The sequence below is a fragment of the Klebsiella sp. Q11 genome (genome assembly GCF_964241505.1).
Taxonomy (GTDB): Bacteria; Pseudomonadota; Gammaproteobacteria; order Enterobacterales; family Enterobacteriaceae; genus Klebsiella; species Klebsiella michiganensis.
Genome location: NZ_CAXSXW010000002.1, coordinates 1 through 57,671 on the forward strand (window position 1 = coordinate 1; position 57,671 = coordinate 57,671).

Annotated in this window: 53 protein-coding genes and 1 rRNA gene (1 of these 54 running past the window's edge); 32 read left to right on the plus strand and 22 right to left on the minus strand. The window is 54.0% G+C overall.

Annotated features, from left to right (window positions below; genetic code table 11):
• A 16S ribosomal RNA gene (locus ACESQ2_RS02410) occupies nucleotides 1-62 on the minus strand; the annotation flags it as partial.
• A 478-nt stretch (nucleotides 63-540) separates the two neighbouring features.
• Here ACESQ2_RS02410 and ACESQ2_RS02415 point away from each other — a divergent pair.
• Together ACESQ2_RS02415 and mdtD are read left to right on the plus strand one after the other, a co-directional pair.
• Nucleotides 541-1,242 (plus strand): FadR/GntR family transcriptional regulator, encoded by a 702-nt coding sequence (locus tag ACESQ2_RS02415; protein ID WP_004855803.1) that lies wholly within the window; start codon nucleotides 541-543, stop codon nucleotides 1,240-1,242.
• Nucleotides 1,243-1,254: 12 nt separating this feature from the next.
• On the plus strand, nucleotides 1,255-2,652 hold the full coding sequence (gene mdtD, locus ACESQ2_RS02420) for a multidrug transporter subunit MdtD (protein WP_373170140.1): 1,398 nt from the start codon (nucleotides 1,255-1,257) through the stop codon (nucleotides 2,650-2,652).
• On the opposite strand, the gene rbsR is transcribed toward mdtD, so the two are convergent.
• The 7 genes from rbsR to kup all read right to left on the minus strand — a co-directional run bounded on the left by rbsR (nucleotide 2,649) and on the right by kup (nucleotide 10,553).
• Nucleotides 2,649-3,641, minus strand: a complete 993-nt coding sequence (gene rbsR, locus ACESQ2_RS02425) for a ribose operon transcriptional repressor RbsR (RefSeq protein ID WP_086544183.1) — start codon at nucleotides 3,639-3,641, stop codon at nucleotides 2,649-2,651. The two genes, mdtD and rbsR, sit on opposite strands and share 4 nt — an antisense overlap.
• A gap of 3 nt (nucleotides 3,642-3,644) precedes the next feature.
• Nucleotides 3,645-4,577 (minus strand): ribokinase, encoded by a 933-nt coding sequence (gene rbsK, locus ACESQ2_RS02430; protein WP_170912107.1) that lies wholly within the window; start codon nucleotides 4,575-4,577, stop codon nucleotides 3,645-3,647.
• Between the two features lie 98 nt (nucleotides 4,578-4,675).
• A complete protein-coding gene (gene rbsB, locus ACESQ2_RS02435; protein WP_004855794.1) occupies nucleotides 4,676-5,566 on the minus strand; it encodes a ribose ABC transporter substrate-binding protein RbsB in 891 nt (296 codons plus the stop codon).
• Between the two features lie 27 nt (nucleotides 5,567-5,593).
• A complete protein-coding gene (gene rbsC / locus ACESQ2_RS02440) occupies nucleotides 5,594-6,559 on the minus strand; it encodes a ribose ABC transporter permease (protein WP_004855792.1) in 966 nt (321 codons plus the stop codon).
• Between the two features lie 5 nt (nucleotides 6,560-6,564).
• Complete coding sequence (rbsA, locus tag ACESQ2_RS02445) at nucleotides 6,565-8,070, minus strand: ribose ABC transporter ATP-binding protein RbsA (protein ID WP_032718765.1); 1,506 nt, start codon at nucleotides 8,068-8,070, stop codon at nucleotides 6,565-6,567.
• A 10-nt stretch (nucleotides 8,071-8,080) separates the two neighbouring features.
• A complete protein-coding gene (gene rbsD, locus ACESQ2_RS02450; RefSeq protein WP_014227356.1) occupies nucleotides 8,081-8,500 on the minus strand; it encodes a D-ribose pyranase in 420 nt (139 codons plus the stop codon).
• A gap of 184 nt (nucleotides 8,501-8,684) precedes the next feature.
• Nucleotides 8,685-10,553: a low affinity potassium transporter Kup gene (kup, locus tag ACESQ2_RS02455; RefSeq protein WP_004107313.1), complete on the minus strand. Its 1,869-nt coding sequence runs from the start codon at nucleotides 10,551-10,553 to the stop codon at nucleotides 8,685-8,687.
• Between the two features lie 217 nt (nucleotides 10,554-10,770).
• Here kup and ravA point away from each other — a divergent pair, with 217 nt between their 5' ends.
• Nucleotides 10,771-12,270 carry an ATPase RavA gene (gene ravA, locus ACESQ2_RS02460; protein WP_014227354.1) on the plus strand — a complete coding sequence of 500 codons (1,500 nt, stop codon included), beginning with the start codon at nucleotides 10,771-10,773 and terminating at the stop codon, nucleotides 12,268-12,270.
• Entirely contained in the window at nucleotides 12,267-13,715 is a 1,449-nt protein-coding gene (gene viaA / locus ACESQ2_RS02465) for an ATPase RavA stimulator ViaA (protein ID WP_014839869.1), read from the plus strand. Before ravA ends, viaA begins: the two co-directional genes overlap by 4 nt.
• 7 nt (nucleotides 13,716-13,722) lie before the next feature.
• On the opposite strand, the gene asnA is transcribed toward viaA, so the two are convergent.
• Nucleotides 13,723-14,715, minus strand: a complete 993-nt coding sequence (gene asnA, locus ACESQ2_RS02470) for an aspartate--ammonia ligase (RefSeq protein WP_202020107.1) — start codon at nucleotides 14,713-14,715, stop codon at nucleotides 13,723-13,725.
• A 152-nt stretch (nucleotides 14,716-14,867) separates the two neighbouring features.
• On the opposite strand from asnA, the gene asnC reads away from it, so the two are divergent.
• From asnC to ACESQ2_RS02535, 13 genes are all read left to right on the plus strand, one after another.
• Entirely contained in the window at nucleotides 14,868-15,326 is a 459-nt protein-coding gene (gene asnC / locus ACESQ2_RS02475) for a transcriptional regulator AsnC (protein WP_004107306.1), read from the plus strand.
• A 91-nt stretch (nucleotides 15,327-15,417) separates the two neighbouring features.
• Nucleotides 15,418-15,858: an FMN-binding protein MioC gene (gene mioC / locus ACESQ2_RS02480; RefSeq protein WP_009653317.1), complete on the plus strand. Its 441-nt coding sequence runs from the start codon at nucleotides 15,418-15,420 to the stop codon at nucleotides 15,856-15,858.
• A 381-nt stretch (nucleotides 15,859-16,239) separates the two neighbouring features.
• Nucleotides 16,240-18,129, plus strand: coding sequence for a tRNA uridine-5-carboxymethylaminomethyl(34) synthesis enzyme MnmG (mnmG, locus tag ACESQ2_RS02485; protein ID WP_004855773.1), 1,890 nt, complete (start codon nucleotides 16,240-16,242; stop codon nucleotides 18,127-18,129).
• Between the two features lie 113 nt (nucleotides 18,130-18,242).
• A complete protein-coding gene (rsmG, locus tag ACESQ2_RS02490; protein WP_004855770.1) occupies nucleotides 18,243-18,866 on the plus strand; it encodes a 16S rRNA (guanine(527)-N(7))-methyltransferase RsmG in 624 nt (207 codons plus the stop codon).
• A gap of 616 nt (nucleotides 18,867-19,482) precedes the next feature.
• A complete protein-coding gene (atpI, locus tag ACESQ2_RS02495; protein WP_004127040.1) occupies nucleotides 19,483-19,863 on the plus strand; it encodes a F0F1 ATP synthase subunit I in 381 nt (126 codons plus the stop codon).
• An 8-nt stretch (nucleotides 19,864-19,871) separates the two neighbouring features.
• A complete protein-coding gene (atpB, locus tag ACESQ2_RS02500; RefSeq protein WP_004127037.1) occupies nucleotides 19,872-20,687 on the plus strand; it encodes a F0F1 ATP synthase subunit A in 816 nt (271 codons plus the stop codon).
• Nucleotides 20,688-20,734: 47 nt separating this feature from the next.
• The gene (gene atpE / locus ACESQ2_RS02505) at nucleotides 20,735-20,974 is read left to right on the plus strand and encodes a F0F1 ATP synthase subunit C (protein WP_000429386.1); all 240 of its coding nucleotides are present in this window, start codon (nucleotides 20,735-20,737) and stop codon (nucleotides 20,972-20,974) included.
• Between the two features lie 56 nt (nucleotides 20,975-21,030).
• Nucleotides 21,031-21,501 (plus strand): F0F1 ATP synthase subunit B, encoded by a 471-nt coding sequence (gene atpF / locus ACESQ2_RS02510; protein WP_004107293.1) that lies wholly within the window; start codon nucleotides 21,031-21,033, stop codon nucleotides 21,499-21,501.
• A gap of 14 nt (nucleotides 21,502-21,515) precedes the next feature.
• A complete protein-coding gene (gene atpH / locus ACESQ2_RS02515) occupies nucleotides 21,516-22,049 on the plus strand; it encodes a F0F1 ATP synthase subunit delta (protein WP_004855764.1) in 534 nt (177 codons plus the stop codon).
• Between the two features lie 12 nt (nucleotides 22,050-22,061).
• Nucleotides 22,062-23,603 (plus strand): F0F1 ATP synthase subunit alpha, encoded by a 1,542-nt coding sequence (gene atpA, locus ACESQ2_RS02520; RefSeq protein WP_004127029.1) that lies wholly within the window; start codon nucleotides 22,062-22,064, stop codon nucleotides 23,601-23,603.
• A 50-nt stretch (nucleotides 23,604-23,653) separates the two neighbouring features.
• Nucleotides 23,654-24,517: a F0F1 ATP synthase subunit gamma gene (gene atpG / locus ACESQ2_RS02525; protein ID WP_004107278.1), complete on the plus strand. Its 864-nt coding sequence runs from the start codon at nucleotides 23,654-23,656 to the stop codon at nucleotides 24,515-24,517.
• Between the two features lie 26 nt (nucleotides 24,518-24,543).
• The gene (gene atpD, locus ACESQ2_RS02530; RefSeq protein WP_004107276.1) at nucleotides 24,544-25,926 is read left to right on the plus strand and encodes a F0F1 ATP synthase subunit beta; all 1,383 of its coding nucleotides are present in this window, start codon (nucleotides 24,544-24,546) and stop codon (nucleotides 25,924-25,926) included.
• A gap of 20 nt (nucleotides 25,927-25,946) precedes the next feature.
• On the plus strand, nucleotides 25,947-26,366 hold the full coding sequence (locus ACESQ2_RS02535; RefSeq protein WP_004107274.1) for a F0F1 ATP synthase subunit epsilon: 420 nt from the start codon (nucleotides 25,947-25,949) through the stop codon (nucleotides 26,364-26,366).
• Nucleotides 26,367-26,781: 415 nt separating this feature from the next.
• On the opposite strand, the gene ACESQ2_RS02540 is transcribed toward ACESQ2_RS02535, so the two are convergent.
• Entirely contained in the window at nucleotides 26,782-28,953 is a 2,172-nt protein-coding gene (locus ACESQ2_RS02540; protein WP_286115150.1) for a right-handed parallel beta-helix repeat-containing protein, read from the minus strand.
• 345 nt (nucleotides 28,954-29,298) lie between these two features.
• Between ACESQ2_RS02540 and glmU the strand changes: the two genes are divergently transcribed.
• From glmU to ACESQ2_RS02590, 10 genes are all read left to right on the plus strand, one after another.
• The gene (glmU, locus tag ACESQ2_RS02545; RefSeq protein WP_032694281.1) at nucleotides 29,299-30,669 is read left to right on the plus strand and encodes a bifunctional UDP-N-acetylglucosamine diphosphorylase/glucosamine-1-phosphate N-acetyltransferase GlmU; all 1,371 of its coding nucleotides are present in this window, start codon (nucleotides 29,299-29,301) and stop codon (nucleotides 30,667-30,669) included.
• A gap of 181 nt (nucleotides 30,670-30,850) precedes the next feature.
• Complete coding sequence (gene glmS, locus ACESQ2_RS02550) at nucleotides 30,851-32,680, plus strand: glutamine--fructose-6-phosphate transaminase (isomerizing) (RefSeq protein ID WP_014227346.1); 1,830 nt, start codon at nucleotides 30,851-30,853, stop codon at nucleotides 32,678-32,680.
• A 316-nt stretch (nucleotides 32,681-32,996) separates the two neighbouring features.
• Nucleotides 32,997-34,037 (plus strand): phosphate ABC transporter substrate-binding protein PstS, encoded by a 1,041-nt coding sequence (pstS, locus tag ACESQ2_RS02555; protein ID WP_004127017.1) that lies wholly within the window; start codon nucleotides 32,997-32,999, stop codon nucleotides 34,035-34,037.
• Between the two features lie 192 nt (nucleotides 34,038-34,229).
• Nucleotides 34,230-35,189 (plus strand): phosphate ABC transporter permease PstC, encoded by a 960-nt coding sequence (gene pstC, locus ACESQ2_RS02560; RefSeq protein WP_004107261.1) that lies wholly within the window; start codon nucleotides 34,230-34,232, stop codon nucleotides 35,187-35,189.
• A complete protein-coding gene (gene pstA / locus ACESQ2_RS02565; RefSeq protein ID WP_004855748.1) occupies nucleotides 35,189-36,079 on the plus strand; it encodes a phosphate ABC transporter permease PstA in 891 nt (296 codons plus the stop codon). Before pstC ends, pstA begins: the two co-directional genes overlap by 1 nt.
• 47 nt (nucleotides 36,080-36,126) lie before the next feature.
• Nucleotides 36,127-36,900, plus strand: coding sequence for a phosphate ABC transporter ATP-binding protein PstB (pstB, locus tag ACESQ2_RS02570; RefSeq protein ID WP_004855746.1), 774 nt, complete (start codon nucleotides 36,127-36,129; stop codon nucleotides 36,898-36,900).
• Between the two features lie 49 nt (nucleotides 36,901-36,949).
• Nucleotides 36,950-37,675 carry a phosphate signaling complex protein PhoU gene (gene phoU, locus ACESQ2_RS02575; RefSeq protein ID WP_004107251.1) on the plus strand — a complete coding sequence of 242 codons (726 nt, stop codon included), beginning with the start codon at nucleotides 36,950-36,952 and terminating at the stop codon, nucleotides 37,673-37,675.
• 584 nt (nucleotides 37,676-38,259) lie between these two features.
• The gene (locus ACESQ2_RS02580) at nucleotides 38,260-39,906 is read left to right on the plus strand and encodes a carbohydrate porin (protein ID WP_046877126.1); all 1,647 of its coding nucleotides are present in this window, start codon (nucleotides 38,260-38,262) and stop codon (nucleotides 39,904-39,906) included.
• Nucleotides 39,907-39,947: 41 nt separating this feature from the next.
• Complete coding sequence (locus ACESQ2_RS02585; protein ID WP_224259918.1) at nucleotides 39,948-41,114, plus strand: alpha/beta hydrolase-fold protein; 1,167 nt, start codon at nucleotides 39,948-39,950, stop codon at nucleotides 41,112-41,114.
• Nucleotides 41,115-41,168: 54 nt separating this feature from the next.
• A complete protein-coding gene (locus tag ACESQ2_RS02590) occupies nucleotides 41,169-41,888 on the plus strand; it encodes a glucosamine-6-phosphate deaminase (protein WP_224259917.1) in 720 nt (239 codons plus the stop codon).
• Nucleotides 41,889-42,115: 227 nt separating this feature from the next.
• Here the strand turns inward: ACESQ2_RS02590 and cbrC are convergent, their stop codons facing one another.
• Together cbrC and yieH are read right to left on the minus strand one after the other, a co-directional pair.
• Entirely contained in the window at nucleotides 42,116-42,703 is a 588-nt protein-coding gene (gene cbrC / locus ACESQ2_RS02595; protein ID WP_196546012.1) for a PF03691 family colicin E2 tolerance protein CbrC, read from the minus strand.
• Nucleotides 42,704-42,724: 21 nt separating this feature from the next.
• The gene (gene yieH / locus ACESQ2_RS02600) at nucleotides 42,725-43,390 is read right to left on the minus strand and encodes a 6-phosphogluconate phosphatase (protein ID WP_032751783.1); all 666 of its coding nucleotides are present in this window, start codon (nucleotides 43,388-43,390) and stop codon (nucleotides 42,725-42,727) included.
• Between the two features lie 167 nt (nucleotides 43,391-43,557).
• Here yieH and adeP point away from each other — a divergent pair, with 167 nt between their 5' ends.
• A complete protein-coding gene (gene adeP / locus ACESQ2_RS02605) occupies nucleotides 43,558-44,895 on the plus strand; it encodes an adenine permease AdeP (RefSeq protein WP_014839859.1) in 1,338 nt (445 codons plus the stop codon).
• 48 nt (nucleotides 44,896-44,943) lie between these two features.
• Here adeP and ACESQ2_RS02610 read toward each other — a convergent pair whose 3' ends face one another.
• The 10 genes from ACESQ2_RS02610 to rpmH form a co-directional block, all read right to left on the minus strand.
• Complete coding sequence (locus ACESQ2_RS02610) at nucleotides 44,944-45,510, minus strand: NADPH-dependent FMN reductase (protein WP_032718759.1); 567 nt, start codon at nucleotides 45,508-45,510, stop codon at nucleotides 44,944-44,946.
• Between the two features lie 37 nt (nucleotides 45,511-45,547).
• The gene (locus ACESQ2_RS02615) at nucleotides 45,548-46,285 is read right to left on the minus strand and encodes a 4'-phosphopantetheinyl transferase superfamily protein (RefSeq protein ID WP_014227339.1); all 738 of its coding nucleotides are present in this window, start codon (nucleotides 46,283-46,285) and stop codon (nucleotides 45,548-45,550) included.
• Between the two features lie 146 nt (nucleotides 46,286-46,431).
• Nucleotides 46,432-47,391 carry an HTH-type transcriptional regulator YidZ gene (gene yidZ / locus ACESQ2_RS02620; protein WP_373170142.1) on the minus strand — a complete coding sequence of 320 codons (960 nt, stop codon included), beginning with the start codon at nucleotides 47,389-47,391 and terminating at the stop codon, nucleotides 46,432-46,434.
• Nucleotides 47,360-48,544 (minus strand): MFS transporter, encoded by a 1,185-nt coding sequence (locus ACESQ2_RS02625; protein ID WP_373170143.1) that lies wholly within the window; start codon nucleotides 48,542-48,544, stop codon nucleotides 47,360-47,362. Before ACESQ2_RS02625 ends, yidZ begins: the two co-directional genes overlap by 32 nt.
• 179 nt (nucleotides 48,545-48,723) lie before the next feature.
• Nucleotides 48,724-49,131: a GNAT family N-acetyltransferase gene (locus ACESQ2_RS02630; protein WP_048262966.1), complete on the minus strand. Its 408-nt coding sequence runs from the start codon at nucleotides 49,129-49,131 to the stop codon at nucleotides 48,724-48,726.
• Nucleotides 49,132-49,263: 132 nt separating this feature from the next.
• Nucleotides 49,264-50,628: a tRNA uridine-5-carboxymethylaminomethyl(34) synthesis GTPase MnmE gene (mnmE, locus tag ACESQ2_RS02635; RefSeq protein ID WP_025107558.1), complete on the minus strand. Its 1,365-nt coding sequence runs from the start codon at nucleotides 50,626-50,628 to the stop codon at nucleotides 49,264-49,266.
• A gap of 93 nt (nucleotides 50,629-50,721) precedes the next feature.
• Nucleotides 50,722-52,368: a membrane protein insertase YidC gene (gene yidC, locus ACESQ2_RS02640; protein ID WP_004855708.1), complete on the minus strand. Its 1,647-nt coding sequence runs from the start codon at nucleotides 52,366-52,368 to the stop codon at nucleotides 50,722-50,724.
• Between the two features lie 2 nt (nucleotides 52,369-52,370).
• Entirely contained in the window at nucleotides 52,371-52,628 is a 258-nt protein-coding gene (yidD, locus tag ACESQ2_RS02645) for a membrane protein insertion efficiency factor YidD (protein ID WP_004871831.1), read from the minus strand.
• On the minus strand, nucleotides 52,592-52,951 hold the full coding sequence (gene rnpA, locus ACESQ2_RS02650; RefSeq protein ID WP_004871829.1) for a ribonuclease P protein component: 360 nt from the start codon (nucleotides 52,949-52,951) through the stop codon (nucleotides 52,592-52,594). The genes yidD and rnpA overlap by 37 nt, the downstream gene beginning before the upstream one ends.
• A gap of 15 nt (nucleotides 52,952-52,966) precedes the next feature.
• Nucleotides 52,967-53,107 (minus strand): 50S ribosomal protein L34, encoded by a 141-nt coding sequence (gene rpmH, locus ACESQ2_RS02655; RefSeq protein WP_004871828.1) that lies wholly within the window; start codon nucleotides 53,105-53,107, stop codon nucleotides 52,967-52,969.
• A gap of 621 nt (nucleotides 53,108-53,728) precedes the next feature.
• Between rpmH and dnaA the strand changes: the two genes are divergently transcribed.
• The 4 genes from dnaA to gyrB form a co-directional block, all read left to right on the plus strand.
• Nucleotides 53,729-55,129: a chromosomal replication initiator protein DnaA gene (gene dnaA / locus ACESQ2_RS02660; protein WP_004871826.1), complete on the plus strand. Its 1,401-nt coding sequence runs from the start codon at nucleotides 53,729-53,731 to the stop codon at nucleotides 55,127-55,129.
• A 4-nt stretch (nucleotides 55,130-55,133) separates the two neighbouring features.
• A complete protein-coding gene (gene dnaN, locus ACESQ2_RS02665) occupies nucleotides 55,134-56,234 on the plus strand; it encodes a DNA polymerase III subunit beta (RefSeq protein WP_004107206.1) in 1,101 nt (366 codons plus the stop codon).
• 148 nt (nucleotides 56,235-56,382) lie between these two features.
• Nucleotides 56,383-57,456 carry a DNA replication/repair protein RecF gene (gene recF, locus ACESQ2_RS02670; protein ID WP_032694288.1) on the plus strand — a complete coding sequence of 358 codons (1,074 nt, stop codon included), beginning with the start codon at nucleotides 56,383-56,385 and terminating at the stop codon, nucleotides 57,454-57,456.
• A 28-nt stretch (nucleotides 57,457-57,484) separates the two neighbouring features.
• A protein-coding gene (gyrB, locus tag ACESQ2_RS02675; protein ID WP_046877120.1) for a DNA topoisomerase (ATP-hydrolyzing) subunit B crosses the window boundary here: on the plus strand, nucleotides 57,485-57,671 show its start. Its footprint extends 2,228 nt past the window's final position; only the first 187 of its 2,415 coding nucleotides appear in the window; it begins with the start codon at nucleotides 57,485-57,487; its stop codon lies beyond the right edge, outside the window.

Genomic DNA, 57,671 nt, shown 5'->3' on the forward strand with positions numbered 1-57,671 from the left:
ACTTGCATGTGTTAGGCCTGCCGCCAGCGTTCAATCTGAGCCATGATCAAACTCTTCAATTTAAGTTTGATGCTCGTGAATTAAACTTCGTAATGAATTACGTGTTCACTCAGAGACTTGGTATTCATTTTTCGTCCGAGGACGTTAAGAATCCATGTCACTTTGAGTGCCCACACAGATTGTCTGATAAATTGTTAAAGAGCAGTGCAACGCGGCTTTCGCTCACCGTTGCGAGGTGGCGTATATTACGCTTTCCTCATTCAGAGTCAAGCGTTTAATTTCGCTTTTCTCTGCCGGTATTCATCGCTGAATCCCGCTAACCCGGCGGGCTGTAAGCCGTTGTTCCGTGTCAGTGGAGGCGCATTATAGGGAGTTATTCCGAAGTGACAAGGGCTAAATGCAAAAAACTTTTTAACCGCCTCTTTTTTCATCATTACGGCGCGTAATGTAGCAAAAAACCGGCGTTTTGCCGTTTTAACCAACGAAGTAAGCCGCCAGATGGCATACTGGTAAGGTAAAAAAGAGAAAGGAACGGCACGTATGTCTTTAAGCGCACAGCAGTTGGCGGCACAAAAGAATATCTCCTGGGTATTAGCGGAGAAGCTGGCTCAAAAAATTTTGACCGGTGAATATCAGCCAGAAAGTATCCTTCCCGGCGAGATGGAACTGGGCGAGCAGTTTGGCGTGAGCCGCACCGCCGTGCGTGAAGCGGTGAAGACGCTAGCGGCAAAAGGCATGCTTTTGCCACGACCGCGCATCGGAACGCGGGTGATGCCACGCAGCAGCTGGAACTTTCTCGATAAAGAACTCCTGGCCTGGTGGTTAACAGAAGATAACTTCTCCGATGTTGTCAGCCATTTCCTCGTGATGCGCGGCAGTCTGGAACCTCAAGCCTGTTTTCTGGCTTCAACTTCAGGGACGCCGGAGCAAAAAGCCCAGCTCAACGCTTTGATGGAGGAGATGGTTGAGCTGAAGAGGAACTTTCAGCGCGAACGCTGGATTGAAGTCGATATGGCCTGGCATGAACATATATATGAAATGAGCGGCAACCCTTTCCTGATCTCTTTCGCTTCTTTATTTCATTCGGTCTATCACACCTACTTCACGTCGATTACGCAGAATGAAGTGGTGAAACTGGATCTGCACCAGGCAATCGTTGATGCCATTCTGGATAGCGACGGCTTGCGGGCGCTGAGCGCCTGCCAGGCGTTGTTGAGCGCTCCCAACCATTCCGACAAATAGCAAGGGTATCGAATGACCAAAAAGAAAGCCCGCAGTATGGCCGGGCTGCCATGGATCGCAGCAATGGCTTTTTTTATGCAGGCGCTCGACGCCACCATTCTGAATACAGCCCTTCCCGCTATCGCCCATAGTCTCAACCGTTCACCGCTAGCGATGCAGTCGGCCATTATCAGCTATACGCTGACGGTGGCCATGCTTATCCCGGTCAGCGGTTGGCTGGCCGACCGCTTCGGCACGCGAAAAGTGTTTATCATCGCCGTCAGCCTGTTTACCCTCGGTTCCCTGGCCTGCGCGCTTTCCAACTCCCTAATGGAACTGGTTATCTTCCGCGTCATTCAGGGCATCGGCGGGGCCATGATGATGCCGGTAGCCAGGCTGGCGCTACTGCGCGCCTATCCGCGCAGCGAACTGCTGCCGGTGCTCAACTTCGTCACGATGCCTGGACTGGTCGGCCCTATCCTCGGTCCCGTGCTCGGCGGCGTACTGGTGACCTGGGCCAGCTGGCACTGGATTTTCCTGATTAATATTCCCATCGGTATTATCGGGATCGTGTATGCCCGCAAGTATATGCCGGATTTCACCACGCCACGGCGCCGCTTCGACACGCTCGGTTTTATCCTGTTTGGCCTGAGCCTGGTTCTGTTTTCCAGCGGAATCGAGCTGTTTGGCGAGAAAATTGTCGCCACATGGATGGCTCTGGCGGTTATCGCCCTGAGCATCGTTTTACTGTGGGCCTATATTCGTCACGCTCGCCGCCATCCCACGCCGCTCATTTCGCTTTATTTATTCAAGACGCATACTTTCTCTGTCGGGATTGCGGGAAACCTGGCCACGCGCCTGGGTACCGGTTGCGTTCCGTTCCTGATGCCGCTGATGTTACAGGTTGGCTTCGGTTATCCGGCGATCGTCGCCGGCTGCATGATAGCGCCTACGGCTATTGGTTCGATTATTGCGAAATCAACCGTCACCCAGATTCTTCGCTGGTTTGGTTACCGTAAAACGCTGGTTGGGGTCACGATATTTATTGGCCTGATGATCGCTCAGTTTTCGCTGCAATCGCCGGATATGTCGATCTGGATGCTGCTGCTGCCGCTCTTCATTCTGGGAATGGCAATGTCCACCCAGTTCACCTCCATGAACACCATCACGCTCGCCGATTTAACCGATGAAAACGCCAGCAGCGGCAACAGCATGTTGGCCGTGACGCAGCAGCTATCGATCAGTCTCGGGGTCGCCGTTAGCGCGGCGGTGCTGCGGTTTTATGAAGGATTCGATAGCGCAAATACCATCGAGCAGTTTCACTACACCTTTATTACCATGGGGGTTATCACCGTGGTATCGGCGCTGGTATTTACCTTATTAAGAGCAAAAGATGGCCGCAACCTGATTAAGGAGCGGCACAAGCGTTAGGCTGAGCCGCGAACTACCAGCTCGGGGGTTAACTGTACGCGCTGCTGTTTTTGTCCCGGGTCGGCCATACGGTGAATCAGCACATCGATGGCCAGCTCGCCCAGTTCATCTTTCGGTTGATGAATTGTGGTTAACGGCGGCGTCATATAGCGCGCCAGTTCAATGTCGTCATAGCCTACCAGCGCCATATCCTGTGGGATACGCAGACCGCTCTGATAAAGGGCCTGATAGGCGCCTACCGCCATCGCATCGTTACCGATAAACACCGCCTGCGGCAGCGCTGGCAGCATCAGCAGCTTCTGCATGGCGCTGAAACCGCCGCCAAACTCAAAATCGCTGCTAATCACATATCCTTCAGGTACCGAGAGTCCGGCTCGGGCCATCGCTTCCTGATATCCCTCCAGGCGCAGTCGGGCAGGAGTTTTATCCAGCGGACCCGCAATACAGGCAATCCGCGTATAGCCCTGGTCGATCAGATACTGCGTCGCCATATCGCCGCCCAGCAGAGAGTTATCCTGAATCAGATCGCTATCGCCGTCGAACGGCGCCCAGTCCATCATCACCGTCGGTACAGAAGGGTAGCGCTGCATAATCTCCGGCGAAGGTTGATGCGTTTCAGTGCACAGCAGCAGTAAACCATCGACGCGCTTTTGCATCAGCGTCTCCAGATTACGGTTCATCCGCTGTTCATCGCCTTCGGTATTACACAGCACAAGGCTATAACCCCGTTCAAAGCAGCTGCGCTCCACGCCGCGCACCAGCTCCGAGTAAAACGGATTGGTACTGGCGGTAATGAGCATGCCTATGGTGCGGGTTTGATTTAATTTGAGACTGCGCGCCAGCGCGGACGGCGCGTAGTTCAGGCTCTTAATCGCGGCGTCGACTTTAGCGGTAATAGCTTCGCTAACGAAACGATCTTTGTTGATGACATGAGAAACCGTCGAAGTGGAAACGCCCGCAATGCGGGCTACATCCTTCATGGTAGCCAATCGTTACCCCTGTTGACGTAAAAATTCGTCTATTTCTTTTCGCCAGGGCACGGAGGGCTGAGCCCCTTTGCGGGTGACGGCGATAGCGGCGGCGGCATGGGCAAAACGAATCGCCTGCGCCAGTTCGCTACCTTCAAGCAGCGCGGTGACCAGCGCACCATTAAAGGTATCGCCAGCGGCGATGGTATCAACCGCCTGCACTTTAAAACCGGGAACCCGACGACCTTCACCTTCGCTGCTGGCCCATACGCCACGGCTGCCAAGCGTAATGATCACCGTACCAATACCTTTATCATGGAGCACTTTGGCGGCTTTTGCCGCATCATCGTCGCTTTCTACGCGAACGCCGGTGAGCTTTTCCGCTTCGGTCTCGTTAGGGGTAATGATATCCACCAGCGTGAGCAGATCATCGGGCAGTTCACGTGCCGGCGCCGGATTGAGGATAACTGAGGTTTGATTCTGGTGAGCGATTTTCGCCGCGGCCAGTACGCTTTCCAGCGGCGATTCCAGCTGCATCAGCAGCGCCTGCGCGCCGGCAATACGCTCTTTTTCCGCATCAACCTGAGCCACGCTGAGCGCGGCGTTAGCGCCAGCATGAATACCGATAGTATTCTCACCTTCAGCGTTAACAAAAATCAGCGCCACGCCGGTTGATTCTCCGGCAACGGCCCTGATCGGCGCGACGTCGATATTATCGCTTTTCAGCTGACGACGAACGCGTTCGCCAATATCATCATCGCCGGTACAGGCGATAAAGGCGATATTGGCTCCGCTGCGTCCGGCAGCAACCGCCTGGTTTGCGCCCTTACCGCCAAAAGCGACCTGATAGTGATGACCGGTAACGGTTTCACCCGGCGTTGGGAAGGCGTCAAGATTCAGGATGTGATCGGCGTTGATACTGCCAAGGACGACAAGTTTGCCTGCGGTTTTCATAATCAATATTCCCGGAAAGCGCGCCACCGGAATCCGGTGGCGCATGCCCTGCTTTTCTTTATTATGTTGTCCCTCGGACCGTCGCCGATCCGAATCGCACATTATTGCTTAATGACCAGTTTCAACTCAACCGGATAGCTGGTTTCCACTTTTTCGCCCTTCAGCACTTTATCGGCTGTCTCAACGCCTTTCACGCCGATCTGCTCCGGTAACTGGGCGATGGTCGCTGCCAGTTTGCCACTATTTACCGCTTTTTCGCCATCCGGAGTGCCGTCAAATCCAACAACCATCACATCAGATTTGCCTGCCGTTTGCAGGGCACGCAGCGCGCCCAGCGCCATTTCATCGTTTTGGGCGAATACGGCCTGTACATCAGGATGCGCCGTCAGCAGGTTCTGCATGACGTTCAGGCCCTTGGTACGGTCAAAATCTGCCGGCTGGCTGGCCAGAACGTTAAACTTATGCGCAGCAACGGCCTGCTGGAAACCTTCGCCACGCTCGCGCGCCGCGGACGTCCCGGCAATGCCCTGTAATTCAATGATCTTCGCGCTTTCACCGACTTTCTTCGCGATATAGTCACCAGCCATCTTACCGCCCAGCACGTTATCAGACGCGATATGGCTCACCACGTCGCCTTTTGACGCCTGACGGTCGAGGGTGATAACCGGAATTTTAGCCTGGTTAGCCAGCTTCACGGCGTTACCCACCGCATCGGAATCCGTTGGGTTGATCAGCAGCAGTTTGGTACCACGAACGGTTAAATCCTGCACGTTAGCCAGCTCTTTGGCCGGGTTATTCTGAGAGTCCAGAACCACCAGGTTATAGCCCAGTTTGTCCGCTTCTTTTTGCGCGCCATCCTTCAGCGAGACAAAGAACGGGTTGTTAAGGGTTGAGATAACCAGAGCGATAGTGTCTTTTGCCATCGCGTTTGCGCTTACGGTCGCACTTAACGCTACAGCAGAGACCAGGGTCGCCAGTTTTTTCATATTCATAGTTAAGATGTCCTGTAGAGTTATCAGTTACTGCTTCTTGTTATCTACCAGTACCGCCAGCAAAATAACCACCGCTTTCACGATCATCTGGTAATAGGATGAAACGCCTAATAAATTCAGTCCGTTGTTCAGAAAGCCAAGGATCAACGCGCCAATCAGCGTCCCGACAATACGGCCTTTACCGCCCGCAAGGCTGGTACCGCCGAGCACCACCGCCGCAATCGCATCCAGTTCATATCCGGTGCCCGCCGTCGGCTGCGCGGAAGAGAGACGCGCGACCTCAATAATGCCGGCCAGCGAGGCCAGCATGCCGCACAAAGAATAGACGATGATTTTAACTTTATTCACGCTGATGCCGGAAAGACGCGTTGCCGCTTCGTTGCCGCCGAGCGCGTAGATATAACGACCCAGGCGGGTATGGTGCAGCATGTACCAGGCGGCCAGGAAGACGATCGCCATAATCCACACCGGCGTTGGGATCCCCAGCGGACGGCCAATCCCGAACCAGCCAAACAGATCGGCGTTGTCGGTAAAGCCGGTGTTTACCGGGCTGCCGTTGGTATACACCATCGTCACGCCGCGCAGTAGCAGCATCATGACCAGCGTGGCGATAAATGCCTGTACGCGCCCTTTCGCCACGATCACGCCGGTCACGGCGCCAATTGCCGCACCTAACGCCAGCGCAGCGGCCACCGCCACCAGCGCGTTGACCTCAATCCCGACAATGGAAGCCGCCACCGCGCCGGTCAGCGCCAGCAGGGAGCCGACGGACAGGTCGATGCCCGAAGTCAGGATAACCAGCGTCATCCCGACCGCCATAATGGCGTTAACTGAAGTCTGCTGCAGAATATTGAACAGGTTATTCACGGTAAAAAAGTTGGGGCTCATGGTCGAGACAATCGCAATCAGCACCAGCAGGGCAATCAGCGATTTTTGCTCCATCAGCCACGCTTTTGTGAAGTAGCGACGACCAGAAACAGCCGGGTTATTCATCTTTTTTACTCCTGATTCACACGGTTAAGCTTGCCCACAGCGGCAGCCATCAATACTTCCTGGGTGGCCTGCTCGCGTGTGAATTCACCGCCGAGGTGCCCTTCATGCATCACCATGATGCGATCGCTCATGCCCAGCACTTCCGGCATCTCCGAAGAGACCAGAATGATGCTCAGGCCTTCGGCTTTAAACTGGTTAATCAGCTGGTAGATCTCTTTCTTCGCCCCGACGTCGACGCCGCGGGTCGGTTCATCAAGGATCAGCACCTTCGGACGGGTCATCAAGCCGCGGGCAATCGCCACCTTCTGCTGGTTACCGCCCGATAGCAGCCCAATAGCCTGCTCCATCGACGGCGTTTTCACATTAAACAGGCGGATAAAATCACCTACCGCCTGCTGTTCATCTTTATGCTTCAGGCTACCGCCGCCGCGGCTGAAGTAACGCAGCGCGGTGAGCGACATATTCTCTTTAACCGACATGCCGAGCACTAAACCATCGCGCTTGCGGTCTTCGGAGATATAAACAATGCCGTTGGCCAGGCCATCCTGCGGAGAACGCGTAATGACCTCATGCCCATCCAGGGTAACCGATCCGCTGCTGCGCGGCAGCGCACCGTACAGCACCTTCATCAGTTCGGTTCGTCCGGCGCCCATCAGCCCGGCAACGCCGAGGATTTCGCCCTGGCGCAGAATAAAGGAGACGTTCTCCACCCCTGAGCCGCACAGGTTGTCGACCTTAAGGCGAACCGCGCCCGGAGCTTTGTCCAGATGCGGATACTGATCCTCCAGCTTGCGGCCGACCATCATCTCAATCAGCAGATCTTCATCCAGGCTGGCCACTTCGCGCTCGGCGATAAACTGCCCATCGCGGAAGACCGTGACGTCATCGCAAATTTCGAAGATCTCTTTCATACGGTGAGAGATATAGACAATACCGCGCCCCTGCGATTTCAGTTCGCGGATCACGCGGAACAGGGATTCGGTCTCGGTGTCGGTTAGCGCGTCGGTGGGTTCATCCATAATGATGACCTTCGACTCAAAGCTCAGCACTTTAGCGATCTCGACCATCTGCTGATCGCCGATCGACAAATCGCCCACCAGCTTTTGGCTGTTGAAGCGTAAGTTCAGCTTTGCCAATAGCTTGTCAGCTTCGGCATACATCGTTTTCCAGTCAATTTTGCCAAAGCGATTCACAAACTCACGACCGAGGAAAATATTCTCGGCGATCGTCAGCTGGGGGATCAGGTTGAGTTCCTGGTGAATGATGCCGATTCCGGCTTCCTGAGAAGATTTAGGTCCGTTGAAGGTGGTCTCTTTCCCCAACCACAGCAGCGAACCGGCATCGCGGGAGTAGATACCGGTCAGCACCTTCATCATGGTGGACTTGCCGGCACCGTTCTCCCCGACCAGCGCCATCACGCGGCCTGGATAGACATTTAGCGAGGCGCCGGAGAGCGCCTTGACGCCAGGGAACGCTTTATCGATCCCTTTTAGTTGCAATAAGGCTTCCATATCGGCGACCTCAGAACGTCACGCCGGCACAGAGAATAACGTTCGCATACGGGGAACACTCCCCGCTGCGAATCACCGCCTGACTGTCTGCGGTTTCTTTTTTAAACTGCTCATGACTGGTGTAACGAATTTCAATGGTGTTTCCCTGGTGCTGCTGCAGCTGCTCAAGGTGAGTGAGCAACGTCGCATGGAGCTGCGGATTAAGGGTTTTAATCTCTTCCGCCAGGATAGCCGCTTCAACCTGCATTTCGCTCGTCACCACCTCCAGAACCTGCATAAAGGAGGGAACCCCGTGGGTTAACGCCATATCAATACGCGTGCTGCTGCGGGGAACCGGTAAACCAGCATCGCAAACAACCAGCGTATCGGTATGCCCCAGACGGGAGATGACCGACGAGATATCAGCATTGAGGACGGTACCTTTTTTCATTTTCTCTTTTGCTCCATTAGCGAAACGTTTCGCTGGTATAAGTATTAGCAATAAGAGAACAGAAAACCATCACCAGATGTGAGAATTGTGATCGTCATCGAAACGTTTCGCAAAGTAGCAGCGAGAAAGTCTGAAGCGAGCAGATAAAACAAAAAAGCCCTTCATTAAGAAGGGCCTTAGCGAATCAGATCTCAACCTGGGTGCCGAGCTCAATAACCCGGTTAGGCGGGATTTCGAACTGGTCCGGCGCCCGCAGGGCGTTGCGCTGCAGCAGCAGATACAGCTTGCCGCGCAGGCGCAGATACCACGGCCGCTTGCCGATGATCAACGACTCATGCGACATAAAGAAGGAGGTCTCCATCATCCGGCAGCTCAGGCCTTCCAGCCCGCAGCGGTGGAAAACCTCTTCGACGTTCGGCGTTTCGCGCCAGCCGTAGCTGGCAACGACGCGCCAGAACGACGGCGATATCTGTTCAATCTGCACGCGACGAACGTTATGTACGTACGGCGCGTCTTCGGTACGCAGCGTGAGCAAAATTACCCGCTCGTGCAGCACCTTGTTATGCTTCAGGTTGTGCAACAGCGCGAAAGGAATCACGTTCAGCGCCCGGGACATATAAACAGCGGTACCCGGCACGCGAACCGGCGGCGATTTTTCAAGAGAAGAGATCATCGCCTCCAGAGAATTACCGTGCTCATGCATTCGACGCAGAAGGCGGAAACGCTCGCTCTTCCAGGTGGTCATGATGGTAAACATCACCAGACCGAGGGTCAGAGGCAGCCAGCCGCCGGAGACGATTTTATCGAGGTTCGCGGAGAAGAGCGGGATATCAATGCACATAAAGGCAACCAGCAGCAGCGCCACAACAAACTTATTCCAGTGCCAGTTTTGACGCGCCACCGTCGTGAAAAGAATGGTGGTCAGCACCATCGTTCCCGTCACCGCAATACCGTATGCCGCCGCCAGATTCGAAGAGTGCTCAAAGTTAACAATCACGATGACCACCGAGATATAGAGCAGCCAGTTGATAAACGGGATGTAAATCTGCCCGGACTCCATTTCCGAGGTGTGAATAATACGCATCGGCGACAGGTACCCCAGACGCACTGCCTGGCGAGTCAGAGAGAAGACGCCGGAGATAACCGCCTGGGAAGCGATAACCGTCGCCAGGGCGGCAATGATCAGCATTGGGATCAGCGCCCACTCCGGCGCCAGCAGAAAGAACGGGTTTTTAATCGCTTCCGGATGTTTAAGCAGCAGCGCCCCCTGACCAAAGTAGTTCAGCACCAGCGAAGGCAGCACGACCGAAAACCAGGCCAGGCGAATCGGCAATTTACCGAAATGCCCCATGTCGGCATACAGCGCTTCCACGCCGGTAATCGACAGCACCACCGCCCCCAGCGCCACAAACGAGACGGTTTTATATTCGAGGAAGAAATGAACCGCCCAGTAAGGGTTCAACGCCTGCAGCACTTCAGGGTTAGCGAAAATACTGCGCGCGCCCAGTACCGCCAGCAGCAGGAACCAGATCAGCATAATCGGCGCGAACAGCTTACCCACCATGCTGGTACCGTGCTTTTGAATGGCAAATAGCAGCGTCAGGACAATGATGGATATGGGCACAACCCAGGTATCCAGGTCCGGAGCGATAATTTCCAGACCTTCTATCGCCGACATCACCGAGATGGCAGGGGTAATGACCACCTCGCCATAAAAGAAGCTGCCGCCGATAAGCCCAAGGATCACCAGGATGGACGTGGCGCGCGCGGAGGTGTTTCGCCCCGCCAGCGACATTAACGTCAGGATCCCGCCTTCACCGGCGTTATCTGCCCGCATCACGAAGGTGATGTATTTGAGTGAAACGGTAAGAATTAATAGCCAAAAAATGAGCGACAGGAAGCCAAAAACAGCATCACGCTCAACGCCAAAGCCAAACTGACCTGACAGACATTCACGAAGTGTATACAGTGGACTGGTGCCGATATCGCCGTATACCACGCCGATTGCCGCCAGCGTTATTGCCGGCAGCGATTGCTTATTATCAGTGCTCATAGACTAGTCTTTTCGTTTATAAAACAAATGTGTGCCTAGTCCCTTGGCCCACAAAAAGCGCACAGTATGCACGATTATTTGCTGAATCGTACCCCTAACTGACATCATCTTAACCTGACTCAAAGAAAATAAATCGATTCTTCAGGCTATTACCACCCCTAATCAAACATCTATACTCGACCTAACAACGACATTCTAAAAAGCACGCAACTCTATTATGGCTCAATCACATTTACTGGCAGAAAGAATTTCCCGGCTCAGCGCCGCGCTGGAAAAAGGACTCTTCGAACGCAGCCACGCAATACGCCTTTGCCTGCTTGCCGCCCTCAGCGGCGAGAGCGTTTTTCTGCTGGGCCCGCCGGGGATCGCCAAAAGCCTGATTGCCCGTCGCCTCAAGTTCGCCTTCCAGCAGGCTCGCGCATTTGAATACCTGATGACCCGTTTCTCCACGCCGGAAGAGGTCTTTGGCCCACTCTCCATTCAGGCGCTGAAAGATGAAGGGCGCTACGAACGTTTGACCGCCGGCTATCTTCCGGAAGCTGAAATTGTTTTTCTCGATGAGATCTGGAAAGCGGGCCCGGCGATTCTCAATACGCTGCTGACGGCGATAAACGAACGCCATTTCCGCAACGGGGCGACCGAAGAGAAGATCCCCATGCGCCTGCTGGTGGCGGCGTCGAACGAGCTCCCGGAGGCAGACAACAGTCTGGAAGCCTTATACGATCGTATGCTTATCCGCCTATGGCTGGATAAGGTACAGGATAAAACGAACTTCCGCTCAATGCTGATAAGCCAGCAGGACGAGAACAGTAATCCTGTCCCGGCGAGTTTGCAGGTCAGCGACGAGGAATTTCTGCAATGGCAGCAGGATATCGGCAGCGTGAAGCTACCGGACAGCGTATTTGAACTGATTTTCCAGCTGCGCCAGCAGCTGGATACGTTGCCAAACGCGCCTTACGTCTCAGATCGTCGCTGGAAAAAAGCCATTCGTCTGCTGCAGGCCAGCGCCTTTTTCAGCGGCCGCGACACCATTGCGCCAATAGACCTGATCCTGCTGAAGGATTGCCTGTGGCACAATATTGAGACGATGAATCTGATGTCCGTGCAGATTGAGACCTTAATGACCAGCCACGCCTGGCAGCAGCAGGCGATGCTCACCCGCCTCGGGTCGATTATTCAACGGCGCATTCAGCTTCAACAGCAGCAAAGCGATAAGACCGCGCTAAAAGTCACCCGTCTCGGCGGGATGTTCAGCCGTAAACCTCATTATGAACTGCCTGCTGAAGTGCAGGACCCCACGCTAACGCTGCTTCTCCAGCAGCCGCTAAAACTGCACGACCTGGAAGTGATTCATATTACGTTTGTTCGTGAAGAGCTTGCTCACTGGCTGGAGAAAGGGGGTGAGATCCGCGGCAAGCTCAACGGCATTGGTTTTGCCCAGCAGCTGAATATGGATGTCGATACCAGCCAGCATCTGGTCGTACGCGATGTGAGCCTGCAGGGGTCGCGACTCTCCCTGCCCGGTAGCGAATCACGGGAAAATATGCCGGCAGAAATCAGGCAACAGCTGGAGGCGCTGGACGACGAATGGCATCAGCAACATAACCGCTTCAGCGAACAGCAAAAATGTCTGTTTATTCCCGGCGAGTGGCTGGGGCGCATTGAAGCCAGCCTGCAGGACGTGGGAACGCAGATTAAACAGGCCCGCCAGTCATGACGCTGGACATGCTGAATGTCATGCTGGCAGTCGGCGAAGAGGGCATGATCGATGAGATGCTGCTGGCCCTGCTGGCAGCGCCTCAACTCGCGGTATTCTTTGAAAAATTTCCGCGGCTCAAAAATATTATCGCCGCCGACATTCCTCGCTGGCGGGAAGCGGTCAGATCGCGACTAAAAGAGACCAACGTCCCGCCCGAGCTGGATGCGGAAGTTCAGTGCTATCAGCAATCACAGCGGCTTTCCACCTCGCAGTTTATCGTCCAGCTGCCGCAAATTCTGAGCCAGCTGCATAAGCTGCACTCCCCTTTTGCCAGCCAGGCGCAGCAGCTGGTGGACAACAACAGCACCTTTACGCCGGCGCTGCACACGTTATTCCTTCAGCGCTGGCGTCTGAGCCTGGTGGTGCAGGCAACCTCTCTTAATCAGCAGCTGCTGGATGAAGAGCGCGATCAGCTGCTGAGCGAAGTTCAGGAGCGCATGACCCTCAGCGGCCAGCTCGAGCCCGTGCTGGTGGAGAATGATAATGCGGCGGGACACCTGTGGGACATGAGCGCCGGAGAACTGAAGCGAGGCGATTACCAGCTGATCGTTCGCTACGGGGACTTTTTAAGCCAACAACCTGAACTCATGCAGCTCGCCGAACAGCTGGGGCGCTCGCGTGAAGCGAAAGCGGTGCCGAAAAAAGATGCGCCGATGGAGACCTTCCGCAGCCTGGTGCGCGAACCGGCTACCGTACCGGAGCAGGTCGACGGTCTTCAGCAGAGCGACGATATTCTACGTCTGCTGCCGCCTGAGCTGGCCACCCTCGGCATCACCGAGCTGGAGTTTGAGTTCTACCGCAAGCTGGTTGAAAAGCAGCTGCTGACCTATCGACTACACGGCGATGCGTGGAAGGAAAAGATCACCGAACGGCCGGTAACGCGCCAGGACGTTGATGAACAGCCGCGCGGGCCGTTTATCGTCTGCGTCGATACTTCCGGCTCAATGGGCGGTTTCAATGAACAGTGCGCCAAGGCGTTTTGTCTGGCGCTGATGCGGGTCGCTCTGGCAGATAACCGCCGCTGCTTCATTATGCTGTTTTCCAGCGAAGTGGTGCACTACGAACTCACCGGCCCGCAGGGGCTGGAACAGGCGATTCGTTTCTTGAGCCAGCGCTTTCGCGGCGGCACCGATCTGGCCAGCTGCTTCCGGGCGGTGATTGAGCGTATGCAGAATCCGCAGTGGGTCGATGCTGATGCGGTGGTGATTTCTGATTTTATCGCCCAGCGCTTGCCGGATGAGGTGATCAATAAGGTGGGAGAGCTACAGCATAAACATCAACATCGTTTTCATGCGGTGGCGATGTCGGTACACGGCAAGCCCGGCATTATGCGCGTATTCGATCATATCTGGCGCTTTGATACCGGGTTGCGTAGCCGCCTGCTGAGACGCTGGCGGCGTTAATCACTGATTAAAGAAGCGCAGCAATGCTCTGACGAACCTGGGTTGGCCACACGCCGCACTGCACCTGGCCGATATGCTCAAGCTGCAGCAGCAGCATCGTCAGGCGAGACTGGCCAATGCCGCCGCCAATCGTCTGCGGCATCTCTCCGCGCAGCAGCGCCTGGTGCCATTCCAGCTGCAGGCGATCTTCGTCGCCGGTCATCGCGAGCTGACGCTTCAGCGCTTCGGCATCGACGCGGATCCCCATTGAAGAGAGCTCGAATGCATCTTCAAGCACCGGGTTCCACACCAGAATATCACCGTTCAGACCGGCATAGCCTTCAGCAGCAGGCGTGCTCCAGTCATCGTAATCCGGCGCGCGAACGTCGTGACGCTGGCCATCGGAAAGCTTGCCGCCGATACCGATCAGGAATACCGCGCCCAGCTCTTTCGCGATCGCCCGCTCGCGGCCCTTGGCATCAAGATCCGGATAGCGGCTTAAAAGCTCCTGGCTGTGAACAAACTGGATCGTCTCCGGCAAGAAAGGCGTGAGGCCAAACGCTTTACTGACGGCGTCTTCGGTCGCTTTGATCCCGGCATAGATCGCTTCAACGGTTGCTTTCAGCGTGCCGCAGTGGCGCTCTCCATCACCCATTACGCGCTCCCAGTCCCACTGGTCAACGTAAACGGAATGGATGGGAGTTAATCGGTCTTCATCGGGGCGAAGGGCCTTCATGTGCGTGTACAGCCCTTCGCCCGCGCTGAAGTCGTGTTGTCCCAGGGTTTGACGCTTCCACTTCGCCAGTGAATGAACCACTTCGAACTGGGCGTCTGGCAGTGTTTTCACTTTAACCTGAACCGCTTTTTCGCAACCAGAGAGGTTATCCTGGGTCCCATCGCCCACGCGGCTTAAGATCGGCGCCTGGACTTCGATCAGGCCGAGCTTCTCTTCAAGCTGGCGGGAAAAGTGTGACTTAACGAAACTAATCTGGCGTTGTTTTGCGATGTATGCGGTTTTCATTTTTTATAACTCCTGCGTCCTGTTGCCATTGATTAAGCAACAAAACAGCGCTGCAATTCAATAATCCAACAACAAAAAGCCTGCATCGATTTTGATTCATTAAAATTTGAGGCTAAAATAGAAATATTCGTCAAACTTCATAAGAAAAACCTATGGAAAATTATCAGATCGACAATCTGGACCGCGGCATTCTTGAGGCCTTAATGGCCAACGCGCGCACCGCCTATGCTGAACTGGCAAAACAGTTTGGCGTCAGCCCGGGGACCATTCACGTGCGGGTAGAGAAAATGAAGCAGGCCGGAATTATTACCGGCGCACGCATCGACGTCAGCCCCAAGCAGCTGGGTTACGATGTAGGATGTTTTATCGGCATCATTCTGAAGAGCGCGAAAGACTACCCCTCCGCGCTGGCCAGGCTAAACAGCCTGGATGAGGTTACTGAAGCCTATTACACCACCGGACACTACAGCATCTTTATAAAGGTGATGTGCCGATCGATTGATGCGCTCCAGCATGTACTTATCAACAAGATCCAAACAATTGATGAAATTCAGTCCACTGAAACGCTGATCGTCCTGCAAAACCCGATTATGCGTACCATCCGCCCGTGATCGGGCTTTTTAATCCCACATTTTTCCACAGGTAGATCCCAGCTCGCTCACAGCGTACAATACGCCACTCTGAATAGTGGAGCGGGCGATCATGGCAGAGATAACTCTTATCAGCGGCAGTACGCTGGGTAGCGCAGAATATGTATCAGAACATCTGGCGGAAAAGCTGGAAGAGGCTGGACACAGCACGACTATTCAGCACGGCCCGCTGATCGACGATCTGCAGGCGGAAGGGATCTGGCTGGTTATCTCTTCGACGCATGGCGCCGGGGACATTCCCGATAATCTTCTGCCTTTCTATGAAGCGCTTCAGGAGAAGCAGGTCGACCTCTCTGCGGTCCGTTTTGGCGCAGTCGGCATCGGTAGCCGTGAATACGATACCTTCTGCGGAGCAATTGATAAGCTCGAGACGGCGCTCAACGCCTGCGGGGCAAAACAGATCGGTGAAACGCTAAAAATTAACGTTCTCGAACATGAAATTCCGGAAGATCCGGCCGAGATTTGGCTGGGATCCTGGAAAAACTTGCTCTGAGAATTGTAAAGATCATACTTTCTTCTGTGGATAACTATGCTTAAAAGCTTGGATCAACCGGTAGTTATCCAAAGTATAACCCTTGACTGATTTTTGTGCTGTGTATAACCCTTCATTTTGATCCCAGCTTATACGGACCAGGATCACCGATCATTCACAGAAAGCGATCCTTCTTAAGCGTTTGATCTTAAATCGCGGATCTGACTTATCCACAAGACAAGCCGATCCTAATAAGAGATCACAATAAAACAGATCTCTAAATAAAAGATCTTCTTTTTAATACTCAGGATCCCGGCGCTTTCTCGAAAGGCTAAAGTTGAGTAGAATCCACGGCCCGGGCTTCACTCTATTTTCAAACCGCTTTATGCGAGGCATACCACCATGTTTTATCAGGATCCTTTTGACGTCATCATCATTGGCGGGGGTCATGCAGGCACTGAGGCCGCGATGGCCGCAGCGCGAATGGGTCAACAGACTCTGCTTTTGACACACAATATCGACACTCTGGGGCAGATGAGCTGCAACCCGGCGATTGGCGGCATTGGGAAAGGACACCTGGTAAAAGAAGTGGATGCGCTTGGCGGCCTGATGGCGAAGGCAATTGACCACGCCGGCATCCAGTTTAGGATACTAAACGCCAGCAAAGGCCCGGCCGTACGGGCAACTCGCGCTCAGGCAGACCGTGTGCTGTACCGGCAGGCCGTACGTACCGCGCTGGAAAACCAGCCTAATTTAATGATCTTCCAGCAGGCGGTGGAAGATCTGATTGTCGAAAACGATCGTGTTGTTGGCGCCGTCACCCAGATGGGGCTTAAATTCCGCGCCAAAGCGGTGGTACTGACCGTCGGAACCTTTCTCGACGGTAAGATCCATATCGGTCTGGATAACTACAGCGGCGGTCGTGCAGGCGATCCTCCGTCGATCCCGCTGTCCCGCCGCTTGCGTGAACTGCCGCTGCGCGTCAGCCGCCTGAAAACCGGTACCCCGCCGCGTATCGATGCGAGGACGATTGATTTCAGCGTTCTGGCACAGCAGCACGGCGATAATCCGATGCCGGTCTTCTCGTTTATGGGAGATGCTTCGCAGCATCCGCGTCAGGTGCCGTGCTACGTCACGCATACCAACGAGAAAACGCATGACGTGATCCGTAATAACCTCGATCGCAGCCCGATGTATGCCGGCGTGATTGAAGGGATCGGTCCCCGCTACTGTCCTTCGATCGAAGACAAGGTCATGCGCTTTGCCGATCGTAACCAGCATCAAATTTTCCTCGAGCCGGAAGGCCTGACGTCCAACGAAATTTATCCAAATGGCATCTCCACCAGCCTGCCGTTCGATGTCCAGATGCAAATCGTCCGCTCAATGCAGGGGATGGAAAATGCAAAAATCGTTCGTCCTGGCTACGCTATTGAGTACGATTTCTTTGACCCGCGCGACCTGAAACCGACGCTGGAAAGTAAATTTATTCATGGCCTGTTCTTTGCCGGCCAGATTAACGGCACCACCGGTTATGAAGAAGCCGCCGCTCAGGGCCTGCTGGCAGGCCTGAACGCCGCTCGTTTCTCCGCCGAGAAAGAGGGGTGGGCGCCTGGCCGCTCTCAGGCTTACCTTGGCGTCCTGGTAGACGATCTGTGTACTCTCGGTACCAAAGAACCGTACCGCATGTTTACCTCTCGTGCGGAATACCGCCTGATGCTGCGTGAAGACAACGCCGATCTGCGCCTGACCGAACAAGGTCGTGAACTGGGTCTGGTGGATGACGAACGCTGGGCGCGTTTCAACGAGAAGCTTGAGAGCATTGAACGTGAACGTCAGCGTCTGAAAACCAGCTGGGTTAATCCGCTGGCGGAAAGCGCTGCGGAAGTGAATGCTCGACTGACGGCGCCTTTGTCCCGTGAAGCTAACGGTGAAGATTTGCTCCGTCGTCCGGAAATGACCTACGAACAGCTGGTGCAGATGACGCCGTTCTCGCCGGGTCTTGAGGACAAGCAAGCGGCTGAACAGGTCGAAATTCAGGTAAAATACGAAGGCTACATCGCGCGCCAGCAGGATGAAATCGAGAAACAACAGCGCAACGAGAACACGTTGCTGCCTGCTACGCTTGATTATCGCCAGGTGAATGGGCTGTCGAACGAGGTCATTGCCAAGTTGAACGACCATAAGCCGTCTTCGATAGGGCAGGCATCGCGTATTTCCGGCATTACGCCTGCGGCAATCTCGATTTTGCTGGTGTGGTTAAAAAAGCAGGGAATGCTGCGCCGTAGCGCCTGATATTCCACTGAACGATACATGGGCGAATAGCGCATCAGATATCCGTCAGGTCAATTTCTCAGCCCGGTAAGCGTATCGCCTCCGGGCTCATTGTTTTTAAACAGGTAACGATCGTGCTCAACAAACTTTCTCGTCTGCTTGATGAAGCAGGTATTTCACTTACCGATCACCAGAAAAACCAGCTTGTCGCCTACGTTGGCATGCTGGATAAGTGGAATAAGGCCTATAACCTGACCTCGGTTCGCGATCCTGACGAGATGCTGGTACGCCACATCCTCGACAGCATTGTTGTTGCGCCATACCTTAAAGGAACGCGTTTTATCGATGTCGGTACGGGGCCTGGGCTGCCGGGGATCCCGCTGGCTATCGTGCGTCCTGAATCCCACTTCACCCTGCTGGACAGTCTGGGCAAGCGAGTACGTTTCCTTCGGCAAGTCCAGCATGAGCTCAAACTGGATAACGTCACCCCGGTACAAAGCCGTGTGGAAGAGTTCCCGGCAGAGCCGCCGTTTGACGGCGTGATTAGCCGCGCATTTGCGTCGCTGAATGACATGGTGAGCTGGTGCCATCATTTACCTGCAGAGAACGGTCACTTTTATGCGCTCAAGGGCTTAGCGCAGGAAGATGAAATGGCAAATCTGCCGGAAGGGGTCGTCATTAAGGAAGTTGTCGAACTGCATGTGCCTCAGCTGGAAGGGGAGCGTCACCTTGTGGTGATTCAGCCAAAAATGATTTAATTTTTATCAAAAAATGTGAAAAAAACACGGTCCGTGGATGTTACAAAAATAAAAGTCACGGCAGGGTATTATCGGACTGTCTTTAACCCTGGGGTTACCAGGGGTTTTCTTTCCGTTAACTTTGCCCTGTTGCTTTACCAACAGAATAGTCAACATTGAAAATATCAGTACGCTAAAAATCTCGCTGCTTGCACTTCATACTGATGTTAAATTTTTATTATGAATGTCAATAAAAGGTTTTTATTGTATATGGGATTGTTTTAGAAAGAATACCTGGTTTTTATGTTGAATATCAAACGGATAAAAAATTGAGTTTTATGTACAGAATTAATTCGATTTCGCGAAAAATGTTTATTATGTGATCTGATGCACGCTTTAATTGCCGATTTTTCGCGGTATTTGCAGTTTTGCATGACGGCTCACAGATCGGTGAAATGCATGAAAAGTTGTCTGTCGGAAAATAATTAAACATTTATTCACTATTTTGCTACTTATTGTTTGAAATCACGAGGCGTCACCGTATAATTTGTCCGCTTTTTGATGCTTGACTCTTCGTCTTAAAGGACGTTTTATACGACACGCGACATACCTCGAAGGGAGCAGGAGTAAAAACGTGATGTCAGTGTCGCTCTTGAGTCGAAACGTTGCTCGTAAGCTTCTGTTTATTCAGTTACTGGCAGTAATAGCAAGTGGACTGCTGTTCAGCCTCAAAGACCCTTTCTGGGGCATCTCCGCGGTGAGTGGAGGTTTGGCGGTTCTTTTGCCAAACATGATATTTATGATTTTTGCCTGGCGTCATCAGGCGCATACACCAGCTAAAGGCCGAGTGGCCTGGTCCTTCGCCATTGGTGAAGCCTTCAAGGTGTTGCTGACCTTCGCCTTTCTGGCGGTGGCGCTGGCGGTTTTGAAAGTGGTATTTTTGCCGCTGATAGTGACGTGGGTTTTGGTGCTGGTGGTACAAGTTCTGGCGCCAGCTGTAATTAACAACAAAGGGTAAAAGGCATCATGGCTTCAGAAAATATGACGCCGCAGGATTACATAGGCCACCATCTGAACAACCTTCAGCTGGACCTGCGTACATTCTCGCTGGTGGATCCGCACAACCCCCCGGCCACCTTCTGGACGCTCAACATTGACTCCATGTTTTTCTCAGTGGTGCTCGGTCTGTTATTCCTGTTTATGTTCCGCAGCGTGGCTAAAAAGGCGACAACCGGCGTACCTGGTAAATTCCAGACCTTCATTGAGATGATCATCGGCTTCGTCCATGGCAGCGTCAAAGATATGTATCACGGCAAGAGCAAGGTCATTGCTCCGCTGGCCCTCACCGTGTTCGTCTGGGTATTCCTGATGAACCTGATGGATCTGCTGCCTATCGACTTTATCCCTTGGATCGGCGAACACGTTCTCGGTCTGCCTGCTCTGCGCGTGGTGCCGTCAGCTGACGTTAACATCACCCTGTCGATGGCGCTTGGCGTATTTATCCTGATTCTTTTCTACAGCATCAAAATGAAAGGCGTGGGCGGGTTCGTTAAAGAACTGACCCTGCAGCCGTTCAATCACTGGGCGTTCATTCCTGTCAACTTAATCCTTGAAGGGGTAAGCCTGCTGTCAAAACCTGTATCACTGGGTCTGCGACTGTTCGGCAACATGTATGCCGGTGAGCTGATTTTCATTCTGATTGCTGGCCTGTTGCCGTGGTGGTCACAGTGGATTCTGAATGTGCCATGGGCCATTTTCCACATCCTGATTATTACGCTGCAAGCCTTCATCTTCATGGTTCTGACGATCGTCTATCTGTCGATGGCATCTGAAGAACATTGATTTTTACCAACATACTACGTTTTAACTGAAACAAACTGGAGACTGTCATGGAAAACCTGAATATGGATCTGCTGTACATGGCTGCCGCTGTGATGATGGGTCTGGCGGCAATCGGTGCTGCGATCGGTATCGGCATCCTCGGGGGTAAATTCCTGGAAGGCGCAGCGCGTCAACCGGATCTGATTCCTCTGCTGCGTACTCAGTTCTTTATCGTTATGGGTCTGGTGGATGCTATCCCGATGATCGCTGTAGGTCTGGGTCTGTACGTGATGTTCGCCGTCGCGTAGTAAGTTGTTCGAAAGAAACCTAAGCCACAGAGTTATTTTTTAAGAGGTATTGTGCTGTGAACATGAACGCAACAATCCTCGGCCAGGCCATCGCGTTTGTTATCTTCGTATGGTTCTGCATGAAGTATGTATGGCCGCCTTTAATGGCTGCCATCGAAAAGCGCCAGAAAGAAATTTCTGACGGTTTAGCTTCTGCAGAACGCGCTAAGAAAGATTTGGACCTTGCACAGGCCAACGCGACCGACCAGCTGAAAAAAGCGAAAGCGGAAGCCCAGGTAATCATCGAGCAGGCGAACAAGCGTCGCTCTCAGATCCTGGATGAAGCAAAAGCGGAAGCAGAACAGGAACGCACCAAAATCGTCGCACAGGCGCAGGCTGAAATCGATGCCGAACGTAAACGTGCCCGTGAGGAGCTGCGTAAGCAGGTTGCTATCCTGGCTGTTGCTGGCGCCGAGAAGATCATCGAACGTTCCGTGGATGAAGCTGCTAACAGCGACATCGTGGATAAACTTGTCGCTGAACTGTAAGGAGGGAGGGGCTGATGTCTGAATTTGTAACGGTAGCTCGCCCCTACGCCAAAGCAGCTTTTGACTTTGCCGTCGAACACAACAGCGTTGAACGCTGGCAGGATATGCTGGCGTTTGTTGCTGAAGTGACTAAAAACGAAGAAATGGCAGAGCTACTCTCTGGCGCACTGGCGCCGGAAACGCTCTCTGATGTGTTTATCGCGGTTTGTGGTGAGCAACTGGACGAAAATGGTCAAAACCTGATCCGGGTGATGGCTGAAAATGGTCGTCTGAAAGCGCTCCCTGATGTTCTCGAGCAGTTCATTCATCTGCGCGCTGCCAGTGAGGCAACCGCAGAGGTAGAAGTTATTTCTGCCGCTCAAATGAGTGACGAACAGCTTGCGAAAATTACCGCCGCGATGGAAAAACGTCTGTCACGCAAAGTTAAGCTGAATTGCAAAATCGATAAGTCTGTAATGGCAGGCGTAATCATCCGTTCGGGTGATATGGTCATTGATGGTAGCGTACGCGGCCGTCTTGAACGCCTTGCAGACGTCTTGCAGTCTTAAGGGGACTGGAGCATGCAACTGAATTCCACCGAAATCAGCGAACTGATCAAGCAGCGCATTGCTCAGTTCAATGTTGTGAGCGAGGCTCATAACGAAGGTACTATCGTTTCTGTAAGTGACGGTGTTATCCGCATTCACGGCCTGGCCGATTGTATGCAGGGTGAGATGATCGCTCTGCCGGGTAACCGTTACGCTATCGCACTGAACCTGGAGCGCGACTCCGTAGGTGCAGTTGTGATGGGTCCGTACGCTGACCTCGCCGAAGGTATGAAGGTTAAATGTACTGGCCGTATCCTTGAAGTTCCGGTTGGCCGCGGCCTGCTGGGACGTGTGGTTAACACCCTGGGTGCACCGATTGATGGTAAAGGTCCGCTGGAGCACGACGGCTTCTCCGCCGTTGAAGCTATCGCGCCGGGCGTAATCGAACGTCAGTCCGTCGATCAGCCGGTGCAGACCGGTTATAAATCCGTTGATGCCATGATCCCAATCGGTCGTGGACAGCGTGAACTGATCATCGGCGACCGTCAGACCGGTAAAACCGCGCTGGCTATCGACGCCATCATCAACCAACGTGATTCCGGCATCAAGTGCGTCTACGTAGCTATCGGCCAGAAAGCGTCCACGATTTCTAACGTGGTACGTAAACTGGAAGAACACGGCGCGCTGGCTAACACCATCGTTGTGGTTGCAACCGCATCTGAATCTGCCGCACTGCAATACCTGGCGCCGTATGCCGGTTGTGCAATGGGTGAATACTTCCGCGACCGCGGTGAAGATGCGCTGATCATTTATGATGACCTGTCTAAACAGGCCGTTGCTTATCGTCAGATCTCCCTGCTGCTCCGCCGTCCGCCTGGACGTGAAGCATTCCCGGGCGACGTATTCTACCTCCACTCTCGTCTGCTGGAGCGTGCTGCACGTGTTAACGTCGAATACGTTGAAGCTTTCACCAAAGGTGAAGTGAAGGGTAAAACCGGTTCTCTGACTGCGCTGCCGATTATCGAAACCCAGGCGGGTGACGTTTCTGCGTTCGTTCCGACCAACGTAATTTCCATTACCGATGGTCAGATCTTCCTGGAAACCAACCTGTTTAACTCCGGTATTCGTCCTGCGGTTAACCCGGGTATCTCCGTATCCCGTGTTGGTGGTGCAGCTCAGACCAAGATCATGAAGAAACTGTCCGGTGGTATTCGTACCGCTCTGGCACAGTATCGCGAACTGGCGGCGTTCTCCCAGTTTGCCTCTGACCTTGATGATGCAACCCGTAAGCAGCTGGACCACGGTCAGAAAGTGACCGAACTGCTGAAACAGAAACAGTATGCGCCGATGTCCGTTGCGCAGCAGTCTCTGGTTCTGTTCGCGGCAGAACGTGGTTATCTGGCGGATGTCGAGCTGTCGAAAATCGGTAGCTTTGAAGCCGCTCTGCTGGCTTACGTCGACCGTGATCACGCTCCGTTGATGCAAGAGATCAACCAGTCCGGTGGCTATAACGACGAAATCGAAGGCAAGCTGAAAGGCATCCTCGATTCCTTCAAAGCAACCCAATCCTGGTAAAGTCTGGCGGCTTGCTCCAGGGCAGGCCGCAAGGCATTGAGGAGAAGCTCATGGCCGGCGCAAAAGAGATACGTAGTAAGATCGCAAGCGTCCAGAACACGCAAAAGATCACTAAAGCGATGGAAATGGTCGCCGCTTCCAAAATGCGTAAATCGCAGGAGCGTATGGCGGCCAGCCGTCCTTATGCAGATACGATGCGCAAAGTGATCGGTCACCTTGCGAACGGTAATCTGGAATATAAGCACCCTTACCTGGAAGAACGCGACGTTAAACGCGTGGGCTACCTGGTGGTGTCTACCGACCGTGGTCTGTGCGGTGGCTTGAACATTAACCTGTTCAAAAAGCTGCTGGCGGAAATGAAAGCATGGTCCGATAAAGGCGTTCAGTGCGAACTCGCAATGATCGGCTCCAAGGGCGTGTCGTTCTTTAATTCCGTTAGCGGTAATGTTGTCGCCCAGGTGACGGGTATGGGGGATAACCCATCCCTGTCCGAACTGATTGGTCCGGTAAAAGTGATGTTGCAGGCCTACGATGAAGGCCGTCTGGACAAGCTGTATATTGTCAGCAACAAATTTATTAACACCATGTCTCAGGTTCCAACCATCACTCAGCTGCTGCCGTTACCGGCTTCAGAAGATGGTGAGTTGAAGCGTAAATCCTGGGATTACCTGTATGAACCCGATCCGAAAGCGCTGCTGGATACCCTGCTGCGCCGTTATGTGGAATCTCAGGTTTATCAGGGCGTGGTAGAAAACCTGGCCAGCGAGCAGGCCGCACGTATGGTGGCGATGAAAGCCGCGACCGACAATGGCGGCAGCCTGATTAAAGAGCTGCAGTTGGTATACAACAAAGCTCGTCAGGCCAGCATTACTCAGGAACTCACCGAGATCGTCGGTGGAGCATCCGCGGTATAACCAGGTTAATTCGTAGAGGATTCAAGATGGCTACTGGAAAAATTGTCCAGGTAATCGGCGCCGTGGTCGACGTCGAATTCCCTCAGGATGCCGTACCGCGCGTGTACGAGGCTCTTGAGGTACAAAATGGTAGTGAGAATCTGGTGCTGGAAGTTCAGCAGCAGCTCGGCGGCGGTATTGTTCGTACCATCGCCATGGGTTCTTCCGACGGTCTGCGTCGCGGTCTGGAAGTAAAAGACCTCGAGCATCCGATCGAAGTCCCGGTAGGTAAAGCAACGCTGGGTCGTATCATGAACGTACTGGGCCAACCGGTAGACATGAAAGGCGACATCGGTGAAGAAGAGCGTTGGGCTATCCACCGCGCAGCACCTTCCTACGAAGAGTTGTCAAACTCTCAGGAACTGCTGGAAACCGGCATCAAAGTTATCGACCTGATGTGTCCGTTTGCGAAGGGCGGTAAAGTTGGTCTGTTCGGTGGTGCGGGTGTAGGTAAAACCGTAAACATGATGGAGCTGATCCGTAACATCGCGATCGAGCACTCCGGTTACTCCGTGTTTGCGGGCGTAGGTGAACGTACTCGTGAGGGTAACGACTTCTACCACGAAATGACCGACTCCAACGTTATCGATAAAGTATCCCTGGTGTATGGCCAGATGAACGAGCCGCCGGGAAACCGTCTGCGCGTTGCGCTGACCGGCCTGACCATGGCTGAGAAGTTCCGTGACGAAGGTCGTGACGTTCTGCTGTTCGTCGATAACATCTATCGTTACACCCTGGCCGGTACTGAAGTATCCGCACTGCTGGGCCGTATGCCTTCAGCGGTAGGTTACCAGCCGACTCTGGCGGAAGAGATGGGCGTTCTGCAGGAACGTATCACCTCCACCAAAACCGGCTCTATCACTTCCGTACAGGCGGTATACGTACCCGCGGATGACTTGACTGACCCGTCTCCAGCAACCACCTTTGCGCACCTTGACGCAACCGTGGTACTGAGCCGTCAGATCGCTTCTCTGGGTATCTATCCGGCAGTTGACCCGCTGGACTCCACCAGCCGTCAGCTGGATCCGCTGGTTGTTGGTCAGGAGCACTACGACACCGCTCGTGGCGTTCAGTCCATCCTGCAGCGTTATCAGGAACTGAAAGACATCATCGCCATCCTGGGTATGGATGAACTGTCTGAAGAAGATAAACTGGTGGTAGCTCGTGCGCGTAAGATTCAGCGCTTCCTGTCCCAGCCGTTCTTCGTGGCAGAAGTATTTACCGGTTCTCCGGGCAAATACGTCTCCCTGAAAGACACCATCCGTGGCTTTAAAGGCATCATGGAAGGCGAATACGATCACCTGCCGGAGCAGGCGTTCTACATGGTCGGTTCTATCGACGAAGCCGTGGAAAAAGCCAAAAAACTTTAACGCCTTAATCGGAGGGTGATATGGCAATGACTTACCACCTGGACGTCGTCAGCGCAGAGAAACAAATGTTCTCTGGTCTGGTCGAGAAAATCCAGGTAACGGGTAGCGAAGGTGAACTGGGTATTTACCCGGGGCACGCGCCGCTGCTCACCGCCATTAAGCCTGGTATGATTCGCATCGTTAAGCAGCACGGTCACGAAGAATTTATCTACCTGTCAGGCGGCATTCTTGAAGTGCAGCCGGGTAGCACGACCGTTCTGGCTGATACGGCAATTCGTGGCCAGGATCTCGACGAAGCGCGAGCCCTGGAAGCGAAACGTAAGGCTGAAGAGCACATTAAGAGCTCTCATGGTGACGTGGACTACGCTCAGGCGTCTGCGGAACTGGCCAAAGCGATCGCTAAACTGCGCGTTATCGAGTTGACCAAAAAAGCGATGTAACACCGGCTTGAACGCTAAAAGCCAGTCTGGTTTCCAGGCTGGCTTTTTTTATGGCTTCGTTTCAGAAAAAACAAAACTAAAAAGCGGGTTTAAAAATTTTGTGATGTATGTCTCATTTTTGTTGATCGTTTAAAAGATGAAGCGTAGACTTGTTTTTGTGATGTGAGTCACAAAAAAAGAATCCATCAAAACGTAATCGCTATCCAGGAAGAGATCATGAAACTGCTTAATAAAATCGTCGCTTTCTTCAGTGCTATGAACGTAACCTTCGGTACGTTCAACCACTAAGAAGTCAACTTTCCAGACTGTTTTTGCGCTGTACCGCTAACTAAAACGACAACACATGCGGTGTGAAGCAGACAGAAAGTGAAAAGGTCGCCCCAGGGCGACCTTTATGTTTTTCACGCATAGCGGGTTAGTCGCGGCTGAGGAAGTTACCGGTGTTGAAGCTGCCGTCGGCCTCACGCGTCAGCGGGTCCGGCAGCGCCAGCGTCTGATAATCGGCGCTGTTAATGCGTTTTCCCTGGGCGTTGATGCTTCTGCCGCCGTGGATAAAATAGTTGCTATCATCAATATTCCCGACAACGGCATCGTCATATTTCCCAGGCTGGCTGCGCAGGGAAAGGTTCTCGCTGAAGGTGCCCTGCGTTTCCGGCGCACCGTACGGACTCGGGCGGAACAGGTAGTTAAAGCGCTGGTTATCTACCGCGACGTTGTTAACCACCACCAGCTTGCCGGGGTTAAAGTTGTCGGTAAAACCGTCCAGATGGTTATCGATGGCGATGCTGTTACGTACCTCGTGGGCGACCGGCTGCCCTTCCCCACCGAGCTTAAACCCGTTACTGGTATTATTGCGGGCAATAGAGTTCTCGATCACCACAACGCCGTTTGCACCGTCCTCAATTTTATTAAACAGGTCGAAACCGTCGTCGATATTATCGTGCGAGTAACAGCCCTCCAGCCGGTTACCCTCTCCTACGCGCATTTTCACCGCGAAGCCGTCGGCGTTAATTTTGCCCGGATCCTCGTTACTAAAGGATTCAGAATTCACTACCCGGTTAAAGCTGGCCCACAGCGGGCGTCCAACATCCGCCGGAGAGGAAATTTGAATGCCGGTATCATCGTTACGATACGCGGTGACATTCTCGATCAGGTTATGGCTGCCCTGTACGCGCAGGCTCTTGTCCGTGATCTCAATCCCATCGATATGCCAGTAGCTGGCATCCAGCAGCAGCCCGTGAATCACCGCTTTTCCGTCGGCTTTTAGCGTTTTGATTTTGTCCTTCAGGCCGCTGGCGCTGACAGGAATGGCCGTTTGCGGGTAATCTCCGGCGGCTAATACAATTTGCCCGCCGGGCGGGACGAGTTTGATAGCGGAGGCGAAATCCAGCGGCGAGTCCGCCGTTCCTTTTGCCTGAGGTTGTCCCTCTGGCGCGGCGTAGAGCGTATTGCCTGTCACTTGGGGGCTCTGTTCAACCGTCAGCGTCTGGGTCAGCGTTTCCGCGCCGGTGGCCGGAGTGAAGCGGATTTCGAACGTGCTTTTATCTTTCAGTACGGCAGGCTGGGTAAACATTTCCCCGGCCTTCACGGTTTTATCCTGCCCGATCACCACTTCATCCTGACGAACGGTGATGCGCCCATCGCTGTTGGTGCGCGCCTGTAGGATGTAAGTTTTGCTCTGGCTTACTGTTCCCGAAGCAATTTGCATAACCGGCGGCCAGCCTTTAGCGACATACGGCGCGGAGGGAACCGTATGTGCCGCTGAGGTGGTGAGCGAGGCGTTGCTGACGGTGATTTTTGCATTACGTGAGGCGAAGAAGCCGACGTAGTAATGTTCTTTATCCTGCCGGGCAACCAGATCGGCGTGCGGAACCTGCTGGCTTACCCATTCATTACTGCCCGTTGCTGCCCATGAGGTAATAAACCCGTCGTTGGTGCGTTCCAGTCTGAGCTGGAACGTCGGCGTTTGCTGGATATCGATTTTCTCTTTATAGCTCTGACGTTTTATTGATGCGCCCGCATTGCCCCACGGTTGGGTTATCCCTTCCCGGCTGATAGCCTGCAATTTGATATGTGAGCCATCTTTTTTATCCTGCGTCATAATGGCGTTCATCACCATATTGGATGCCGCCGGAAATTCTTCGTAGCCGACCTTCAGCGGCTGTTGACGCGGAACTCCTATTACATCGCGGACCAGCAGTCCCGCACCTTCCTGTGCCGCAGGACGCGCGCCATTTTCCGGGCCAAACTGATTGACGGTCACCGTAGCCTGCAGGATAAAATTCTGGCTGGTCGGTAGCCGGGTGTAAAAGAAGGTCAGTCCGTCGTGAGAATTGGCTATTTTACCTCCCCGGCTCTCGATGGTAATGGGCTGGCTGAGGTCGGCGACGTCCTGCGGCGTCAGTTTTTTTCCGGCGATGGTGACATCGTTGACGCCAATTTTTTCCGGCAGAACATTCGAGGAAAAATTGCTGTCGGTAGATTGCCCAAAGGCGATTGCCCGCCACTGATGACCTTCGTTGGCCTGCAGCGGTAGCGCGATCATCGTACTGCAAAGGGTTAATGCCAAAGGTATTTTGTTATTCATTCTTTTCTCCTGGGTAATTATTAACCGGCATTATCAGGGAAATGAAATGGCGTTTCTATTTATCATGTCACAATTAATGAATATTAAAACTGTGTTTTATTTTATGGGTTTTCTTTATTTACCCGCCAAAAAAACAGCAAAAGCAGAGGGATAGCCGGCATTGCCACTCATTAAAATGCTTTTTTTGCGCTAAACGGGTTTGCGCTGACTAAAAATACCCACCTAAAATGGTGTATAGCGTTACGCTTGTGCGTTTTATCTTCGTCTCGTTTCATGATGAAAAATATGTAGATATTTCAACGTGAAAGGCTTTTACTTTTCGTTCCAACAGCAGTCAGGATGCGTATGTCAAACAGTCCGATGAGCGTGGTTATTCTTGCCGCTGGCAAAGGTACCCGCATGTATTCCGATCTTCCTAAGGTGTTGCATTCGCTGGCCGGGAAGCCAATGGTGCAGCATGTTATTGATGCAGCTAAAGAATTAGGCGCTTCCGCCGTACATCTGGTGTACGGGCACGGCGGCGATCTGCTTCGCCAGACGCTGCACGAAGATAACCTCAACTGGGTCCTGCAGGCCGAACAGCTAGGTACCGGCCACGCTATGCAGCAGGCGGCGCCGTTCTTCAGCGATGATGAAGATATCCTGATGCTGTACGGCGATGTGCCGCTCATTTCCGTCGAAACATTGAAGCGTCTGCGGGAAGCGAAACCGCAGGGCGGCATCGGTCTGTTGACGGTGAAGCTTGACGATCCGACCGGCTACGGCCGCATTACGCGCGATAACGGCGCGGTGACGGGCATTGTCGAGCATAAAGACGCCAGCGACGAGCAGCGCCGGATTCAGGAAATTAATACCGGGATTCTGGTCGCCAATGGCGCGGATCTTAAACGCTGGCTGGCTAAGCTCACCAACAACAACGTTCAGGGTGAATACTACATCACCGATATTATCGCCATGGCCTATGAAGAAGGTCGTGAAATTGCCGCTGTTCATCCTCAGCGTCTAAGCGAAGTGGAAGGCGTGAATAACCGCCTGCAGCTCTCCCGTCTTGAGCGCGTCTGGCAGTCTGAAAAGGCTGAAGAACTGCTGCTCGCGGGCGTTATGCTGCGCGATCCGGCGCGTTTTGATCTGCGCGGCGTGCTGAAACACGGGCGCGATGTCGAAATTGATACTAACGTTATCTTCGAAGGTGACGTGGTGCTGGGGGATCGGGTAAAGATTGGCACCGGCTGCGTCATCAAGAACAGCACCATTGGTGATGATTGCGAGATCAGCCCCTATACCGTGGTAGAGGATGCTCATCTGGCAGCCGCCTGTACCATTGGGCCGTTCGCGCGGCTGCGCCCAGGCGCTGAGCTTCTCGAAGGCGCGCACGTCGGCAACTTTGTTGAAATTAAAAAGGCGCGTCTGGGTAAAGGCACGAAGGCCGGGCATCTCTCCTATCTCGGAGACGCCGAGATAGGCGATAACGTGAATATCGGCGCGGGCACCATCACCTGTAACTATGATGGCGCAAATAAGCATAAAACGGTGATCGGCGATGACGTGTTTGTTGGCTCAGACAGCCAGCTGGTCGCTCCGGTGACCGTCGGCAAGGGGGTCACCATTGCCGCAGGAACAACGGTAACGCGTAACGTTGCCGATAATGAATTAGTGTTAAGCCGCGTGCCGCAGGTTCATAAACAGGGCTGGCAGCGCCCGGTGAAGAAAAAGTAACGCGATTTCTCTTTCGCCCTTTTCGGGGAAAGAGCGGGGTGAGGGGATAAAATAATCCTCCCCCCACGGCAGTACCCATAAAAATAACCCCACTCTCTACAAGGCTCGGGGCGCCCGAAAATACGGGTAAACAGGTTGACCGACAACGTATGGCATACAGCCAAAATCGGAATTAAAAACTATGTGTGGAATTGTTGGCGCAGTCGCGCAGCGTGATATTGCTGAAATCCTTCTCGAAGGTTTACGTCGTCTGGAATACCGCGGTTATGACTCCGCCGGTCTGGCCGTCGTCGATAACGAAGGTCATATGAACCGCGTTCGCCGCCTCGGGAAAGTACAGATGCTGGCCCAGGCGCTGGAAGAACATCCGTTGCACGGCGGTACCGGGATTGCCCATACCCGCTGGGCGACGCACGGCGAACCGTCTGAAGGTAACGCGCATCCGCATGTTTCTGACCATATTGTGGTGGTGCATAACGGGATTATCGAAAACCATGAGCCGCTGCGCGAGCTGTTGCAGTCGAGGGGCTACGTTTTCGCCTCCGAGACTGACACGGAGGTTATTGCGCACCTGGTTCACTGGGAGCTGGAACAGGGCGGTACTCTGCGTGATGCGGTTCTGCGGACTATCCCGCAGCTGCGCGGCGCTTATGGCACCGTGATCATGGATTCCCGCGATCCGGGTACGCTGCTGGCCGCTCGTTCAGGAAGCCCGCTGGTGATTGGCCTGGGGATGGGGGAAAACTTCATTGCCTCCGATCAGCTGGCGCTGCTGCCGGTTACCCGCCGCTTTATCTTCCTCGAAGAGGGCGATATTGCGGAAGTCACCCGCCGTTCCGTGACTCTCTTTGACAAATCCGGCGCCGAAGTGCAGCGCCCGGATATTGAATCCAGTCTGCAGTACGACGCGGGCGATAAAGGTATCTATCGTCACTATATGCAGAAAGAGATCTACGAGCAGCCGAACGCCATCAAAAATACCCTCTCCGGGCGCATTAGCCACGGCGAGGTTGATTTAAGCGAGCTGGGCCCGCAGGCTAACGAGCTGCTGTCTAAGGTCGAGCATATTCAGATCATCGCCTGCGGCACCTCCTACAACTCAGGTATGGTGTCCCGCTACTGGTTTGAGTCGCTGGCAGGGGTGCCGTGCGATGTTGAAATCGCCTCCGAGTTCCGCTATCGCAAATCGGCCGTGCGTCGCAACAGCCTGATGATCACCCTCTCTCAATCCGGCGAGACGGCGGACACCCTCGCCGGCCTGCGCCTGTCGAAAGAGTTGGGCTATCTGGGGTCGCTGGCGATTTGTAACGTGCCTGGATCATCCCTGGTGCGTGAGTCCGATCTGGCGATGATGACCAACGCCGGGACGGAAATCGGCGTCGCCTCGACTAAAGCCTTCACGACGCAGCTGACCGTTCTGCTGATGCTGGTGGCGAAACTGGCGCGACTCAAAGGCCAGGATGCGTCTATTGAACATGATATCGTGCATGGCCTGCAGGCGCTGCCGAGCCGCATTGAGCAGGTGCTTTCGCAGGACAAGCGTATTGAGGCGCTGGCTGAGAACTTCTCTGACAAACACCACGCGCTGTTCCTTGGCCGCGGCGATCAGTATCCCATTGCCCTGGAAGGGGCGCTGAAGCTGAAAGAGATCTCCTATATTCATGCGGAAGCCTATGCTGCCGGCGAGCTGAAGCATGGTCCGCTGGCGCTGATTGACGCTGAAATGCCGGTGGTGGTGGTCGCGCCGAACAACGAACTGCTGGAAAAATTGAAATCCAACATTGAAGAGGTTCGCGCTCGCGGCGGCCAGCTGTACGTTTTTGCTGACGGCGATGCGGGTTTCACCGGCAGCGACAATATGCACATCATTGAGATGCCGCATGTTGAAGAGGCGATCGCGCCAATCTTCTATACCGTACCGCTGCAGCTGCTGGCGTATCACGTCGCGCTGATCAAAGGGACTGACGTTGACCAGCCGCGTAACCTGGCGAAATCAGTTACCGTGGAATAACGATTTTACAGCGCTGAAAGGGCTGCCGTCCGGCGGCCCTTTTTATTTGCGGCGAACAGCGAGATCCCACCCGCTTTATGACAGCCTGTCATTTTTGAGACGCTTTTGCGCTGTCATAAAAATAAAATTTTCCGCTAATCTTTCTATCATTAACCATAGTAACAATATGATTTGTATTATTTTTATTTAACGTAAATTCCCGTCTTTTTGCTTGTCATAAAACTGTAATAATTCGTACATTTTACTGTCACCTGTTTGTCCTATTTTGCTCACCATAGCTTCGAAACAATGGTTTACGAATCCAGCAGGAGACATTATGAACGTTATGCGTACCACCGTCGCAACAGTTGTCGCCGCGACCTTATCGATGAGCGCTTTCTCTGTTTTTGCAGCAGCAAGCCTGACTGGCGCAGGTGCAACTTTCCCCGCGCCGGTGTATGCCAAATGGGCAGATACCTATAACAAGGAAACGGGTAATAAAGTCAATTACCAGGGTATCGGCTCCTCTGGCGGCGTAAAACAAATTACGGCCAACACCGTAGACTTCGGTGCTTCTGATGCCCCTCTTGCTGATGACAAGCTGGCTCAGGAAGGTCTGTTCCAGTTCCCGACCGTTATCGGCGGCGTAGTGCTGGCAATTAACCTGCCTGGCGTGAAATCCGGTGAGCTGGTGCTTGACGGTAAAACGCTGGGTGATATCTACCTGGGCAAAATCAAAAAATGGGATGACGCGGCGATTGCTAAGCTCAACCCGGGCATGAAGCTGCCTTCTCAGAACATCGCGGTGGTTCGTCGTGCCGATGGTTCCGGTACTTCCTTCGTTTTCACCAGCTATCTGGCGAAGGTGAACGAAGAGTGGAAATCTAAAATCGGCGCGGGCTCAACCGTTAACTGGCCGACCGGTCTGGGCGGTAAAGGCAACGACGGCATCGCCGCGTTCGTTCAGCGTCTGCCGGGCTCTATCGGCTACGTAGAATATGCCTACGCAAAACAGAACAACCTCGCTTACACCAAACTGCTGTCCGCCGATGGCAAGCCGGTGAGCCCGACTGAAGATAACTTCGCTAACGCGGCGAAAGAAATCGACTGGAGCAAATCCTTTGCACAGGATCTGACGAATCAGAAAGGCGACAACGCATGGCCGATCACTTCAACCACCTTCATTCTGGTTCACAAGGCTTCCAACAAGCCAGAGCAGACCGCCGAAGTGCTGAAGTTCTTCGACTGGGCGTATAAAAATGGCGGTAAAGAAGCCAACGCGCTGGACTATGCTACCCTGCCGGAAAGCGTGGTTGAGCAAGTTCGCGCGGCATGGAAGACCAACGTAAAAGACAGCAGCGGTAAAGCGCTGTACTAATACCCGTCAGCCTTCGAGCTACAGGTGCGTTGGCAGCGCTTGTTCACCCCGGTCACATAGCCCATCTATGTTCCCGGGGATCCACAAGCCAGCTGCCTGCCTGCAGCTCGAATTATTTAGGGTATGGCATTACCTTTGCCAGAAAGATCAGTAAACTACGATTTTTTCTGGCCCGAAACTGAAGAGTAACTTATGGCTGCAACCAAGCCGGCATTTAACCCTCCGGGGAAAAAGGGTGACATAATTTTCAGCGTGCTGGTAAAACTGGCGGCGCTGATTGTGCTATTGATGCTTGGCGGCATCATCGTCTCCCTTATCATCTCGTCCTGGCCAAGCATTGAGAAATTTGGCTTTGCCTTTCTGTGGACCAAAGAGTGGGATGCGCCGAACCAGATTTTCGGCGCCCTGGTACCCATTTACGGGACGCTGGTCACCTCATTTATCGCGCTGCTGATCGCCGTACCGGTGAGCTTCGGTATCGCGCTGTTCCTGACGGAACTGTCACCCGCCTGGCTGAAGCGCCCGCTGGGTATCGCTATTGAGCTGCTGGCCGCGATCCCCAGTATCGTTTACGGCATGTGGGGCCTGTTTATTTTCGCCCCGCTGTTTGCGACCTATTTTCAGGAGCCGGTTGGCAACGTTCTGTCGACCATTCCGTTCGTTGGCGCGCTCTTTGCGGGCCCGGCATTTGGTATCGGTATTCTGGCGGCGGGCGTGATTCTGGCCATCATGATCATTCCTTACATCGCGGCCGTTATGCGTGACGTCTTTGAACAGACGCCGGTGATGATGAAAGAGTCCGCCTACGGTATCGGCTGCACAACGTGGGAAGTTATCTGGCGTATCGTTCTGCCTTTCACCAAAAACGGCGTGATCGGCGGGGTAATGCTCGGTCTGGGGCGCGCGCTGGGGGAAACTATGGCGGTGACCTTTATTATCGGCAACACCTACCAGCTTGATAGCGCTTCGTTATATATGCCGGGCAACAGCATCACCTCCGCGCTGGCGAATGAGTTTGCCGAAGCGGAAACCGGACTGCACGTTGCCGCATTGATGGAGCTGGGCCTGATTCTGTTCGTTATCACCTTTATTGTTCTGGCCGCATCGAAGTTTATGATCATGCGCCTGGCTAAGAATGAGGGGGCTCGCTAATGGCGACGATTGAATTACAAACCACCGCGGAGCTGGCGGAATCCCGTCGCAAAATGCAGGCAAAACGCCGCATGAAAAACCGTCTCGCCCTGACGCTATCGATGGCGACCATGGCGTTTGGTCTGTTCTGGCTGATCTGGATCCTGATGTCCACCGTCACCCGCGGCATCGATGGTATGAGCCTGGCGCTGTTTACTGAAATGACGCCGCCGCCAAATACGGCGGGCGGTGGTCTGGCAAACGCCCTGGCGGGCAGCGGATTGCTGATCCTCTGGTCGACGGTTATCGGTACCCCGCTGGGGATTCTGGCGGGGATTTATCTGGCGGAATATGGCCGTAAATCCTTGCTGGCCGAAGTGATTCGTTTTATTAACGATATCCTGCTTTCCGCGCCGTCGATTGTCGTCGGTCTGTTTGTTTACACCATCGTCGTTGCGCAGATGCAGCACTTTTCCGGCTGGGCGGGCGTGATTGCGCTGGCGCTGCTGCAGGTGCCTATCGTTATTCGTACTACTGAAAACATGCTGAAGCTGGTTCCGGACAGCCTGCGTGAGGCGGCATATGCGTTGGGTACGCCGAAGTGGCGCATGATCTCTGCGATCACCCTGAAAGCATCGGTATCGGGCATTATGACCGGTATTCTGCTGGCCATCGCCCGTATCGCCGGGGAAACGGCGCCGCTGCTGTTTACCGCGCTCTCCAACCAGTTCTGGAGCACCGACATGATGCAGCCGATTGCTAACCTGCCGGTGACGATTTTCAAATTTGCCATGAGTCCCTTTGCGGAGTGGCAGCAACTGGCATGGGCCGGGGTCTTGATTATCACCCTGTGCGTATTGCTGCTGAACATTCTGGCGCGCGTTGTTTTCGCGAAGAATAAACACGGTTAATTTTTGCGGCGCGGCGAAACGCGGCGCCGAATGAGGAAAAGAACGAGATGAGTATGGTGAATGCGACCCCGGGTAAACTTTCAGTTCGTAACCTGAATTTCTACTACGGAAAATTCCATGCCCTGAAAAACATCAACCTGGATATTACCAAAAACCAGGTTACGGCGTTTATCGGACCGTCAGGCTGCGGTAAATCCACGCTGCTGCGTACGTTCAACAAAATGTTTGAGCTGTACCCGGAGCAGCGTGCGGAAGGCGAAATTCTGCTCGATGGCGATAATATTCTGACCAACACCCAGGATATCGCTCTGCTGCGCGCCAAAGTGGGGATGGTGTTCCAGAAGCCGACGCCGTTCCCGATGTCGATTTATGACAACATCGCCTTTGGCGTGCGCCTGTTTGAGAAGCTTTCCCGCACGGATATGGATGAGCGCGTGCAGTGGGCATTGACCAAAGCCGCATTGTGGAATGAAACCAAAGATAAACTGCATCAGAGCGGATATTCTCTCTCCGGTGGCCAGCAGCAGCGTCTGTGCATCGCGCGCGGTATCGCTATTCGTCCGGAAGTTCTGCTGCTGGATGAGCCCTGCTCGGCGCTGGACCCGATCTCTACCGGGCGTATTGAAGAGCTGATCACTGAACTGAAACAGGATTACACCGTCGTTATCGTGACCCACAACATGCAGCAGGCCGCGCGTTGCTCCGACCATACGGCATTTATGTATCTTGGCGAGCTGATTGAATTCAGCAACACGGACGATCTGTTTACCAAGCCCGCTAAGAAGCAAACTGAAGATTATATTACTGGCCGCTACGGTTGATTGCCCTTCTGCTATCAGGCTCTAACCTATTGGGCAATCAGGAGATACTATGGATAACCTAAATCTTAACAAACATATTTCCGGCCAGTTCAATGCTGAACTGGAGTACATCCGCACCCAGGTCATGACCATGGGTGGGCTGGTGGAGCAGCAGCTTTCTGATGCGATCACCGCGATGCATAACCAGGACAGCGAACTGGCAAAGCGCGTTATTGACGGCGACAAGCAGGTCAATATGATGGAAGTGGCGATCGATGAGGCCTGCGTGCGCATCATCGCCAAGCGTCAGCCGACCGCCAGCGACCTGCGTCTGGTGATGGCGATTATTAAAACCATCGCCGAGCTGGAACGCATCGGCGACGTCGCGGATAAAATCTGCCGCACCGCGCTGGAAAAATTCTCCCAGCAGCATCAGCCGCTGCTGGTGAGCCTGGAATCGCTGGGGCGCCACACCGTGCAGATGCTGCATGATGTGCTGGACGCCTTTGCGCGTATGGACCTTGATGAAGCGGTGCGTATTTATCGCGAAGATAAGAAAGTCGACCAGGAATATGAAGGCATCGTGCGCCAGCTGATGACCTATATGATGGAAGATTCGCGCACCATTCCAAGCGTCCTGACCGCCCTGTTCTGCGCCCGCTCGATTGAGCGTATCGGCGACCGTTGCCAGAACATCTGCGAATATATTTTCTACTTCGTCAAAGGTCAGGATTTCCGTCACGTTGGCGGCGACGAGCTGGATAAACTGCTGGCCGGGAAAGATCCTAAAGAGTAATAAATCACAGAGACTAATTCTGATAAAGGATGTATCAGAATTAGTTATGATTAATTTTACTCCTGTTTTTAATTAACAAAATTGGTGCGATTGTCGTCACAAATAATAATTTCATCAATTGTGGTTTGATTTTAATAGCGTAACAATGCGGTACATTAATCGGGTGACTTGTTGCGGCAAGGCTCGAATAAAAACTCTGGATTGTTACTGCGCAAGCAGGCAAAACCTGACATCACCGTTAACCTGGTGATGTCAGGTTTTTTTTTGCCAGATAATCCGCCATCAGCCGATGAAAGGGATTGTTACCGCAGCGCGGGCAAAACCTGAAGCAAGCCTCCTCTGTTTTCTGCAGGGGGATTGCTTCAGGTTTTTTTTGATTTGATGCAAGGCTGTTTGTGGGTAAACCAGGATGGTATTAACCGAATAAATAATAGTGCTGGTTTTAATAACGTTCTTTTTTTCCTTAAGGGGAACACCTTTTCGGTAACAAGCTTTATTCGATAGAAAAATAAAAATACGCCTTCGCGTTAGTTGACATTTTATCGCGATACTCAGTTGCACGCATTTTTATATAAAGGGAACTTATGTTTAAAAGAAATCTGATTACCCCGGCAATACTTATTATGGCGCCGCTCGCTTATACAACCCATGCTATGGCGGAATCGCTAACCGTTGAACAGCGTCTTGAGCTTCTGGAGAAGGCGCTTAAGGATACGCAGAGCGAACTAAAAAAATATCAAGATGAAGAGAAGGCCAGAAATCGACTCTGGATTGCCGGTACGCAGCCTGGCGCACCTGAGCAGAGCGCGTCCGCGCAGGTTGTCAGCGCGCCCGCGCCGGCCGGCGGCGCTGCAAAACCGGCGGCGGTTCTGGTGAAAAACGAACAGCCCGCGGCTAACGGCGAGTCCATTTACAGCTCGATGACAATGAAGGATTTCAGCAAGTTTGTGAAGGATGAAATTGGCTTCAGCTATAACGGCTATTACCGTTCCGGCTGGGGGACCGCATCCCATGGTTCACCTAAGTCCTGGGCGATTGGCTCGCTGGGTCGCTTTGGTAATGAATATTCGGGCTGGTTTGATTTACAACTTAAGCAGCGGGTTTATCAGGAAGGCAATAAGCGGGTTGATGCGATCGTGATGCTTGACGGCAACGTCGGGCAGCAGTATTCCTCCGGCTGGTTTGGCGATAACGCTGGCGGCGAGAACTATATGCAGTTCTCTGATATGTACGTCAACACCAAAGGTTTCCTGCCATTCGCGCCGGAAGCGGATTTCTGGGTGGGTAAGCACGGTGCGCCGAAAATTGAAATCCAGATGCTGGACTGGAAAACGCAAAGAACCGATGCCGCAGCCGGCGTTGGCCTTGAAAACTGGAAGGTGGGCGCGGGTAAGTTTGATATTGCGCTGGTGCGCGAGGACGTTGATGACTACAACCGTACGTTGACCAAAAGCCAGCAAATTAACACCAATACTATTGATATTCGTTATAAAGAGATCCCGCTTTGGGATAAGGCGTCATTGATGGTCAGCGGCCGGTATGTCGCGGCAAATCAGAGTTCATCCGAGAAATATAATGAAGGTAATAATGGATATTATGAATGGAAAGATACCTGGATGGCGGGGACGTCGTTAACGCAGAAATTTGATAACGGCGGATTTAACGAATTTTCCTTCCTGCTGGCAAATAACTCCATCGCCAGCAGCTTCTCGCGCTATGCGGGATCCAGCCCGTATACCACATTCAACGGCAGATACTATGGCGATCATACCAACGGCACCGCCGTTCGCTTGACCTCGCAGGGGGAAACCTATTTGAGTGATGACATCATTATGGCGAACGCCATCGTTTACTCCTTTGGTAATGATGTCTACAGCTACGAGACCGGCGCGCACTCCGATTTTGAGTCTCTTCGCGCCGTCGTGCGCCCGGCCTGGATCTGGGATAAATATAATCAGACCGGCGTTGAATTGGGCTATTTCAAGCAGCAGAACAAAGATAGTACCGGCAAGAAATATAACGAATCCGGCTACAAAACTACCCTGTTCCATACCTTTAAAGTGAATACCAGTATGCTGACCTCCCGCCCGGAAATTCGTTTCTATGCGACTTATATTAAAGCGAAGGATATCGACCTGGATAAGGCGGCTAACAGCAATACCAGCAGCATTTTTGAAGATGGTAAGAACGATCAGTTTGCCGTTGGCGCTCAGGCTGAAATCTGGTGGTAAGGCTGGCAACGGTCAGGACAAAATTCTAAAGAGGATTAACGATGAAACGACATGCTATTTACTTCGCTCTGGCGCTGGCGGGCGCGGCGTTTACCGCTCATGCCGCGCCGTTTCCGGCCACGCCGAGCGCGGCGATCCCGGTCAGCCAGTATATTACGCAGGTTAACGCCGATAAGAGTATCACCTTCCGCCTGTTTGCCCCGGATGCAAAACGGGTGTCCGTGGTAACGGGGGCAACGCCGGATACCTTTGTCTCGCATGATATGAGCAAAGATGAGCAGGGGGTCTGGACATGGAAAAGCGATGCGCTGGCTCCCAATCTCTACGAATACTATTTTGATGTCGACGGATTCCGTTCCGTCGATACCGGTAGCCGCTATCAGAAGCCACAGCGTCAGGTGAATACCAGCCTGATCCTGGTACCCGGCAGCATTCTTGACGATCGCGCGGTCGCTCACGGCGAGCTACGAACCCTGACCTATCATTCAAAGGCGCTGAACGCTGAGCGTCGCGTCTACGTGTGGACGCCGCCGGGCTATACCGGTACCGGCGAGCCGCTGCCGGTACTCTATTTCTATCACGGTTTTGGCGACAGCGGACTGTCGGCTATCGATCAGGGCCGTATTCCGCAAATCATGGATAACCTGCTGGCGGAAGGCAAAATTAAGCCCATGCTGGTGGTGGTGCCGGATACCGAAACCGATATTCCTGACGCGGTTGCGGAAAACTTCCCGCCGCAGGAGCGGCGTAAAACCTTCTATCCGCTGAATGCGAAAGCGGCTGATAAAGAGCTGATGAACGATATTATTCCGCTGATTGATGCGCGCTTTAACGTGCGTAAAGACGCGGACGGCCGGGCGCTTGCCGGGCTGTCACAGGGCGGTTATCAGGCGCTGGTCTCCGGAATGAACCATCTGGAGAGCTTCGGCTGGCTGGCGACGTTCAGCGGCGTAACGACAACCACGGTACCGGATGCCGGCGTAGAGGCGCAGCTACACAACCCACAGGCGATCAACAAGCAGCTGCGTAACTTTACCGTCGTCGTGGGTGAGAAAGACGCGGTTACCGGCAAGGATATCGCCGGGCTGAAAGCGGAGCTGGAGAAGCAGGAAATCAACTTTGATTATCATGAGTATCCGGGCCTGAACCATGAAATGGACGTCTGGCGTCCCGCCTACGCCGAATTCGTACAGAAGTTGTTCAAATAACATGAAGGAGCCAGTTCGCTGGCTCCTTATCTTCAATACCTTGAGGGAGACAATATGAAATTAATCGTGACGGAAGATTATGCAGAGATGAGCCTGGTCGCCAGCCATCACGTTCTGGGCTACATCACCGCGCCGCGCAGGGTGAACCTGGCGGTAACGGCAGGCAGTACGCCGAAGAAAATGTATGAACATCTGACGGCCGCGGTTAAAGGTAAATCGTTCTATTCTCAGGTCCATTATTACAACTTTGACGAGATTCCGTTCCGCGGCCAGGATCGTGAAGGCGTGACCATTTACAATCTGCGCAGCCTGTTTTTCACCCCCGCGCAAATCCCTGAAGAGAATATCCACCCGCTCAGCCATGAAAACTTCAGGCATCACGACCAGCGGTTACAGGACGAAGGGGGCCTCGATCTGATAGTGATGGGTCTCGGCGCTGACGGCCATTTTTGCGGTAATTTGCCGAATACCACGCGCTTCCACGATGCGACGGTGGAAGTCCCTATCGTCGGCGATATGGTGGATCTTGTCGCTCACGGCGAGATGGGCGGCGACTTCTCCGCGGTGCCGGATAGCTACGTCACGATGGGGCCAAAAAGCGTCATGGCGGCGAAAAACCTGCTGCTGATCGTCAGCGGCGCGGCAAAAGCGCAGGCGCTAAGGCAGGTGATTGAAGGCGAAGTCAGCGAGCGGGTTCCGGCTTCGGTGCTGAAATTACATCCTTCCCTGGTGATTGTGGCTGATAAAGCGGCGGCTGCGGAATTGAGTCGCTAATATCGTAGGAGCGGCTCGCGCTGCGCCAGGTGTTCGCAGCCTTATGCGGATCGGTAGCCCGGACAGGCGCAACGCGCCGCCTCCGGGGGGACGACAATTCTGGTTTCCGCATCGTTGTCATGGCTGGCCGGCAGCTGAATGATTTTGGCGAAATCCTCTCCCTAATAAAATCACCACAATACGGCAGCCCTTTTGGCATTCCAGTCAACCCGGCATGGGGCGGTCTATTATGAAAAATCTGCCCAGAGGCGCAATTTACCGCAGCTCAGGCAGCGGAACAGATATCCCTGGCAATCGCCGTCATTACGCAAATATTTCGCCAGATCTTCATACTTCATACCAAACTGCGCGCAATCGTCCGCAAGATCGGCAAATTCGCTGAGACGATCTTTTATCTCTTCCCAGCCGACATAGCCAAGAAAGGCGCAGAAATCGCCACAGTGAGCGAGCCAGAACTCCTGTTGCCAGCCTCGATAGCCGGGCGTGCGGCTTTTTAGCTCAAGTTCCTGCTCTTCACTATAAGGGCTTATAAAGCTACCGTTAAATTCACCCTCTTCATCAAACTGTCCCTGGATGCCTTCAATGCTGCATTCGTCCTGAAAGCAGCCTTTAAATTTTTCCGCCGCAGAGCCGTCGGCTATACACCACGGACAGAGGTGCTCCACGTCTTCCACACAGTAGAACGGCGAGATGTAATAAACCGAAGTCTGTTGTTCGCAGCATTGGCAAACCACGGTTTTGTCCTGCGCGAATGCCCCTGTTTCCAGGGGGGCGGGATGATATTTAAAGATGGGTAACGGTTTAGTCTGCCTCATAAAAAATCCTTTTTTTAATGTTTATCGCGTTATATTCCAGCCGCGCGCCTGCCATAGCTCAGGTAGCTCTTCGAGGCGGGTAAACGTCGTCACCTTCGGATGTTCGATCGGCTTATTATGCGGATCGGCGCAGAAGTAGAACACTTCCATGCCTGCGGCGATCCCCGACTGCGCGCCTGCGCTGGAGTCGTCGACAAGAATGCAGTTCTTGACGTTAACGTTCATCGCTTTTGCGGCATGCAGCATCAGGGCCGGATCGGGCTTCCAGCGCTGGATATCGTAGCCGCTGTACAGACGCTCCGGGAAATGGTGCAGCATTGCGGTTTTACCGAGAGAGTGCTGCATTTTGCTCACCGGGCCGTTGGAGACCACGCACATCGGCACGCTGACCGCGTCCAGCAGCGCCTGTGCGCCAGAAATGACTTCCAGTTCAGTATCAAACAGGCGCGCGACTTCATCGCGGTACACCGGCTCAAGGGTCGCCTTGTCCAGATTAACGCCGTACTCCGCGTTAATGGTGTCGATAATCTCGTACAGCTTGACGCCTTTGAAGCGCTTAAAAATCTCGTCTAAATCCAGCGTAATGCCGAATTCCCTGAACATGTGAACGTAGGCGCGGGAGCAGATCACCTCGCTGTCGACCAGCGTGCCGTCACAGTCGAAAAATACTGCTTCTGGTTGGGTCATGTCGATTCCATTTTAATAAGTTAACGTTTTCGTCTTGCTGATTAGTGAGACGCAATCGTTGCCGTATAAGCAAAATCGATGAAAAAAAGTATCTCACAACCGCCCTTATTGTCGCATTTTGGTATAGGATAGCGACGAATTTTCCCTCCTTTGTTCGGAAACCGATAATGAGTCAACAACAAACCAGCCAGTCATCTGGCCCGGGTCTGCTGGAGCGCGTGTTCAAACTACGTGAACACGGCACGACGGCACGCACCGAAGCGATTGCAGGTTTCACCACTTTTCTGACAATGGTGTACATCGTTTTTGTTAACCCACAGATCCTCGGCGTGGCGGGTATGGATACCAGCGCCGTGTTCGTCACAACCTGTCTGATCGCCGCGTTCGGCAGCATCATGATGGGCCTGTTCGCTAACCTTCCGGTGGCCCTGGCGCCGGCGATGGGACTGAACGCCTTCTTTGCGTTTGTCGTGGTACAGGCAATGGGCCTGCCGTGGCAGGTCGGGATGGGCGCGATTTTCTGGGGGGCGGTTGGCCTGTTGCTGTTGACGATTTTCCGCGTACGCTACTGGATGATCGCCAATATCCCGGTTAGCCTGCGTATCGGTATCACCAGCGGTATTGGCCTGTTCATCGGTATGATGGGCCTGAAGAACGCCGGCGTGATCGTCGCCAACCCGGAAACCCTGGTGAGCATCGGCAACCTGACGTCCCACAGCGTACTGCTGGGCATTCTTGGCTTCTTTATTATTGCGATTCTGGCTTCCCGCAACATCCACGCCGCGGTGCTGGTTTCTATCGTGGTTACCACGCTGCTGGGCTGGCTGCTGGGCGACGTTCACTACACCGGAATCGTATCCATGCCGCCGAGCGTCACGACGGTCATTGGGCATGTTGACCTGGCAGGCTCGCTGAATCTCGGCCTGGCGGGCGTGATCTTCTCGTTTATGCTGGTGAACCTGTTCGACTCCTCCGGTACCCTGATCGGCGTGACCGATAAAGCCGGTCTGGCCGATGCGCAGGGTAAGTTCCCGCGGATGAAGCAGGCGCTATTTGTCGATAGCGTCTCGTCCGTTGCGGGCTCCTTTATCGGCACCTCTTCCGTAACCGCCTATATTGAATCTTCCTCGGGCGTTTCCGTAGGCGGACGTACTGGCTTAACCGCTGTGGTCGTTGGTCTCTTGTTCCTGCTGGTGATCTTCCTGTCGCCGCTGGCGGGTATGGTCCCGGCCTATGCCGCAGCCGGCGCGCTGATTTACGTTGGCGTCCTGATGACCTCCAGCCTTGCGCGCGTGAAGTGGGATGATTTAACCGAATCAGTGCCGGCGTTTATTACCGCCGTGATGATGCCGTTTAGCTTCTCCATTACGGAAGGTATTGCCTTAGGCTTTATCTCTTACTGCGTAATGAAGATCGGTACCGGTCGACTGCGCGACCTCAGCCCATGCGTGATTGTGGTTTCGCTGCTGTTTGTGCTGAAAATTGTATTTATTGACGCGCATTAATACCCGCGCCGTCACACTCGCCAGAACGGCTGAGTGTGACGGCGTCTGTCAGGCTTTAACTCGCTGAATATATTCGGCAAAAGCGCTAAGCTGTCCGGACAGATGGTCGAGCGTACTCTGATCGACGACTTTCCCCTCCTGCGGATCCACTTTGTTCTGAATCACGCCGCCCATAAATTCGGGCTTATTCATCACCATTGCGTCGAGGAATACCAGAATCTGGCGCAGATGATACTGACAGCGCGCGCCGCCAATCGCGCCCATTGAACTGGTTTGAATCAGTACCGGCTTACCGGATAGCGGCTGTTCCGGCAGGCGAGACAGCCAGTCAATGGCGTTTTTCAGACCGCCGGGAACCGAGTAGTTATATTCCGGCGTAACGATAACCACGCCATCAGCCTCGCGAATTTGCTGAGCGATATCCTGAACGCTTTGTGGAAATCCCTCTTCCTGCTGGACGTCGGCATCATAGAGAGGAATATCGCCAATGGACGGTAACGCGGAAACCGCCATTCCTGCGGGCGCGATGCCGGGGAGGGTACGCGCGACCATGGCATTAAAAGAGCCTTTGCGCAGACTTCCGAGTAACGTAACAACTTTCAACGTATCAGACATGATTGCTCCTTTGCATCATGATGGCCGGGTTATCCGGTCAGTTGAGGGAGAAGGCTTTTTCTACCGGTAAATGAGTGAAACGCATCAGCCGGGCGGACGGCTCTTTGGCGCGAGCCTGCGCGTCGGGCAGGCTGCGCCAGCCCTCTTTACCATTATATTCCCAGACTTTCAGCTGGCCGATATCCGGACTGGCGGCGATGGACCAGACCAGCACCGTTTCGGCATCGCACACCGCTTCGATTGACTGCGTCCCGCTTGTCCGTAATCGTCCGGAGCCCGGAAGAAGCTGGAGGTTAACGGCGTTTTCACCGGTCAGTTTCATGACGCTTTTGCGGAGTGCGTCAAGCTGAGCGCGCGCTTCATCAGGATCGTGCTGGTTGCTAATCCATACCCGCTCATTACTGTTAAAGACGTAGCGGTCGGCGTCGGGCGAGGCATGTAAACTGCGGGAGGCGTGCGGTAATTCCATATCCAGGCCGCAATCACCTTCGGTGGATAACGCGACGCCGACAATATTCCCGGCATAGGAGATGGAAAAACGCGGGAGATTTTCGTCGCGGAAAGCGGGTTTTCCATTCTCTTCGTCAATAATTTCAGGAAGTTCGCTGATGCCGTACAGCATAAAGAGGAGTTCTGCGAGGAGTGACCGTGATGCGCGATAGCGGCTTTGTCGGTACTCAGGCAGGCGGCTGGCGGATTGATGACAGGCCGCTGACAGGCGTGTTGATAGCGGTTCCCGGGTGTTGAGTATCCCTCTTGCAAAATGCGTTGCCATTCGTCGCTCCGTGATTAATGGTCAATGATAAAAATTGCGAATTATATTATCGCTCAGAATTGCCAGGTTTTAATGCGGAAATCACTCCTTGCGCAATAAATTGCATAAATTTTACAATTTATTGCGCAAGACGGGCTAATCCAACGCTAGAGCGGTTCAGTATAGAGCTGCCTGAGCGTTTCTCGCAGCCAGACGATCTTCGGATTGTAGCTGTTGCGCTTATGCCACAGGAGGGTGAAGGGGACGCGTATTTTCTCCAGCTGGGACGGCTCCAGCGGCAACGGGAGTGAAACCAGCGGCAGATGGTGCTGTTGATTATAACGCTGGCAATAGCGCGGGGCGGTGGCCAACATCGTATGATGAGGCTGGGCCGCCATAAACAGCGACTGCTCAAAACCCGGAACGGTCAACGCCACGGTGCGTTTATGCCCCAGATCGTGCAGAACATCATCCAGCGCCCAGGTATCGCTTTGTTCCCAACAGATATTGATATGCGGATAACGCAGGAAAGTGTCCAGATTCCACTCCTCGTTCAGCGCGGGATGATCGGCGCGCAGCCATACCTGCGGGAGATCGGTAAACAGGATTTCAAAATCGATATACCAGGGCAGCAGGCTGAGCTGTTCACGGGAGCGAGGATGGGTTTCCCGGCCGCAAAAACCGATGTCGACTTCACCGCGAATAATCGCATCCAGCGAATCATAATCCCAGTTACGCAGGCGGATCAGCGCCTGCGGATAGCGCTGGTAGATCCGCTGCGAAAGCGTATTCAGCAGGATCATCAGCAGCGGCGACTCTGCCGCCAGCTCAAACTTTAACCCGCTCGGCATGGTGTGATGAGGCTTATCGAGGATCTGATTACCCATCTGCATCCAGTCCGCCAGATCCTGCTCCATACTGCTCATCAGCGGCGTGGGTGACAGTCCCAGAGGCGTTTTGACAAACAGCGGATCGTCAAACCAGACGCGCAGTTTAGCCAGCGATTTACTCACCGCCGACGGCGAAACGTTCATCCGCTTCGCCGTGCGGGTGACGCTGAGCTCCTGGGTTAAGAGCTGCAGGCACAGCAGCAGGTTAAGATCGAGACTCGACAGGGGTTTCTTCATAGCGTTGCGCGGCCCGCGCCGGAGAGGTGACCATAATCAGAACAATGCTCACTATGCTACAGGCAATAAGTATCCCGATCAGCATATTCATCGCGCTGAGTCCGATGATAGCCGCCAGCCAAATCCACAGTGAAGAGCCGCAGACCTGAGCAATTCCCAAAACAGAACTCGCCACGCCGGCGCGCAGGGTGAATGGCCCAAGGGCCTGACTCATTGCTACGCCAAAGCCGGCGGAGAACCCGGCGCAAATCAACCCCAGACCCAGCATCGTCATCGTCTGGCTGGTGGAGAGGCTCAGCAGCACGCCGGCGATAAAGAACAGCACCTGCGAGGTCAGCATCAGGGTGCGGGGCTTAAATAGCGTCAAAGCGAACGGCGTTGAGAACGACACCACCATGCTAACAAGCGCCATGAGCGCCATCGCCATGGAATAGGTGCCGCGATCGAAGCCCATCACTTCCATCATGAGCACCGGGGAGACGTTAACGTAAGTCAGGATAGCCGTCACGCTCAGGGTGGTTATGATTATTCGGCTGAGAAAAAAGCGGTTAAGCAGCGACTCGGGGACATTATTTTCCTGCATCGCCGCATGTGGCGCGGCTGTGGGGCGCGTTTCCCGCAAGATAAAGACCGAGAGCAGTCCCACCAGAACGCCCATGCCTGTCATGGTATAGAACAGGCTCTGCCACGGGTATTTCAGCATAATCAGGTGGCCGAGTACCGGCGCCAGTACCGGAATAATGCAGGTGATACCGTTAAGGAGGGAAAGCACCTTCGCCCGGCGGCGATCGTCGAGGGTATCGCGCAGCACCGCAAAGGCGACGACGTAGCAGCTGCCCGCGCCAATCCCCTGAATAAAACGCCCAGCCAGGAAGTGGGCGCTGACCTGCGCCTGCGAGCAGAGAAGGGAGGCCAGTATGAAGACAACGGCACCGAAAATCGCCACCGGCTTGCGCCCTGATTTATCGGCGATACGACCCGCAAACAGCATCGCCGCGGCCATTCCCGCCAGATAAACCGAAAAGGCGATATGCAGCTGCGCTTCACTGGCCCCCAGATCCTGCGCAATGCGCGGTAGACCGACCAGATACATATCGATGCCGGATGGATAAAGCAGAACCAGCGCAAAACTGCAGATAAGAAAGCGTGCCATAGAACCCCTCGCATAAGAATGCGGTACAGAATAGTGGGGTTCGTGCGGGAGTACGAGTTGCCATTTGGACAACAACGATTTCCTGGGAGGAAAAACGGTTGAAAGATGTGCAGCGATAATTTAATTATTTGTTTTTATATCGCTTTTTGATATTTCCAATCAAGCGATCGCGTCCCGCATTATTTCCAGATCTTTGCCATACCTTCACTTTCTGGCCTGACGCAGGAAAACCCAAATTTGGCGTACAGTTCGGGAACATCCGCCACCAGCGAGACGTATGCCCCTTTAACCGCGTTTTCATCCAGCCAGGAGACGATTTTCTGCATGATCTGGCGACCGAGACCTTTTCCCTGATGGGCCGGGTCCACGGCGACGTCGACGATTTCAAAGTTCAGCGCGCCGTCGCCGACGATGCGTCCCATACCAACGGGCACGTCCGCATAGAGGACATGCACGCCGTAGCAGCTACGCGGCAGACCCGCGCGGGCGCCTTCCAGCGGGCGCGGCGACATACCTGATATGACGCGCAGGCGACAAAAATCTTCCGCCGAAGGGACGGTATCAATAAAGGTGTAATCAGCCATCATTGTCGTATCCGGTAAGTGGGGGTACCGATAAGGGTAATAGACAAAGCGATACGCCGTGAAGACGCTAAAGGAAAAAATTAACCCGCTTTAACAGGACGTTAATGCGGGTTAGTCAATGCTCACATACTGAGCTTATTTACCGATACAGAAACTTGAGAAAATGCGTCCCAGCAGGTCGTCGGAGGTAAACTCGCCGGTGATTTCGCTCAGGCTCTGCTGGGCCAGGCGCAGCTCTTCCGCCAGCAGCTCGCCAGCCCAGGCGCCCAGCAGCTGCGCTTTACCCTGCTGAAGATGCTCTGCGGCGTCGGACAGCGCCTGCAGATGGCGGCGGCGCGCCAGAAAGCCGCCTTCCATATTGGTTTCAAAGCCCATGCTCTGCTTGAGATGATTACGCAGCACGTCTACGCCCTCGCCGGTACGCGCCGAAAGGCGAACAAGTGAGTGGTCATTCACTTCGCTCAGCCCCAGCGTTTCGCCGGTGATATCCGCCTTGTTGCGCACCACGGTAATCGGCAGGTTTTTCGGTAGACGGGCGATAAAATCTGGCCAGATATCCGCCGGATCGGTCGCATCGGTGGTGGTACCATCGACCATAAACAGCACGCGATCGGCTTGTTCAATCTCCTGCCAGGCGCGTTCGATGCCGATACGTTCGACCTCATCGTTCGCATCGCGCAGGCCGGCGGTATCAATGATGTGCAGCGGCATACCGTCGATATGGATATGCTCGCGCAGCACGTCGCGGGTGGTACCGGCAATATCGGTGACGATAGCCGCCTCCCGGCCCGCCAGCGCGTTCAGCAGGCTTGATTTCCCGGCGTTCGGCCGCCCGGCAATGACGACCTTCATCCCTTCGCGCAGCAGGCTGCCCTGGCGCGCTTCGGCGCGCACGGCGTCAAGATCGGCGATAACGTCGTTTAGCTGGGCTTCGATTTTGCCATCGGAGAGGAAGTCGATCTCTTCGTCCGGGAAATCAATGGCCGCTTCCACGTAGATGCGCAGGTGCGTCAGCGCTTCCACAAGATGGTTTACGCGAGTGGAGAATGCGCCCTGCAGCGAATTCAGCGCAGAACGCGCCGCCTGCTCGGAGCTGGCGTCGATCAGGTCGGCAATGGCTTCTGCCTGTGCCAGGTCGAGCTTGTCGTTTAAAAACGCGCGCTCGGAGAACTCGCCGGGCCTGGCGATGCGCACGCCCGGCAGCGTCAGAATGCGTTTCAGAAGCAGGTCGAGGATAACGGGGCCGCCGTGGCCCTGAAGCTCCAGCACGTCTTCGCCGGTAAAGGAGTTCGGGCCGGGGAACCACAGCGCAATCCCCTGATCCAGCGCGCTGCCGTCGCTGTCTTTAAACGGCAGGTAGTCGGCATAGCGCGGCTTCGGCAGCTTGCCCAGCACCGCCTGCGCAACGTCGCGCGCCTTCAGGCCAGAGATGCGCAGAATGCCCACACCACCGCGTCCCGGTGGGGTTGCCTGGGCGACGATAGTGTCGTTATGGCTCATGGTGACTCTCTATGTAGATGTAAAAAAGGCGGTCTAATGACCGCCTTCTCTGGCATTAACGTTACCGTAAATACTCAAAATAATTCAAGAGTATCAGGATTTTTTCTTCTCGCGGCTATGCAGGCCACGCTTCTCCAGACCACGGTAAATCAGCTGCTGCTGAATAATGGTGACCAGGTTGCTGACGATATAGTAAACCACCAGACCGGACGGGAACCACAGGAAGAACACCGTGAAGATGACCGGCATAAAGGTCATGATCTTCTGCTGCATCGGGTCGGTCACGGTGGTCGGAGACATCTTCTGGATGAAGAACATCGTCGCGCCCATGATGATCGGCAGGATGTAGTACGGGTCTTGCGCAGACAGGTCGTGGATCCACAGGATAAACGGCGCATGACGCAGTTCAACCGAGGCGCTCAGCATGTAGTACAGCGCAAGGAAGATTGGCATCTGGATAATCAGCGGGAAGCAGCCACCCAGCGGGTTAACCTTCTCAGCTTTATACAGGGCCATCATTTCCTGGCTTTGACGCTGCTTGTCGTCGCCCAGACGCTCGCGCATTGCCTGAATCTTCGGCTGCAGCATACGCATCTTCGCCATGGAGGTGTACTGCGCTTTAGTCAGCGGGTACATGATGCCACGAACGATAAAGGTGATGACGATGATGGAGAAGCCCCAGTTGCCCAGGAAGCTATGGATCCATTTCAGCAGTTTGAACAGCGGCTGAGAGATAAACCACAGCCAGCCGTAGTCGACGGTCAGGTCAAGATGCGGCGCAACGGCAGCCATTTTGTCCTGAATAGCCGGGCCGACCCACAGGGTGCTTTCCAGCTTATCGGTTTGACCCGGCTGCACCAGAACCGGCTGAGATTTGTAGCCGATTGCCACAATACCGTTGCCGAGATTCGCGGTGTAGAAGTTGTTAGTACCGGTGTTCTGCGGAACCCATGCGGTAGTAAAGTACTGCTGCAGCATGGCAACCCAGCCGTTTTTGGTGCTGACGTTCAGGTTTTCGTTATCGACGATAGTATCGAATTTGTATTTTTCGTACTTCGTTTCAGACGTTGAGTACGCCGCGCCACGGAAGGTGTGCATCGTCGTCAGGCCGCCGGTCTGCGTGTCGCGATGCGTCGGCAGGTTGGCGGTTTGCTTCAGCTGGCCAAAGGTCGACAGTTCCAGCGGTTTTTCGCTGGCGTTCTGCACGCTATAGCCGACGTTCACCGCATATTCACCGCGCTTCAGGGTGAAAGTTTTAGTGAATACGTTGCCTGCTTTATCGGTGTACGTCAGAGGAATGACGATTTCGTTCTGGCCATCAGCCATCACAAACGCATCTTTATCGACGTTATACAACGGACGCGGTCCGTTAGCCGGGTTGTCCGGGCCATCACGACCGGTCAGGCCGCTCTGCGCCTGATAGGTAAACTGCGGCGTGGTTTCCAGAAGCTGGAACGGCTCAGTTGACTTCAGCTCTTTCGGATAATCCAGAAGCAGCGCTTGCTCAACATCACCACCGCGGGTGTTGATGGTCAGGTCAAGCACATCGGTTTTTACCGTAATCAGTTTCCCCTGGCCACTGGCCGGTACGCCCTGGTCGGCGGCGCTACCCGTTGCTGTGGTCGTTGTCTGCGTGGTCTGCTGCTGGGGTTGAGGATTGTTATCCTGCTCCCAGGCTTGCCAGATCATGAAAGACACGAACAACAAAGCGATGATAAGAAGATTGCGTTGCGAATCCATCGTTAGTGTTCTCTGGTATCAAATGGTCCAGGCGGGACGGGATCGTCACCACCAGGGTGTAAAGGGTGGCATTTTAATACGCGTTTCACCGTCAACCAACTGCCTTTTATCAATCCAAACCTGCGCAATGCCTCAATTCCGTATTGAGAACAGGTCGGCGTGAAACGACAGTGCGGCCCGAGTAGCGGACTAATCAGGCGCTGATAGACCCGAATCAGGCCTATCAGGACCCGCGAGCCAGGCGACAGTGGCGGCGCCATAATTTTTCCAACGCTTCCGAGAGAGCACGGTTATCGAGGTCGGCAACCCCTTTCTTCGCCACCACCACGAAATCCATTGGCGGGAGTTCATGTTGACGTAAACGGAAGCTTTCACGCGTCAGACGTTTAATCCGATTGCGTTCATGCGCGCGCTTGACGTTTTTCTTGGCGACGGTAAGACCGATGCGGGGATGCCCCAGCGAATTTTGGCGGCCGAGGATGGTGATTTGCGGCGTGCCAGCCCGTAATGGCTGCTGGAAGACGAAAGTGAAATGACTGGGAGTTAACAAGCGTAACTCCCTGGGAAATGCGAGCTTAACCACTCAGGGTTAGCTTTATTACTTGGAAACGGTCAGACGAGCGCGGCTTTTAGCACGACGACGTGCCAGAACCTGACGACCATTTTTAGTAGCCATACGAGCACGGAAGCCGTGAGAACGGTTGCGCTTCAGTACAGACGGTTGAAAAGTGCGTTTCATGGCGATTTCTACCTAAACTTAAATAATTTCACTGACTTTCGCGTAAATCCGAACGAATTTCGAACGGCCTACGCCTCAGCGTGGGTGATTAAAGAGGCCGGATTGTAATAATTGTACACTCCGGAGTCAATTCTCTTTCCTTATTTCTCGCACCTTGCCGCACAAAAAACAGGCGATGGCACGCTGCGGAAAACGGGCATTACGCGCCGGGTGGTGGATTATACGACCTGGTGGATAAAGCGCAAGGATCGCAAAGGATCTTTGTTAGATCGATTAAGCCCAAAACCAGGATAGTTCATTAATTTTTCCAATATGCGGCTGAAATCGTGCTCCACTCCAGCCAGGATCGATTACACTTACCCAGCTTCGATCCTTCCTGTGGATAAATCGGGAAGAATCTGTTGAGAAACACAAGATCTCTTTCTCAGTTTAGGCTATGATCCCCGGTCCCGATCGGGATCCAGAGATCCGCATCGGGTAATAACCGCAGATAGCGGTTCGCACGTCACCCCTTTTGTGCAGGGGCTTTTCGGCTATGCAGGGTCTTGTCGACGTGTGCCAACAATCACGATTGTTTCAGTTTCTCTTTATATATCGATTTTTGTTCGAGTGGAGTCCGCCGTGTCACTTTCGCTTTGGCAGCAGTGTCTTGCCCGATTGCAGGATGAGTTACCAGCCACAGAATTCAGCATGTGGATACGCCCTTTGCAGGCGGAATTGAGCGATAACACGCTGGCACTGTATGCGCCAAACCGTTTTGTGCTCGATTGGGTAAGGGATAAATACCTCAATAATATCAATGGACTCCTCAATGATTTTTGCGGTGCGGATGCCCCACAGCTGCGGTTTGAGGTGGGCGCTAAGCCTGCCGTTCAGATGCAGAGAGGTACGGTAAGCGTTGCGGCCGCAGCGCCTGCGCAGCAGATCCAGACGGCGCGCGTTGCGCCCACTATCGTGCGTCCGGGCTGGGATAACGTTCCGGCGCCGGCAGAACCGACCTACCGCTCTAACGTCAACGTCAAACATACGTTTGATAACTTCGTCGAAGGTAAATCCAACCAGCTGGCTCGCGCGGCGGCGCGTCAGGTTGCGGATAATCCCGGCGGCGCGTACAACCCGCTGTTTCTTTATGGCGGCACCGGCCTGGGTAAAACGCACCTTTTACATGCGGTGGGTAACGGAATTGTGGCGCGTAAACCCAATGCGAAAGTGGTTTACATGCACTCCGAGCGTTTTGTACAGGACATGGTAAAAGCCCTGCAAAACAACGCCATTGAAGAATTTAAGCGCTATTACCGCTCCGTTGACGCACTGCTGATCGATGACATTCAGTTTTTTGCTAATAAAGAGCGCTCGCAGGAAGAGTTTTTCCACACCTTTAACGCCCTGCTGGAAGGCAATCAGCAGATCATCCTGACGTCGGATCGCTATCCGAAGGAGATCAACGGGGTTGAAGATCGTCTGAAATCACGCTTCGGCTGGGGGCTGACGGTTGCGATCGAGCCGCCTGAGCTGGAAACCCGCGTGGCGATCCTGATGAAAAAAGCCGATGAAAACGACATCCGCCTGCCGGGCGAAGTGGCGTTCTTCATTGCCAAGCGCCTGCGCTCTAACGTACGTGAGCTGGAAGGGGCGCTGAACCGCGTTATCGCCAACGCCAACTTTACCGGCCGGGCGATCACCATCGATTTCGTACGCGAAGCGCTGCGCGATCTGTTGGCTTTGCAGGAAAAACTGGTCACCATCGACAATATTCAAAAGACGGTGGCGGAGTATTACAAAATTAAGGTAGCGGACCTGCTGTCTAAACGCCGCTCCCGTTCGGTGGCGCGCCCCCGCCAGATGGCGATGGCGCTGGCAAAAGAGCTGACCAACCACAGTCTGCCGGAAATCGGCGATGCGTTTGGCGGCCGCGACCATACCACCGTCCTGCACGCTTGCCGTAAGATTGAGCAACTGCGTGAAGAAAGCCACGATATCAAAGAAGATTTTTCCAATTTAATCAGAACATTATCCTCGTGACGCTATGAAATTTACCGTAGAACGTGAACATTTATTAAAACCGCTGCAACAGGTGAGCGGTCCTTTAGGTGGTCGTCCGACGCTACCGATTCTTGGCAACCTGCTCCTTCAGGTTACCGATGGCGCGCTGTCGCTGACCGGTACCGATCTGGAAATGGAAATGGTCGCGCGCGTTGCGCTGATTCAGCCGCACGAAGCGGGAGCAACAACCGTTCCGGCGCGTAAATTTTTTGATATCTGCCGCGGCCTGCCTGAAGGCGCGGAGATTGCGGTACAGCTGGAAGGCGAGCGTATGCTGGTGCGTTCCGGTCGCAGCCGCTTCTCGCTCTCTACGCTGCCAGCAGCGGATTTCCCCAACCTTGATGACTGGCAGAGCGAAGTTGAATTTACCCTGCCGCAGGCGACCATGAAGCGCCTGATCGAGGCGACGCAGTTTTCGATGGCTCACCAGGACGTTCGCTATTACTTGAACGGCATGCTGTTTGAAACCGAAGGCAGCGAACTGCGCACCGTGGCGACCGACGGCCACCGCCTGGCGGTTTGCTCGATGCCGCTGGAAGAGTCCCTGCCCAATCATTCGGTGATCGTACCGCGTAAAGGCGTGATTGAGCTGATGCGTATGCTCGACGGCGGCGATACCCCGCTGCGCGTGCAGATCGGCAGCAACAATATCCGCGCTCACGTTGGCGACTTTATCTTCACTTCAAAGCTGGTGGATGGTCGTTTCCCTGACTATCGCCGCGTACTGCCGAAAAACCCGGATAAGCACCTGGATGCCGGCTGCGATATTCTCAAGCAGGCCTTTGCCCGCGCGGCGATTCTTTCTAACGAAAAATTCCGCGGCGTGCGCCTTTACGTCAGTGAAAATCAGCTGAAAATCACCGCCAATAACCCGGAACAGGAAGAAGCGGAAGAGATTCTGGACGTCACCTATGCCGGGACTGAGATGGAAATCGGCTTTAACGTCAGCTATGTACTGGATGTGCTTAACGCGCTGAAGTGCGAGAATGTGCGTATTCTGCTGACCGATTCCGTGTCGAGCGTGCAGATTGAGGATGCGGCTTCTCAATCCGCAGCCTATGTCGTCATGCCTATGCGATTGTAGAATCTGCAAAGGGGCTGGTTTACTTGCCATTTCGCCTTCCGGCAGTGCTCGAAATGCTCACGTACTTCGTGTACGCTCCGCTTTCTGCGCGCTGGCGGTAGACGAACTGGCTGCGACACCCACGCCCCTTGAATGATGACGAGCTGATATGTCGCTATCCCGACTTCTAATCAAAGACTTCCGCAATATTGAAAATGCGGATCTCGCCCTATCCCCCGGCTTTAACTTCCTGGTTGGCGCTAACGGCAGCGGCAAAACCAGCGTGCTTGAAGCTATCTATACGCTCGGCCACGGTCGGGCGTTTCGTAGCTTGCAGATTGGCCGCGTGATTCGTCACGAGCAGGAGTCATTTGTTCTGCACGGTCGCCTGCAGGGCGAAGAGCGAGAAGTCGCCATCGGCCTGACGAAAGATAAGCAGGGCGACAGCAAGGTGCGTATCGACGGCACTGACGGGCATAAAGTGGCGGAGCTGGCGCACCTGATGCCGATGCAGCTGATTACGCCCGAGGGGTTTACTTTACTCAACGGCGGCCCCAAATACAGAAGAGCGTTCCTTGACTGGGGATGCTTCCACAACGAAGCCGGATTCTTTACCGCCTGGAGCAACCTGAAGCGCCTGGTGAAGCAGCGCAACGCCGCGCTGCGTCAGGTCAGCCGCTATGCACAGCTGCGGCCCTGGGATCTGGAGCTGATACCGCTGGCGGAGCAAATCAGCCGCTGGCGGGCCGAATACAGTGCCGCTATCGTCGAAGACATGGCGGATACCTGTCGGCAGTTTTTACCGGAGTTTGCTCTCACCTTCTCTTTCCAGCGCGGCTGGGAGAAAGAAACGGATTATGCCGAGGTGCTGGAGCGAAATTTCGAACGCGACCGCATGCTAACCTATACCGCCCACGGCCCGCACAAAGCGGATTTCCGCATTCGTGCTGACGGCGCGCCGGTAGAGGATACATTGTCACGCGGGCAGCTTAAGCTGCTGATGTGCGCCCTACGACTGGCGCAAGGCGAGTTTCTGACCCGTGAAAGCGGGCGGCGCTGCCTGTACCTGATTGATGATTTTGCCTCGGAACTTGACGACGCGCGGCGCGGGCTGCTGGCCAGCCGCTTAAAAGCCACGCAGTCGCAGGTTTTCGTCAGCGCCATTAGCGCTGAACACGTTATGGACATGTCGGACGAAAATTCGAAGATGTTTACCGTGGAAAAGGGTAAAATAGCGGATTAACCTAAGATGAAATGAGCGAGAAACGTTGATGTCGAATTCTTATGACTCCTCCAGTATCAAAGTCCTGAAAGGGCTGGATGCGGTGCGTAAGCGCCCGGGTATGTATATCGGCGACACGGATGACGGCACCGGTCTGCACCACATGGTATTCGAGGTTGTGGATAACGCTATCGACGAAGCGCTCGCAGGTTACTGTAAAGACATCGTTGTTACTA

Coding starts and splice junctions, on each gene's coding strand:
- viaA (WP_014839869.1), top strand. CDS start 12,267: ATGACGCTGGACATGCTGAATGTCATGCTGGCAGTCGGCGAAGAGGGC.
- ACESQ2_RS02415 (WP_004855803.1), top strand. CDS start 541: ATGTCTTTAAGCGCACAGCAGTTGGCGGCACAAAAGAATATCTCCTGG.
- ACESQ2_RS02590 (WP_224259917.1), top strand. CDS start 41,169: ATGAAATTAATCGTGACGGAAGATTATGCAGAGATGAGCCTGGTCGCC.
- asnA (WP_202020107.1), bottom strand. CDS start 14,715: ATGAAAACCGCATACATCGCAAAACAACGCCAGATTAGTTTCGTTAAG.
- atpG (WP_004107278.1), top strand. CDS start 23,654: ATGGCCGGCGCAAAAGAGATACGTAGTAAGATCGCAAGCGTCCAGAAC.
- phoU (WP_004107251.1), top strand. CDS start 36,950: ATGGATAACCTAAATCTTAACAAACATATTTCCGGCCAGTTCAATGCT.
- cbrC (WP_196546012.1), bottom strand. CDS start 42,703: ATGAGGCAGACTAAACCGTTACCCATCTTTAAATATCATCCCGCCCCC.
- ACESQ2_RS02615 (WP_014227339.1), bottom strand. CDS start 46,285: ATGGCAACGCATTTTGCAAGAGGGATACTCAACACCCGGGAACCGCTA.
- rbsC (WP_004855792.1), bottom strand. CDS start 6,559: ATGAATAACCCGGCTGTTTCTGGTCGTCGCTACTTCACAAAAGCGTGG.
- atpA (WP_004127029.1), top strand. CDS start 22,062: ATGCAACTGAATTCCACCGAAATCAGCGAACTGATCAAGCAGCGCATT.
- ACESQ2_RS02630 (WP_048262966.1), bottom strand. CDS start 49,131: ATGATGGCTGATTACACCTTTATTGATACCGTCCCTTCGGCGGAAGAT.
- ACESQ2_RS02535 (WP_004107274.1), top strand. CDS start 25,947: ATGGCAATGACTTACCACCTGGACGTCGTCAGCGCAGAGAAACAAATG.
- glmS (WP_014227346.1), top strand. CDS start 30,851: ATGTGTGGAATTGTTGGCGCAGTCGCGCAGCGTGATATTGCTGAAATC.
- atpB (WP_004127037.1), top strand. CDS start 19,872: ATGGCTTCAGAAAATATGACGCCGCAGGATTACATAGGCCACCATCTG.
- yidC (WP_004855708.1), bottom strand. CDS start 52,368: ATGGATTCGCAACGCAATCTTCTTATCATCGCTTTGTTGTTCGTGTCT.
- atpD (WP_004107276.1), top strand. CDS start 24,544: ATGGCTACTGGAAAAATTGTCCAGGTAATCGGCGCCGTGGTCGACGTC.
- mnmE (WP_025107558.1), bottom strand. CDS start 50,628: ATGAGCCATAACGACACTATCGTCGCCCAGGCAACCCCACCGGGACGC.
- dnaN (WP_004107206.1), top strand. CDS start 55,134: ATGAAATTTACCGTAGAACGTGAACATTTATTAAAACCGCTGCAACAG.
- ravA (WP_014227354.1), top strand. CDS start 10,771: ATGGCTCAATCACATTTACTGGCAGAAAGAATTTCCCGGCTCAGCGCC.
- asnC (WP_004107306.1), top strand. CDS start 14,868: ATGGAAAATTATCAGATCGACAATCTGGACCGCGGCATTCTTGAGGCC.
- atpE (WP_000429386.1), top strand. CDS start 20,735: ATGGAAAACCTGAATATGGATCTGCTGTACATGGCTGCCGCTGTGATG.
- recF (WP_032694288.1), top strand. CDS start 56,383: ATGTCGCTATCCCGACTTCTAATCAAAGACTTCCGCAATATTGAAAAT.
- pstB (WP_004855746.1), top strand. CDS start 36,127: ATGAGTATGGTGAATGCGACCCCGGGTAAACTTTCAGTTCGTAACCTG.
- glmU (WP_032694281.1), top strand. CDS start 29,299: ATGTCAAACAGTCCGATGAGCGTGGTTATTCTTGCCGCTGGCAAAGGT.
- ACESQ2_RS02625 (WP_373170143.1), bottom strand. CDS start 48,544: ATGGCACGCTTTCTTATCTGCAGTTTTGCGCTGGTTCTGCTTTATCCA.
- rbsA (WP_032718765.1), bottom strand. CDS start 8,070: ATGGAAGCCTTATTGCAACTAAAAGGGATCGATAAAGCGTTCCCTGGC.
- yieH (WP_032751783.1), bottom strand. CDS start 43,390: ATGACCCAACCAGAAGCAGTATTTTTCGACTGTGACGGCACGCTGGTC.
- pstS (WP_004127017.1), top strand. CDS start 32,997: ATGAACGTTATGCGTACCACCGTCGCAACAGTTGTCGCCGCGACCTTA.
- mnmG (WP_004855773.1), top strand. CDS start 16,240: ATGTTTTATCAGGATCCTTTTGACGTCATCATCATTGGCGGGGGTCAT.
- ACESQ2_RS02580 (WP_046877126.1), top strand. CDS start 38,260: ATGTTTAAAAGAAATCTGATTACCCCGGCAATACTTATTATGGCGCCG.
- yidD (WP_004871831.1), bottom strand. CDS start 52,628: ATGGCGCCGCCACTGTCGCCTGGCTCGCGGGTCCTGATAGGCCTGATT.
- mdtD (WP_373170140.1), top strand. CDS start 1,255: ATGACCAAAAAGAAAGCCCGCAGTATGGCCGGGCTGCCATGGATCGCA.
- ACESQ2_RS02540 (WP_286115150.1), bottom strand. CDS start 28,953: ATGAATAACAAAATACCTTTGGCATTAACCCTTTGCAGTACGATGATC.
- yidZ (WP_373170142.1), bottom strand. CDS start 47,391: ATGAAGAAACCCCTGTCGAGTCTCGATCTTAACCTGCTGCTGTGCCTG.
- atpI (WP_004127040.1), top strand. CDS start 19,483: ATGTCAGTGTCGCTCTTGAGTCGAAACGTTGCTCGTAAGCTTCTGTTT.
- rpmH (WP_004871828.1), bottom strand. CDS start 53,107: ATGAAACGCACTTTTCAACCGTCTGTACTGAAGCGCAACCGTTCTCAC.
- pstC (WP_004107261.1), top strand. CDS start 34,230: ATGGCTGCAACCAAGCCGGCATTTAACCCTCCGGGGAAAAAGGGTGAC.
- ACESQ2_RS02585 (WP_224259918.1), top strand. CDS start 39,948: ATGAAACGACATGCTATTTACTTCGCTCTGGCGCTGGCGGGCGCGGCG.
- rbsB (WP_004855794.1), bottom strand. CDS start 5,566: ATGAATATGAAAAAACTGGCGACCCTGGTCTCTGCTGTAGCGTTAAGT.
- pstA (WP_004855748.1), top strand. CDS start 35,189: ATGGCGACGATTGAATTACAAACCACCGCGGAGCTGGCGGAATCCCGT.
- atpH (WP_004855764.1), top strand. CDS start 21,516: ATGTCTGAATTTGTAACGGTAGCTCGCCCCTACGCCAAAGCAGCTTTT.
- adeP (WP_014839859.1), top strand. CDS start 43,558: ATGAGTCAACAACAAACCAGCCAGTCATCTGGCCCGGGTCTGCTGGAG.
- ACESQ2_RS02610 (WP_032718759.1), bottom strand. CDS start 45,510: ATGTCTGATACGTTGAAAGTTGTTACGTTACTCGGAAGTCTGCGCAAA.
- kup (WP_004107313.1), bottom strand. CDS start 10,553: ATGAGCACTGATAATAAGCAATCGCTGCCGGCAATAACGCTGGCGGCA.
- mioC (WP_009653317.1), top strand. CDS start 15,418: ATGGCAGAGATAACTCTTATCAGCGGCAGTACGCTGGGTAGCGCAGAA.
- rbsD (WP_014227356.1), bottom strand. CDS start 8,500: ATGAAAAAAGGTACCGTCCTCAATGCTGATATCTCGTCGGTCATCTCC.